Consider the following 57,671-nt stretch of genomic DNA (forward strand, 5'->3'; position numbering starts at 1 on the left):
ATCGGCCGCGTTCGTCATATTGTCGGACATTAGCTGCGGCATCGCGTCCGGTGGTGTCGCCTGGCTCATCTGTGCCGGCGTCAGGCGCCTGCACGCCACTGAAGGATCTGTACACCATGACGATCAAGGCCGTCCGCGTCCCGCTGGCCCTCGCGGCGCTGTGCTTCCTCGCTCCCGGCATCGCGCTGGCGCAGCAGACCGCCGCCGTCGGCGACGACCATGTCTACACCAGCGACCTGGTCACGCGTTGGGGCAAGCAGGTCACGCCGGAGAATGCCTGGCGCAGTTATCCGCGCCCGCAGATGCAACGTGCGCAATGGCAGAACCTCAATGGCCAATGGGACTACGCAATCCGGCCCAAGACCGAAGCTCAGCCCACTGCGATGGACGGGAAGATCCTGGTGCCGTTCGCAGTGGAATCCAAGCTGTCAGGCGTGGCGCGCAAGGTCACACCCGAAGACCGCATCTGGTACCGGCGCCAGTTCACCATTCCCGCCGACTGGTCCGGGCAGCAGGTGCTGCTGCATTTTGGTGCGGTCGACTACGAGGCGCACGTGCTGGTCAACGGTGGGGTCGTCGGCTCGCATCGTGGTGGCTCGGATACGTTTACCTTCGACATCACCGACTACCTCAAGCCCGGTGACAACGAGCTGGTGGTGCAGGTCACCGATCCCACCTCCGACGGCGCCCAGCCGCGCGGCAAGCAGCAGCTCGACCCCAAGAGCATCTGGTACACACCGGTCAGCGGCATCTGGCAGACGGTGTGGCTGGAGCCGGTGCCCAAGCTGCACATCGAAGACGTCAACATGACTCCGGACATCGATGCCGGCATGCTGGACGTCAACGTCGCGCTCAACCGCAGCGCCAGCGATGCCGACGCGGTGCGGATCACCGCGCGCGACGGCAAGCGCGTGGTGGCCACGCGCGTGGTGCGCGCCAACCGCCGCACGCGCCTGGCGATCCCCGAGGCCAAGCTGTGGTCGCCGGACCGACCCTTCCTCTATGACCTAGATGTGGAACTGGTGTCGGTGCAGCCGCCCTTCGACCAGGCCGACGCCTCCCAGCACCGCCCCAATGGCCGACGCGACGATTCCCTGCTCACCGAGGTCGAGGCGCAGGCCTATGCCAAGGCCAAGGTGGTCGGCACACCGCGTGACCAGGTACGCAGCTACTTCGCCATGCGCAAGAGCTCCATTGGGCCGGGCCCCATCCCGGGCCAGCCGGTGATGCTGCTCAACAACCAGCCGCTGTTCCAGAACGGCACGCTGGATCAGGGCTGGTGGCCCGACGGCCTGCTCACCCCACCGTCGGAAGAGGCGATCGCCTTCGAACTGAAGTTCCTCAAGCGTGCCGGCTTCAACATGTTGCGCAAGCACATCAAGGTCGAGCCGGCGCAGTACTACGCCATGGCCGACAGGCTGGGCATCTTGATCTGGCAGGACATGCCCTCGGGCGAGGAGGAGGACAGCCTGGATCAGTTCGTGCGGCAGGCCTCCAACGACGAGGTGCTGTTCCCCGCGCGCGTCTCCGATGAATTCGAGTACGAGCTGCTGCGCATGATCAGCGACCTGCGTAACCATCCGTCCATCGTCACCTGGGTGGTCAATAACGAAGGTTGGGGCCAATACGCCTCCACGCGCCTGGCCCAGGCGGTCAAGGCGCTGGACCCGAGCCGCGTGGTGAACAAGACCAGCGGTTGGCTGGATACCGGCGATGCCGGTTCGGATCTGTTCGACATCCACACCTACGAGGACGTGCCGCACGTGCCGGAGCGACACACGCACCGGGCCATCGTGATTGGCGAATACGGCGGCATCGGCCTGCCCATCGAGGGCCATCTGTGGTTCCCGGCCAATCGCAACTGGGGATATCAAACGGCCAAGGATCAGGACGATTACCGGCAGCGCTACCAGCGCAAGTTCGCCGAGATCATCCGCCAGGCGCGCGAGGTGGGCCTGAGCGCGGCGGTCTATACCCAGACCACCGACGTGGAAGGCGAGATCAACGGCCTGATGACCTACGACCGCGAGGTGCCCAAGATGCCGGCCGCCGACTTCGCCCGGGTCCACGCGCCGCTGGTCGAAGCGTCCCCGGCAGCGGCCGACTGACGCCTCCCGCGCGACAGGCGTCGGCCCGTCGCGCGTCAACCGCCGCATGCGCCGCGGCACGCCGGACCCCGTGCCTGTCATGGCGCCGTCATCGTTGGGTGATGTGCTTGCGCATCCGCGCCAGGCCTTGCCTGGCTGCGCTTGAAAAAAAGCGCTCAAGTCCGCGCTGGCCGGGCCGATACAGGGGCGTCATTGCGCCTGGTGCCCCTCGATGAAACTCCCCATGCTCACCATTGCGACCAAGCTCCGCGTGAGCCTGATCGCCGTTGTCCTTGGACTTGCCGTGGTCGGCTTTGCCTACTGGCGGGTCAGTGCCGGAACCACGGCGGCCGATACCGAACTGCAGCGCTTCCAGGAGCGGAACGCCACCGTCCAGCGGCTGGCCCAGGCCTTCAACGAGGCGCGCCGGCTGCAGGCCGAGTATGCCCTGTCTTTCTCGGTGGACAGTGGCAAGCGCTTCAACGCCGCGCGCGCCACGCTGCGGCGCGACCTGGCCCAGGCAGCGCTGGGCAAACCGTCTGGCACCGGGCCGGCGGCGACGTTCCAGGCTACGATCAAGGACTACCTCGCCTCGGCCGAGTCGCTGGACGAGCGCATCGCCGAACTGGGGCACGATGCCGATTCCGGACTGCAGGGCGAACTGCGTGAGGCGGTGCATGGCGTGGAGAACGTGCTGGGCCAGTACGACGCGCCGGCCCTGCAAGTCTCCATGCTGACCATGCGCCGGCACGAGAAGGACTTCATCCTGCGTCGCGACCAGAAGTACGCCGACCAGTTGGGGGCCGAGGCCATGCCCTTCGAGCTGCTGCTGCAGAAATCCAGGATCCCCGAGGCCGCGCGCGAACAGATCCGCACGCTCATGCAGCAATATCAGGATCGCTTCATCGCCTATGCCGCTGCCCGTTACGGGGTCGACAGCGAAGTCCAGTCGCTGGACGCGGCCGCGGCCAAGGTGGTGCCCGCCCTGGCCGCGCTCAACAGGCAGCAGGACGCGCTGCTGCAGCAGGGGCGCAAGACGCAGGCCGACGAGCGTGCGTGGATGAACGCGATGTTCTCCATCACCCTGGTCGCCGTCGCGGTTGTTTTGGTGGTGATGCTGGTCCTGCTGCTGCGCGCCATCGTGCGTCCGCTGGAGCAGGCCGTCGCCTTCGCCAGGGACATCGCCGACGATCGCCTCGACAGCCGCCTGGCCATCCACAACCCCAACGATGAACTGGGGACCCTGGGGGCCGCGTTGCAGCACATGCAGGCCAGCCTGCGGCAGCGGATCGAAGGCGAACGCGCCACCGCGCGGGAGAACGCGCGCGTGCGTCAGGCGCTCGACGCGGTCCAGGCCAGCGTCATGGTCACCGATGCACAGGGCATGGTGGTCTACGTCAACGACGCGCTCACCGATGACTTCGCCCGTGCCGGGCTGGGAGGGGAGACCCTGCTGGGCACCCGGGCGGGCGAGTTGGGCACGCAGGTGGCCGCGATGCTGACCGCCGCGTGCGAGCGCGCCGAACCTCAGGCGGGCGAGACCGAACTGTGCATGAGTCATTTCCGCCTGCAGGTCAGCCCGGTGCTGGACAACGGGCAGCTGCTGGGCCTGGCAATGGAATGGCAGGATCGCCGCCTGGAGCGCGTGATCGAGCACGAGGTGGCCGCGCTGGTGGCCGATGCCGCGCGCGGCCATCTGGAGGAGCGCATCGGACTGGACGGCAAGGCGGGCTTCGTGCGGGTCTTGGCCGAAAAGATCAACTTGTTGCTCGACAGCGTCGAGACGCGCCTGCTGGAGGTCACCCGGGTCATGGAGGCCTTCGCGCGCGGCGACCTGCGCGAGCGGATGCGCGGCGATCACCAGGGGCTGTACGCCAGTCTGCGCCAGGGCCTGGATGCGGCGATCGAGCAGGTCGGTGGCATCGTCACCGGCATCCAGGGCTCGGCCGGCGAGGTGCGCGCCTCGGCCGAGGAAATGGCCTCGGGCACCTCGGACCTGTCGGCCCGCACCGAGCGCCAGGCCAGCGATCTGGGGGCGGCCATGCAGCTGATGGACCAGGTCTCCGGCGAGGTCGAACAGAACATCGCCCGCGTGCGCGACACCGTGGCGATGGCGGTCGAGGCCAGCGAGGCGGCGCGCCAGGGGCGGGAGATCGCCCACGCCGCGGTGGCCGGGATGGATCACATCCGGGGCTCGTCGCGGCGCATCGCCGAGATCGTCGCCACGGTCGACGGCCTGGCCTTCCAGACCAACCTGCTGGCCCTCAACGCCGCGGTGGAAGCCGCGCGCGCCGGCAGCCACGGGCGCGGGTTTGCGGTGGTGGCCGGCGAGGTGCGCAACCTGGCACAGCGCTCGTCGGCCTCGGCGCAGGAGATCCGCAAGCTGGTCGATGGCTCGCTGCAGCAGGTCGAGCAGGGCGCCAAGCTGGTGGGTTCCACCGGCGCGACCATGGACGACATCCTCTCGCGCGTGGAGCGCGTGGTCGGCGTGGTCGAGCAGATCAACGCCGCCTCGCAGCGCCAGGGCGAGGCGGTGGGCGGCGTCGACCGGCTGCTGCGCGGGATCGGCCAGGGCACCGAACAGAACGCCGCCCTGGCCGAGGAGTCCAATGCGGCGGCGCGCAGCCTGCTCGAACAGGCCGGGCATCTGAGCGAAGCGGCGCAGGCCTTCATCGTCCAGCCCGAGCCGGTCAAGGCCAAGCTGCGGGCGGTGGGTTGAGCCACCGCGGCGGTTTCAGCCGGCGGTGTACCAGTCGCGGCGGTGGTTGAAGGCGATGCTCAGGTTCATCACCACCACGCCCAGCGCCGAGACCGCGACCGCGCGCAGGGGCAGCACCGCGCAGGCGCACGCCATCAGGGTCAGGTCGAAGCCCAGTTGCAGCCAGCCGGCCCGGAAGCCGGTGCGGTCCTGGACGTACATCGCCAGGATGCCCATGCCGCCGCAGCTGGTGCCATGGCGGAACAGGGCGATCAGGCCGATGCCCGCGCAGAAGCCACCGACGACGGCAGCCAGGACCGGGCTCAGGCGTGCGTAATCGATCCACTGGCCGGCGTGGTCGGCCAGCAGGCCGACCGCGACGATGGCGGCCAGGCTGCGCGCGGCGAACGCCCAGCCGCGCACGCGCACGGCGAAGGCATAGAAGGGCAGGTTGACGATCAGGAACAGCAGCCCGAACGACTGCCCGCTCACGTGCGCGCCCAGCAGCGACAACCCGGCCAGTTGGCCACTGATCAGCCCGGCGGCTTTGAACATGGACGTGCCGAACGCCAGCATCACCACACCGAAGGTGAAGCCTTGCAGGTTATCCAGCCAGGAATGGCGGGCAGGGGCGACGCGCAAGGGCGCCGACGCGGCGGGCGCGGTCGGGGTGGAGGACATGGCGATGCGGTGCGACGTGGGGACGGCCATTCTAGCCGCTCGGCTCCGTGTCTCCCGGCGGCTCTGGGGGGCGACCGGGACCTTCGGCAGGGGAGGGGGCGTGCCCCGGGCGGTACGATCGCGTGTTCGCACGCGCGTTGGCCTCTGGGCCGCGGCGCCCGTCCCACCCTTACCTGGGGATCTGCATGCTCCTGAACTCCATCGCCCCGCGCCTGATCGGCGCCCTGGTCCTGACCGCCGCGGCGGCCAGCGCCGGTGCGGTCACCGAGGCCGACTACGCCCGGGCCGCCAAGCTGGCCTATGCCCAGCCGCTGGTCGACCACGCGGTGACCCGCGTGACCTGGCTGGACGCCGGCCACTTCGTCTACACCGACCACGACGCCAGCGGCGATCGCCTGCTGCAGACCGACACGGCCACCGGCAAGACCGCGCCGCTGTTCGATGCCGATGCGCTGGCCGCCGCGCTGACCACCCTGCTGGAGGCCAAGGACAAGCCGGTCAAGGCCGACAAGCTGGGCATCCGCGGCATCAGCACCACCGCCGACGGCCGCTACCGCTTCTCCGTGCGCGGCACCGAGGTCGCCTGCGATGCGCAGGCGCATTGCGCCAAGGTCTATGCCAAGGCCGAGGCCGAGCCCGGCGCCCTCTCGCCGGACAAGAAATCCGAGGCCTTCATCCGTGACTGGAACCTGTGGGTGCGCGACCTGGCCACCGGCAAGGAGACCCAGCTGACCACCGATGGCGTCACCGACTACGGCTACGCCACCGACAACGCCGGCTGGAAGCACACCGACATGGCCATCGTGGAGTGGTCGCCGGATTCGAAGAAGATCGCCACCTTCCAGCAGGACCAGCGCAAGACCAGCGAGATGTACCTGGTCAGCACCCAGGTCGGCGCGCCCAAGCTGGAGGCGTGGAAATACCCGCTGCCCGGCGACAAGGACGTGACCATGATCGAGCGCGTCATCATCGACGTGCCCACGCGCAAGGTCACCCGGCTGAAGATGGAGCCCGACCAGCACCGCTCCACCCTGTGCGATGACATCAGCTGCGGCCCCGACGGCGGCTGGGACGACGTGAAGTGGGCGCCGGACAGCAAGACCGTCGCCTTCGTGTCGACCTCGCGCTACCACAAGGACGCCTGGTTCCGCATCGCCGACGCGGACACCGGTGCGGTGCGCACCGTGTTCTCCGAGCACGTCAAGACCCAGTACGAAAGCGGCAATGGCACCGCCAACTGGGCCTACCTGCCGCAGACCAATGAAGCGGTGTGGTTCTCCGAGCGCTCCAACTGGGGTCAGCTGTACCTGTACGACCTGACCACCGGCAAGCTCAAGCACGCCATCACCACCGGTGAGGGCAACGTCACCGAGATGCTCAAGGTCGACCCGGCCACGCGCACGGTGTGGTTCCGTGGCGTGGGCCGCACCGCCGGCATCAATCCCTACTACCAGCAGTTCTGGAAGGTCAGCCTGGACGGCGGCAAGCCGACCCTGCTCACCCCGGAAGCCAGCGACCACACCGTGTCGCTGTCGCCGGACGGCAAGCTGTTCGTCGATGCGTACTCGACCACCACGGTGCCGCCGGTGACCGTGCTGCGCAGCGCGGCCGACGGCCAGGACGTGGCCCCGGTCGCCAAGGCCGACATCACGCGGCTGAAGGCGATCGGCTGGGTGCCGCCGGAACCGTTCACGGTCAAGGCGCGCGACGGCAAGACCGATCTGTACGGGATCATGTTCAAGCCGTCCGACTTCGATCCGTCCAAGAAGTACCCGATCGTCAACTACATCTACCCTGGTCCGCAGACCGGCTCGGTGCGCGGGCGCAGTTTCCTGGCCACGCATGGCGACAACCAGTCGCTGGCCGAGCTGGGCTTCATCGTGGTGGCCATCGATGGCATGGGCACGCCGTGGCGCTCCAAGGCCTTCCACGACACCTGGTATGGCGACATGGCCGACAACACCCTGCCCGACCAGGTGGCCGGCATGAAGGAGCTGGGCGCCAAGTATCCGTGGATCGACCTGTCGCGCGCTGGTATCTGGGGCCACTCGGGCGGTGGCAACGCCTCCACTGCCGCGATCCTGCGTTACCCGGATTTCTTCAAGGTGGCCTGGTCGGAGAGCGGCAACCACGACAACCGGGGCTACGAGGACGACTGGGGCGAGCGCTACCAAGGCGAATTGATCGTCGGCAAGGACGGCAAGGGCAACTACGACAGCCAGGCCAATGCCTCGCTGGCCGGCAACCTCAAGGGCCACCTGATGCTGGTCCACGGCACGATGGACGACAACGTGCCGCCGTACCTGACCCTGCTGGTGGTCGATGCGCTGATGAAGGCCAACAAGGACTTCGACATGCTGATGATCCCCAACGTGCACCACGGCTACGGGGCGATGTCGGCGTACATCGCGCGCCGGCGCTGGGATTATTTCGTGCGTTATCTGGCGGGGGAGACGCCGCCGAAGGACTTCAAGCTCGAGGCGCCGAAGGATTGATCGGCGGTTGAGGGATTGAGGTTTTGGGAAGGCCGGGCCTGGGGACAGGGCCGGCTTTTTCTTTGGGTGCTTTGTTCGGTTGCGTGGCGTCTGCTTTAAAGCGCTCAAGCAGGAGCTTTCACGCCCTGCGGGCGCGACTTCCTTTTGTCTTGGCAAAAGGAAGCAAAACCGCTACTCGCCGGGACGCACGTCGACGCTAAGCGTCGATCCCCTGCGCTCCTCGCGAAGCAGGGCACGGCGCCCAAACTCGCTTCGCTCAAACAGGGCGCCTCTTCGGCCCTGCTTCGCTGCGGTGCTCGGCGTGCTTTACGGCTCAGACAGGAGAAGCTGCAAGCAACTGCAACTGCAACTGCAACTGCAACTGCATTAGGTGCGTCGAGTAGATCTTTGTGAATCTGCTTGCGCCGCGGTGGGCAGGCTCAGCGGACGGCTCGTGGCTCGAAGCCTCTGCGTTTGCGTTTGCGTTTGCTTTTGCTGTGCGCTGTCGCCTTCAATCCCCCGTGAGGCACGGCGGAGGGGCGAGGACAAGACCCGTAGGGCACCGTGCATGGATGCACGGTGTTTTTGGAAGGGACCTGGATGTTCCTTCCAAAAATCCCTCGGCCCGCAGCGGACCCGCGAAGCGGGCGTGCCGCCCGGGGCGTGTTTCTTTGCCTAGCTTTCTTTGCACGAGCAAAGAAAGTAGGTCGGGCGGCGAAGCCGCACGAAAGCTCTTGCTCTCGTTTCGCAAAGCCAAATAAACCAAACGCTGAGCATCGTCCATGGAGGCACGGCGCTTTTTGGAGGGGAGAGTGATGTCCCTTCCGAAATCCCCGTGCCCGCAGCGGACCCGCTAAGCGGGCGTGCCGCCCGGGGCGTGTTTCTTTGCCTAGCTTTCTTTGCACGAGCAAAGAAAGTAGGTCGGGTGGCGAAGCCGCACGAAAGCTCTTGCTCTCGCTTCGCAAAACCAAACAAGCAAGATGCCGAGCACCGCCCAGAATGCGCGGTGTCTTGGCACAGGACATGGACGCGCTTCCCAAAGATCTCGCGGCCCTTGGCGGATCTGCGCGCAGCGCAGGCGTGCCGCCTCGGGGCGTGTGTCCAGACATTCGTCTGCTGAGAAGCGCTTCTTTGTTGACCTCTGTTTGCGCAAGCAAAGCAAGTTGATTGGCCGGCGAAGCCGCACGAAAGCGCTTGCCCTGGGTCCACGACGACCACGCGCAAACCGGGCAAGGCTCAGCCTCGTCAACAAAGCGTCTCGCCCCCCGAGACCCCTCCGCGCGATACTGCGCATCCCATGCGCAAGATCCTCCACATCGACATGGACGCCTTCTACGCGTCGGTCGAACAACGCGACGACCCCGCCCTGCGCGGCAAGCCGGTCGTCGTCGGTGGCAGCGCGCTGCGCGGGGTGGTCTGCGCGGCCAGCTACGAGGCGCGCAAGTACGGCGTGCGCTCGGCCATGCCGGGCGTGCGGGCGCGGCGGCTGTGTCCGGACGCGATCTTCGTGCCGCCGGATTTCCCGCGCTATCGCGCGGTGTCACGGCAGATCCGCGAGATCTTCCTGCAGCACACCGACCTGGTGCAGCCGCTGTCGCTGGACGAGGCCTACCTTGATGTGACCGCGCCCAAGATCGCCTCGCCCAGCGCCACGGCCACCGCGCAGGCGATCCGCGCGCAGATCTTCGAGACCACCCAGCTGACCGCTTCGGCCGGGATCGCCCCCAACAAGTTCCTGGCCAAGATCGCCTCGGACTGGAACAAGCCCAATGGGCAATTCGTGATCAAGCCGGCCCAGGTCGAGGCCTTCCTCACCCCGCTGCCGGTCGGTCGCATCCCCGGGGTGGGCAAGGTGGCCGAGCGCAAGCTCGCCGAGATGGGCATCGCCACCGTCGGCGACCTGCGCGGCTTCACCCGGGAAGACCTGCAGCAGCGCTTCGGCCGGTTCGGCGAGGCGCTGTACCGGCGCGCACGCGGCATCGACGAGCGCCCGGTCGAGCCGGACCAGCCGGTGCAGTCGATTTCGGCCGAGGACACCTTTGCTGAGGATCTGCCGCTGTCGGCACTGGAACCGGCCATCGTGCACATGGCCGAGCGTGCCTGGATCGCGACGCGCAAGACCGACCGCATCGGCCACACCGTGGTGCTCAAGCTCAAGACCGCACAGTTCCGCATCCTCACCCGCAGCTTCACGCCCGAGGCGCCGCCGGCCTCGCTGGCCGAGTTCACCCGCATCGCCCTGTCGCTGCGCGAACGCGTGGAGCTGCCGGCCGACACGCGCTATCGGCTGGTGGGCGTGGGCCTGGGCGGCTTCCGCGAGCGCGACGAAGTGGTGCTGCAGGGCACGTTGTTCGACGAGGACGCCCTCGCCATGGGCGATGACCATCCGGTCAGTTGAGATTGTCTAACGCCGTCGCCGCGCACTAGCATCGCCGGCCATGCACCTGCGTTCCGCCCGTCCGGTTTCCCTTTGGCTGCGCCTGCCCGCGCTCGCGCTGCTGCTGTGGGCGGTGCTGGCCAATCCGGTCCTGGCTGCGGTGGGCGACCTGCACGAGGCCACGCGTGGGGCCGCCGAACACCTGCACCAGGCCGACGCGCACGCGCTGGCCGATGATGTGCAAGACCACGACGATGCCGATGACCTGCTGCACGCGCTGATGCATGCCGCGCACTGTTGCGGGCATCCCACCGCCATCCCGTCGCACGTGGCGATCCCACCGGTCGTGGCCATGCCCGGTGGCTGGATTCAGGGCGTGGTGCTGTCCACCCGCTCGCATGCGCCCGCACTGACCCTGCGTCCGCCGATCGCGGCCTGATGCGCTTCCGCGCGCCGCGCCCCTGACGGGCACCGCGCGTGTTTCGTCATCGCCCTTTCGGAGATTCCCCATGTGGTTGCGACTGGCGGCATTGGCCGTCTTCGCGGTCGTGCCCTGTGCGTTCGCGCAGGACCGGTCGCCGGCTCCCCTGAGCCTGGACGACGCGCTGATGCGCGTGTCCGATACCCATCCCACCCTGCGCCTGCTGGCCGGTGAACGCCCCGCGCTGGAGGCGCGCGCGCAGGCCGCGGCGCTGAAGCCGCCCCTGACGCTCGGTGTCGATCTGGAAAACGCCCTGGGCAGCGGCCAGACGCGCGCCTTCGACGCGGCCGAACTGACCGTCTCCCTGTCCGGCGTGCTGGAGCGCGGCGGCAAGCTGGATGCCCGCCGCGCCCTAGCCCAGGCCAACCTCGACGCGTTGGCGCCACGGCGCGAAACCGCGCGCCTGGACCTGCTGGCCGAGGTGGCCCGGCGCTACCAGGCGATCGTGGCGGCGCAGCGCGAGGAGGCCATCGCCCGGCTGGACATCGACCAGCGCCAGCGCGCCGTGCAGGCCGCGCGCGCCCGGCTGCGGGCCGGTGCCTCGCCCGAGTCGGTCCTGCTCACCGCGCAGGCGCAGCTGGCCCAGGCCGAACTGGATCGCGATCGCGCGCGCCAGGCCGATCGCGCCGCCCGTCTGGCCCTGGCCGTGCTGTGGGGCCAGCGCGAAGCGGACTTCGCGGACGTCAGCGGCAGGCTGGACCGCCTGCCCGTGTTGGAATCCTTCGACGCGCTGGCGCAGTTGCTCGAACGGACGCCGGAACTGGCCGAGGTCGCCGGCCAGGCGCGCGTGCAGGAAGCCCAGCTGCGCCTGGCCCGGAGCGAGGGCCAGGCCGACCTGCAATGGCAGCTTGGCGTGCGCCGGCTGCAGGACGCCGATGACACCGCGCTGGTCGCCGGGCTGAGCCTGCCGCTGGGCAGCGCACGTCGCGCCGCGCCTGGAATCCGCGCCGCGCAGGCCGACCTGGCGCAGAACGCGCTGCAGCGCGACGCGGTCCTGCTGCAGCTGCACGCGACCCTGGCCGAGGCGCACGGCCGCTATCTCACCGCACGGCTGGAGGTGCAGCGCCTGGACGATGAGGTGCTGCCAAGGCTGCAGCAGGCCGAGCGCGCCGCCGAGCAGGCCTGGCGCGCCGGGGCCATCAGTTATCTGGAGTGGGCGCAGCTGCAAGGCCAGCGCGTGACGGCGCTGCGGCGCCAGCTCGACGCCGCCGTGCAGGCCCAGACCGCCCTGATCGAACTGCAGCGGCTGACCGGGCAGCCGCTCGTCGCTGCCCGTGCACCGCAGGAGCCCACGCCATGAATCCCACCTTCCGTTTCCCGATGCTGCTCCTGCTGCTGGCCGCGCTGCTGGCGGGCGGATGCAGCCAGACCCCACCGGCCGCGCCCGAGGCACATGCCGATCAAGACCACGACCCAGCCCACGACGCGCAGGCCGAGGAGGCACATGCCGAGGCAACCGTGATTCCTGCGGCCATTGCGCATGAGGCCGGCATCCGGGTCGCGCCCGCAGGGCCTGGCACCATCGCCGATACGCACGAAGTGCAGGGCCTCCTGACCCCGGTCGATGGCCACATCGCCGAGGCGACGGCGCGTTTTCCCGGTCCGGTCCGCAGCCTGCGGGTCAGCGTCGGCGACAGCGTGCGCGCCGGCCAGATCCTGGCCACGGTCGAGAGCAATCTCAGCCTGACCTCCTACCCGGTGAGCGCGCCGATCGCCGGGGTGATCAGTGCGCGCCATGTGCAGCTGGGGAGCGCAGTTGGTGAAGGCGCGGCGCTGTTCGAGATCGCCGACCTGTCCACGCTGTGGGTGGATCTGCACATCTTCGGCAGCGACACCCAGCACATCACCGCCGGGGTGCCGGTCACCGTGACCCGCATGAGCGATGGCGTCAGTGCCGACACCACGCTGGCGCGCATCCTGCCCGGGACCGCGACCGCCAGCCAGAGCACGGTGGCCCGCGCCACGCTGCGCAACACCGACGGGCGCTGGCGACCCGGCGCGGCGGTCACCGCGCGCATCGTGGTGGCCTCCACGCCCGCCGCGCTGGTCGTGCCATTGACCGCGTTGCAGACCATGGAGGGGCGGGACGTCGTGTTCGTGCGCGAAAGCGACGAGCGCTACCTCGCGCGCCCGGTTCGGCTCGGGCAGCGCGACGGACGCAAGGTCGCGGTGCTGAGCGGTCTGACCGCAGGCGAGCAGGTCGTGGTCGAACAGAGCTATGTGGTCAAGGCCGACCTCGGCAAGGCGGGGGCCGGTCATGCGCATTGATCCCCACGCGTCGCCTGCTTCCATCGAGCCCAACAGGTTGTCGCAGGACCTTCGCAGCGCGCGGTTTCCCTCGCCCGAAGCGCGTCTGACCGGCCCGTGCGGAGGACGCCTCCATGCTTGAGTCCATCCTGCGCGCCAGCATCGGCCACCGCTGGCTGGTGCTGGCACTGACCGGCGTGCTCATCGCCGTGGGCGGCTACAGCTTCACCCGGCTGTCCATCGATGCCACGCCCGACATCACCAACGTCCAGGTCCAGATCAACACCGGTGCGCCGGGGTATTCGCCGCTGGAGGCCGAACAGCGCATTACCTTCCCGGTGGAGACGGTCATGGCCGGTCTGCCGGGTCTGGAATCCACCCGGTCCCTGTCGCGTTATGGGCTCTCGCAGGTCACCGTCGCCTTCGACGATGGCACCGACCTGTACTTCGCCCGGCAGCAGGTGGCCGAACGCCTGCAGCAGATCCGCTCGCAGCTGCCGGACGGGCTGGATCCGCAGCTGGGCCCCATCGCCACCGGCCTGGGGGAGATCTTCTCCTACACGGTCGATGCCGCGCCGGATGCGCGCAAGCCCGATGGCACGCGCTACACCGCCACCGACCTGCGCACCCTGCAGGACTGGGTGATCCGTCCGCAGCTACGCACCGTGCCCGGTGTCACCGAGGTCAACACCGTCGGCGGCTACGCGCGGCAGATCCACATCACCCCGGACCCGGCGCGGCTGCGGGCACTCGGGCTGACCCTGGACGACGTGGTCCAGGCCGTGCGCATCAACAACCAGAACGTCGGCGCCGGTTACATCGAGCGCAATGGCCAGCAGTTCCTGGTGCGCATCCCCGGCCAGATCGACGGCCTGCGGCAGCTGGGCGACATCGTGCTGGCGCGTCGACAGGGCGTGCCGATCCAGATTCATGACGTGGCCGAGGTCGCCGAGGGGCCGGAACTGCGCAGTGGCGCGGCGACCCAGGACGGCCATGAGGTGGTGCTGGGCACGGTGATGATGCTGGTGGGTGCCAACAGCCGCGCCGTGGCCCAGGCCGCCGCCGACAAGCTCCAGGTCGCCCAGCGCAGCCTGCCGCCGGGAGTGAGCGCCACACCCACCTACGACCGCACCGCCCTGGTGGACCGCACCATCGCCACCGTGGCCCGCAACCTGGTGGAAGGCGCGCTGTTGGTGATCGTGGTGCTGTTCGTGCTGCTGGGCAACCTGCGCGCGGCGTTGATCACCGCGGCGGTGATTCCGCTGGCGATGCTGTTCACCCTGACCGGCATGGCCCGCGGCGGCGTGTCGGCCAATCTGATGAGCCTGGGCGCGCTGGACTTCGGCCTGATCGTCGATGGCGCGGTGATCATCATCGAGCACTGCCTGCATCGCTTTGCGGAGCGGCAGCAGGCGTTGGGGCGGGTGCTCAGCGATGACGAGCGCTTCGAGGAAACCGCCAGGGCCAGCGCCGAGGTGATCCGGCCCAGCCTGTTCGGCCTGGGCGTCATCACCGCAGTGTATCTGCCGATCTTCGCGCTGACCGGGGTGGAGGGAAAGATGTTCCATCCCATGGCGATCACCGTGGTGCTGGCGCTGAGCGGGGCGATGCTGCTGTCGCTGACCTTCGTGCCGGCGATGATCGCCCTGTGCCTGGGGCGTCGCGTGCACACCCGGGAAAATCCGGTCATGGGCTGGCTGCGACGGCGCTACATGCCCCTGCTCGATGCCAGCCTGCGGCATGCGCGCGCGGTGGTGATCGGGGCGGCGGCCCTGGTGGTCCTCAGTGGCCTGCTCGCCACGCGGCTGGGCAGCGAGTTCGTGCCGCAGCTGGACGAAGGCGACATCGCCATGCACGCCATGCGCATCCCCGGCACCTCGCTGACCCAGTCGGTGGACATGCAGCTGAAGGTGGAGGCCCGCGTGCGGCGCTTTGCCGAAGTGGCGCACGTGTTCTCCAAGATCGGCACGCCCGAGGTCGCCTCCGACCCGATGCCGCCCTCGGTGGCCGACACCTTCATCATGCTCAAGGACCGCGCGGACTGGCCCGATCCACGCAAGCCCAAGGCCGCGCTGGTCGAAGAGATCGAAGCGGCCGTGCGCCAACTGCCCGGCAACAACTACGAGTTCACTCAGCCGATCCAGATGCGCATGAACGAGCTGATCTCCGGCGTGCGCGCCGACGTGGCCATCGCCCTGTACGGCGATGACCTGGACACCTTGCGCCAGGTCGGCGCGCGCATCGAGGCGGTGGCGCGGGGCGTGCCCGGCGCTGCCGATGTGCGCCTGGAGCAGACCGATGGCCTGCCGCTGCTGTCGGTGCTGCCCGATCGCGTCGCCCTGGCCGGCTACGGCCTCAATGCCGGCGATGTGCAGGCGACCGTCGCGACCGCCGTCGGTGGCGAGGTGGCCGGGCAGCTGTTCGAGGGCGACCGCCGCTTCGATATCGTGGTGCGCCTGCCCGAAGCCCTGCGGTCCGACCCGGCGGCGCTGGCCGACCTGCCGGTCTCGCTGGCGCCGGCGCTGGAAGGCGACAACGCCGACGAGACCGGCAATGTCGGCGGCTGGAACGAGACGCGCGGCTCCGGCGCCGCACCACGCACCGTGCCGCTGCGCGAGGTCGCCCGCATCCAGGCCAGCGAGGGACCCAGCCAGATCAATCGCCAGGACGGCAAGCGCCGCATCGTAGTCACCGCCAACGTGCGCGAGGGCGACCTGGGCAGTTTCGTCCAGCGCCTGCGTGCGGCGATTGACGCACAGGTGACGCTGCCGACCGGGTACTGGATCGCCTACGGCGGCAGCTTTGAGCAGCTGGTGTCCGCGAGCCGGCGCCTGGCGATCGTGGTGCCGGCCACGCTGGTGCTGATCTTCGCGCTGCTGTTCTGGGCGTTCGGCTCGGCGCGTGATGCGGCGGTGGTGTTCTCCGGGGTGCCGCTGGCGCTGACCGGCGGCGTGCTGGCCTTGGCGATACGCGGCCTGCCGCTGTCGATCTCGGCCGGGATCGGCTTCATCGCGCTGTCCGGTGTGGCCGTGCTCAACGGACTGGTGTTGGTGAGCTTCGTGCGCGACCTGCGCGTGCAAGGCACCGCCGTGGCCGATGCCGTGCGCGAGGGGGCGTTGGGTCGGTTGCGTCCGGTGCTGATGACCGCGCTGGTGGCCTCGCTGGGCTTCGTGCCGATGGCCTTCAATACCGGCGCCGGTTCGGAAGTGCAGCGGCCGCTGGCCACCGTGGTGATCGGCGGGATCGTGTCCTCCACGCTGCTCACCCTGCTGGTACTGCCGCTACTGTATCGCTGGGTGCATCGCCGCGCATCGGCCTGAGCCGGACGAAGCAGCGGGCCAGTACGGGCCCGCTGCGCTTCAGTCCGCCGAGGCGTGGCGCCAGGCCGGCCACGCTTCGCCGATCACGCGCAGCGCCGTGCGCAGGAACAGCAGCGCGATCACGACGCCCACCACGATGTCCGGCCAGCCCGAGCCGCTGAGCGCCACCGCGCCGGCGGCGACCAGCACGCCGACATTGGAGATGACGTCGTTGCGCGAGCACTCGAAGGTGCTCTTCATGTTGAGGTTGAGGCGGCGGAAGCGCCACAGCAGCGCCAGGCACGCGCCGTTGGCGATGAGCGCCAGCGCGCCGAACGCCAGCATCAGTCGGCTGGACGGCGGCACGCCGTGCTGCATCTTGGCCATGATGTCGATCACGATGAACACGAAGAACGCCAGGATCAGCAGGCCCTTGGCCAGCGCGGCGCCGGCTTCCCAGCGGGCGCCGCGCTGGACCGCATACAGGCTCAACGCGTAGACCACCGCATCGCCCAGCATGTCGACTGCGTCGGCCTGTAGCGCGCTGGAGTGCGCCACCACGCCCGCGCCAAACTCGAGCACGAACATCGCCAGGTTGATCAGCATCACCGCCACCAGCACGCGTCGCTGCGACGCTTGGCGGGCCAGGACTTCCAGCTCGGTGCGCTTGTGACTGCAGCAATGATCCATGGAAAGGTGGCCGGCAGACCGGCTTGAAAAACAGGACGGTGGCGTTTATCAACCCTGTAGCCACTAGAGGGTCAAGCGATGAGCGCCACATTCACCATCGGCCAGCTGGCCGCGCGCACCGGCACCAAGGCCGAGACGATCCGCTACTACGAGCGGATCGGCCTGCTCACCGCGCCGCTGCGCTCGGAAGGCAACTACCGCCATTACGCCGATGCCGACGTGCAGCGGCTGGGGTTCGTGCGCCGCGCGCGCGAACTGGGCTTCTCGATCGAGCAGGTCCGCGAACTGCTCGGCCTGGCCGCGCATGGTGAGGACGCCTGCGCCACCGTCGATGAGGTGGTGCGCCAGCACCTGGACGAGATTGGCGGCAAGGTGCGCGATCTGCAGGCGCTGCAGGCCCAGCTGGAGCGCATGATCGGCGCGTGCCCGGGCGGCAGGATCGCCGATTGCCGCGTGCTGGATGCACTGCAGCCGCATGTCCCGGGGCCGGGGCCTGGAGCAGCGCAGCGGTAGAATGCCGCTCCCACGTCGCAACCGGAGTCCATGCCTTGTCCTTTCCACACCCGCTGGTGATCTTCGATCTGGATGGCACGCTGGTGGACAGCGCGCCGGACATCGCCGAGGCCGTCAACCGCACGCTCACCGACTGGAAGCTGCGTAACTTCGACCTGGACCAGATCACCAACTGGATCGGCGAGGGTTCGCGCCAGCTGATCACCTACGCGATGCGCGCGGCCGGCAGCGAGGCCGACATCGACGAGGTGATGCCCGGCTTCCTCAAGCACTACGGCGACACCGCGCTGGACGGGCAGCTCTATCCCGGCGTGGCCGAGACCCTGGCCGCGCTGCATGCGCAGGGCGCCAAGCTGGCGGTCTGCACCAACAAGCCCGGGCAGTTCGTGCGTCCGCTGCTGGAGGCGCGCGGCGTGCTGCAGTATTTCGACGGCATCGTCGCCGGTGACACGCTGCCCCAGCGCAAGCCCGCGCCCGAGCCGCTGTGGCACCTGGTCGAGCAGTTCGGCGCGGCGCTGAAGACCTGCCTGATGGTGGGCGATTCGGAAAGCGACGCGGTCTCGGCGCACAACGCCGGCATGCCGCTGGTGATGGTGCGCTACGGCTATCGCAAGCAGTACGACCTGGACGCGGCCGGCGCGGTGGCGGTGATCGACCACTTCGCCGACCTGCTGACGCTGCCGTAAACGGTCGCCGCCTCAGTGCTGTGCGCGATGCCCAGCAAAGAAATCCAGGATGGCCGCAGTGACCTCGGTCGGGCGTTCCTCCGCCAGGTAATGCCCGCAGTCCAGTGGACGGCCTGAAACGCAGCCGGCCACATTCCGCCACAGCGTCAGTACGTCGAAGCAGCGGTGCACGGCGCCGTGCGCACCCCACAGCACGTGCAGCGGCATGGTCAGCTGGCGTCCTTCCGCGCGGTCCTGGCGATCCAGCGCTAGGTCCAGGCCGGCCGATGCACGGTAGTCGCCGCAGATCCCAGTCGCGGTCCCGGGCAGCGCCGCGCAGCGTTCGTATTCGGCCAGTGCTTCCGGCGCAAACACCGACAGGCCTGCATGCCGGCGGCCCATGACCTCGCGCACGTAGGCGGCTGGATCGGCCTGGATCAGCCGTTCGGGTAGCGGCGCGGGCTGGATCAGGAAGAACCAGTGCCAGTAGGCGCGCGCGAAGCGCTCGCTGGCCTGGGAGTACATGTCCAGGGTCGGGGCGATGTCTAGCAGCACCATGGCCTGGACCTGGTCCGGGTGGTCCAGCGCCAGGCGGTGGGCCACGCGCGCGCCGCGGTCATGGGCGGCCAACCGGAAGCGTGCGAAGCCGAAGTGCTGCATCAGTTGCACCATGTCCGCGGCCATCAGCCGCTTGGTATACGCAGTGCCGTCGGCATCGCCTTCCGGCTTGGATGAATCGCCGTAGCCGCGCAGGTCGGCCAGCACCACGGTGTAGTGCCGCGCCAGCGCCGGCGCGACGTGATGCCACATCGCGTGGGTCTGCGGGTGGCCGTGCAACAGCAGCAGCGGCGGTCCGCTGCCGCCGATACGCGCCTGCAGCGTGACCTCACCAACGTTGACCTGCCGGGCGGTAAATCCTTCGAACAGGCTCATCGCGCGGCCTCCAGGGTTCGCTGGCGGACTTTCGCGCCCAGGCCATGCAGCCACGGGTGCGAACGCGCCCGCGCCTGGGACAGTGCGCGGATCGCGTCCATGTCGGCCAGGGTCGTGCCGATCAGGTCCAGGCCCTGCAGGAACATCGCCTGGTGGCGCCCGGAGAGCGCGAAATCGAAGGTCTCATCGCCGGCACGCAGTCGGCGCGCGGCGATGTCGATCTGCAGTTGCACGCCGACGGAGGTGTCGGTCAGCTGCAACAGCCGGTGACCGGCATCCGCGTCCACCTGCGCCGCCAGCAGGCGGTTGTTGAGTGCATTGGAATAGAAGATCTCGCCAAAGCTGGGCGCCACCACCGCGGTGATGCCGGCCTGCATCAGGCCCCATACCGCATGTTCGCGACTGGAACCGCAGCCGAAGTTGGGCCCGGCCATCAGGATGCGGGTCTGGGCGAAAGCAGGACGGTTGAGTACGAAGTCCTCGCGCGGCCGACCATTGCCGTCAAAGCGCATGTCGTGGAACAGGCCCTGGGCCAGCCCGGCCTTGTCGATGCCGCGCAGGAACTGCTTGGGCATGATCTGGTCGGTGTCCAGGTTGGGCAGCGGCAGCGCGGCGGCCAGGCCCCCGAGCGTGCGCAGGGGTTCAAGTGTGTTCATGGCGTCCCTCGTTGAAGCTGCGGACATCGACGATATGCCCGGCGATGGCGGCCGCCGCGGCCATCGCCGGGCTCATCAGGTGGGTACGGCCGGCGCGGCCCTGCCGGCCCTCGAAATTGCGGTTGGTCGTGGACGCGCAGCGTTCGCCCGGAGAGAGCACATCGTCATTCATCGCCAGGCACATCGAACATCCCGGCTGGCGCCATTCGAAGCCGGCGGCGATCAAGGCATCGGCCACACCTTCCGCCTCGGCCTGGCGCTTCACCTCGCCCGAGCCCGGCACCACCATCGCCCGCACGCCCTTGGCCACGCGCTGGCCCCGCACCACCTCGGCCGCCGCACGCAGGTCCTCGATGCGGCTGTTGGTGCATGAGCCGATGAAGACCCGCTGCACCACGATGCCGGCCAGCGGCGTGCCCGGCTGCAGGCCCATGTAGTCCAGCGCGCGCTGCGCGGCGGCCCGTTCGTCCGGGTCTTCGAAGCTGGCCGGTGTCGGCACCTGGTCCAGGACCCCCAGCGCCTGGTCGGGGCTGGTGCCCCAGCTGACGGTCGGTTCGACCGCGCGTGCCTCCACCACCAGTTCTGCATCGAAGTGGGCGCCCGCATCAGAATGCAGCTGCGCCCAGTCTTCCAGCGCGGCGGCGCGCATGCCGGCATCCTCGGCCAGGTCCGGCGCCCGGGCCAGGACGTAGTCGCGCGTGGTGGCGTCGGGCGCGACCAGCGCGCCGCGCGCGCCGGCTTCGACCAGCATGTTGCAGAGGGTCATCCGCGCTTCCACCGACAGCGTGGCCACGGCCTGTCCGCACAGTTCCACCACGTGGCCACGCGCGCCGCGGGCGCTGAGCCTGGCCACCAGGTGCATGACCAGGTCCTTTGCGGTGACCCCGCGCGGCAACGTGCCGTCCACGCGGATGCGCATGTCGCGCGCCAGTCGGTAGATCAGGGTCTGGGTGGCCAGCACGTGTTCGATTTCCGAGGTGCCGATGCCGAACCCCAGTGCGCCCAGCGCGCCGTAGGTGGTGGTGTGGCTGTCGCCGCACAGCACCACCATGCCGGGCCGGATCATGCCCAGTTCCGGCGCGATGATGTGCTCGATGCCCTGCAGCGGATCGTTGGTGTCGTACAGGGCGATGCCACGGCGCTCGCAGTTGCGCTTGAGGTTGCTCGCCTGCAGCGCCGATGCGGGGTCTTCGATGGTGCGGTAACGCCGGGGATGGGTGGGAATGATGTGGTCGACCACCGCCATCTGCGCATCGGGTTCGGCAACACAGCGCCCGGCGGCGTCCAGCCCGGCGAAGGCCTGTGGGCTGGTGTATTCGTTCATCAGATGCAGGTCCACGTAGAGCAGCACGTTGTCTGCATCCAGGACGCGCGCGGTGTGGCTGTCCACCAGCTTGCGGTAGAGCGTGCGCGGCAGCGCGGAGGGGAGCGAGGTGTCCATGCGAGGGGCTTGCCTTCGGGTCGAGTGGTCATCCTATTTCCCATTTCAGGGTTAGGAATGCAGGATATGGAAGAACACTTATTCCTTCGGGTTTCGAATGGATCGCCTGGCCGACCTTGAGCTTTTCATTCACGTGGCTCGCCGCGGCAGCCTGGCCGCGGCCGCGCGCGCGCTGGGCATCACCGGCGCGGCGGTCAGCAAACGCCTGGCCGCGCTGGAACAGCGGCTTGGCGTGCGTCTGGTCCAGCGCACGACGCGCCGCCTGCGCATCACCGCCGAGGGTGAGCGCTACCTGGCCCAGGGACAGGACGTACTGGAACACCTGGACACGCTGGAAGCCGACTTGCGAGGCGCGGTCGCCGCGCCGCAGGGACAGCTGCGGGTCAATGCCTCGCTCGGCTTCGGTCGGCGTGTGGTGGCCGGCCTGCTGGCCGAATTTGCCCGTCGCCATCCGGCGGTGCGCGTGCAGCTGGAGTTGAGTGACCACGCGCTGGACCTGGTGAAGGAAGGCCTGGACCTGGGCATCCAGGTTGGCCAGACCCCCGACAGCCGCTTGAGCGCACGGCGCCTGCTGGCCAACCGTCGCCTGGTGTGCGGCTCGCCCGCCTACCTGGCCAGGTACGGCGAGCCCGTGTCGCTGGCCGACCTGTCGCGACACGTTGCCATCGTTCTGCAGGAAAACGAGCAGACCCACGGCAGCTGGGAACTGCACCACGGTCGCCAGCGGCAACGCGTGCGGGTGCAGGGGCAGATGTCCACCAACGATGGCGAGGTCGCCCTGCGCTGGGCGCGTGCAGGACTGGGCCTGGTTCTACGCTCGGAATGGGACATCGCCGAAGACGTGCGCGCCGGTCGCCTGCAGGTCGTGCTGCCCGACTGGAGCATGCCGGCCGATGTCTACGCCGTGTATCCCACCCGCGCGCAGCTGCCCGCACGGACAAGGGCGTTCCTGGATTTCCTGGCGGCCGAGCTGCCCGGTGGCAGCCGCCAAGGAATATCGGGCTGACCGATGCAGGCCGGCACCGCGCCCGCCATCCGCCGGCCGAGCAGCGCCAAAAAGAAACGCCGGCAGCGATGCCGGCGTTTCTTTGTCATGCAGCGCCGGCCGATGCCGACTACTGCTTGGCCTGCCAGCGCACGCTGACCATGTACTCGCGACCGGGCTGGTTGTACCAGGCCACCGTCTCGTAGTCGCGGTCGAACACGTTGCTGGCCTTGGCCTGCAGCGTCCACTCCGGGGTCAGCGCATAGGCCACGCGCACGTCCAGCGTGGCGTAGCCGCCCAGGCGGTCGGTGTTGGCGGCGTTGTCGTAGCGCTTGCCGGCGGCGTTGCCGGTCAGGCCCACGCGGACGTCGCCGATCGCATAGTCCAGATCCAGCCGCGCCGTGTCGCGTGCGCGACGTGCCAGCCAGTTGTCGTGGTTGGCGCCATCGCCGTCGTCACGCGCGTCGGCGTGGCTGAGCTGGGCGTTGATGTCCAGGCCGGCCAGGGTGATGAAGCCGGTCAGCTCGGCGCCGCGGATCTTCGCCTTGTCCACGTTGACCACGTTGAAAGCCGTGTCGTAGCCGATCAGGTCCTCGATGCGGGTCTCGTAGGCGTTGAAGGTCCAGTTCCAGCCCTGGCCGTACTGCGCCAGCCCCAGGTTGAGCGACTTGCTCTTCTCCGGCTTGAGATCCGGGTTGCTGAAGCCCGGGTAGTACAGGTCGTTGAAGTTGGGCGCCTTGAAGCCGGTGCCGGCGCTGGCGGTGAACTTGAACCCGTCGCCGAAGCCGAAGCCATAGCCCAGGCTGCCGGTGGTGTGCGAGCCGAACTGCTCGTTGTCGTCGTTGCGCACCGAGGCCTGCAGCGACTGGGCGCCGAAGGTGCCCTGGTACTCGGCGAACACGCCAGTGTTGTCGCGGTCGGCCACCTCGTAGTCGGTGGTGCTGGTGACCTGGTCGTTCTGCCAGTCGCCGCCGAGGGTGATCGTCTGGCCTTCGGCGAACTGGTAGTCGGCCTGCGCCGAGGCGGTGTCGCGACGCGTGTCGAAGGTGCTGACATAAGTGCGCGTCCCGGTGCCGGCATCGACGTAGTGATTGTCGGCCTGGTCGTCGTTGCGCCCGGCCTGCACCGTCAGCTTGAACGCCTCCGACGGCGTCCAGGTCAGCTTGCCGCCGGCCACGCGCTGCAGGTTGTCGGCGAGGTTGCCGCCAAACAGGCTGCCGTCGTATTCGTTGGTGCTGTCGGCGTTGAGGAAGTTGCCTTCCAGGGCCAGCGTGTCGGTGAGGCTGTACCCGGCGCGCAAGCCGAAGGAGGTGTTCTTGTAACCGTCGCGGTCTGGCTCGTCGGCATAGCAGCCAGCGCCGAAGGGGGCCTCGGCATTGCCGGCGGTGCCGCGGCAGGCGTTGATGCCGTCGGTTTCCTGGTAGCCGGCGTTGGCCGACAGCCAGCCGCGATCGCCGCGGTAGCTGAAGCCGGCGCTGTGGTTGCGCAGGTCGTGGGTGCCGAAGCCGGCCTGGGCGTAGGTGGTCAGGCCCTTGCCACCGTCACGGGTGAAGATCTGGATGACGCCGCCGATGGCCTCGGAGCCGTACAGGCTCGAGCGCGGGCCGCGCACGATCTCGATGTGGTCGATCTGCGCCACCGGCAGGTCCTGGAATGCGGCCAGCCCGGCGGTGACCGAGCCGATGCGTACGCCATCGACCAGGACCAGCACGTGGTCCGATTCGGTGCCGCGCAGGAACACACTGGTCAGCTTGCCCGGTCCGCCCTGGTTGGCGATGTTGATGCCGGCGCGGCCGGCCAGCAGTTCCGGCAGAGAGGTCGCCTGGCTGCGCTCGATCTCGGCGCGGGAGATGACCTGGATCGGAACCAGGCTGTCCTGCACGGCGACCTCGGTGCGGGTGCCGGTCACGGTGACCTGATCCAGATCGGTGGCCGCCTCGGCGGTCTGGGCGCCGGCATTGGCGGAAAGCCCCAGCGCGATGGCCAGGGAAAGCAAGCGGTACTGCATGGTGTCGTGTACTCCGTCGCGCGCCCCGCGCGCATGGAAAGCAGGGGAGGAGCTGCACACGAAGGAAGACAGGCGGACGGCACGCGCCTGGGAAGGCCGCGCGGTACGCGCGACGCCCTCCGCATCGCAACCGGTGGTGGGCCCAAAGGGACCCGTGCTGTCAGGCCGGTCTCCGGGCTTGCGAGCTGGAAGTGCTGGACTTCCGCCGTCGCGCCTTCCCGTGCGCCCGAGGGCACACAGTGGCCGATGCGTTGGCATGGCTCGCTTACCGTTGCGGGGGCAGCGCCGGAATCGTCCCCTCCATGGGGCTCACCGGCTTCCCGTTTCAACCCGCGGCGCGGTGCGCGCAGCAGGTCACCTGAAAGCGGCGCGGATTGTACGCGATCCCGGGCCGGCCGGCCTCAGTCGTCGTGTCCGCCGGGGCTGTCGAGGAAGTCGAACGTGGGCGCGCTGTCGCCCTCTTCGCTGCCCTGGGTGGTGGTGACCGGCGCGGCGGCGGGGCGGCCGCGCGGGGGCGGCAGGGCCGCGGCGGCTTCCTCGACCTGCGCCACCATCTCCTGGCGCCGGGCCTCGGGCACGTCCTGCCACTGGCAGCCGCGCAGCGCGCCTTCCAGGGAATAGAGCAGGTTGAGGCTGGGGCGGAAGCCGGCGCGCTTGATCCGCATGAAGGCGTCCACCGCGCCGGCCGCGCGCAGGTCTTCCTCACTGCGCAGGCCAACCTGGCGCAGCCACGCGGCGGACTTGGGCCCGATGTTGCGCAGCTGCGTGATGCTCATACCAGGGCCTCGACCCAGGCGGCGGCGATGGCTTCGATGCCGCGTTGGTCGTCCTCGTCGAAGCGGCCCACCAGCGGGCTGTCGATGTCCAGCACGCCGATCAGGGCGCCCTTCTTGACCAGGGGCACCACGAGCTCCGAGCGCGAAGCCGCGTCGCAGGCGATATGGCCGGGGAAGGCTTCCACGTCGTGCACGCGCTGGGTCTGGCCGGTGCTGGCGGCTGCGCCACACACGCCCTTGTCCAGGGCGATGCGCACGCAGGCCGGCAGACCCTGGAACGGGCCGACCACCAGCTCGGTGCCATCAAAGAAATAGAAGCCCGCCCAGTTGAGGTCGGGCAGCGCGTTGAAGAGCAGGGCCGAGAGGTTGGCCGCGTTGGCGATGCGATCGGCTTCGCCGTACATCAGGCCGCGCGCCTGCTCCAGCAGCTGGGCGTATTGCTCGGGCTTGGTGCCCGAAAGGGTCTGGCTGGCAAATGACATGGCGCGATTCTACGCCGCGCCTCTGGATTCGGACTGTCATTGGCGTTGCGCATCAACGCGGTGGCGCGGTGGCGCCCGGGACACGCGCAGGCGGTCGCTCGTGGTGGCGTCGGCGCGCCCGGGGACAGCCGCGCGGGCATAAAAAAAGCCCGACAGGGGGAGGGACCTGTCGGGCCGGGATTTGTGCGGGGGGAGGGACCCACACAAATTGGGGTGCGTGGCGCGAAACGCCTGCGCTGAATCGGGATCGTGTCGCTGGCGAAGAAGTGGCCGGTGACTCGATGTTGCGACGCAGCATATCGAGCGTTCTGGTGCATTGCAACACGCTTAGCGCGCATGACCGACGAACGGTTCAATTTCGTTTCAGCAGGACGAAATCACGTCAAGAACGTGACGAAATTTCGTCGGTCAGCCCGCTGCGGGCCCGCGATAGCGGCTGCCGGCGGTGCAGGTTTCGTGCACCACGACCTGGCTCAGCAACGGCAGGGCCGGCTTGAGGTGGTCCCAGATCCATTCGGCGATCCGCTCGCTGGTCGGGTTCTCCAGGCCTTGGATGTCGTTGAGGTAGTGGTGGTCCAGCCGGTCGTAGAGCGGTTTGAAGGCCGCCTTGACGTCGGCGAAGTCCATGACCATGCCGGTGTGCGGGTCCAGCGGGCCGCTCAGATGCAGTTCGATGCGAAAGGAGTGGCCGTGCAGGCGTGCGCACTTGTGGCCCTCGGGCACGTTGGGCAGCCGGTGCGCGGCTTCCAGGGTGAAGACCTTGAAGATGTCCATGGCGACATTCTCGAACCGGCGCCAAGGCACCGGCAAGGGGAAGAGGGGGCGGACGCGCCGGCGATCCGGCACGTCCGCCGTCTTGGCTTACTGCGCCGGGCGCGGGCTGCCCTGGCGGCGTCCGCCATCGCGACGCCCGCCGTTGTTCGGCGCGCCGCCGCCATGCTTCTTCGGACCGGCATGGGCATGACGCGGGGCGTCGCCGTGCGGACGGCGACCGTGGCGGCGCGGCGGACGGTTGCCGCCGGGCTGCTCGGCCTTGCCTGGCGCGCTGTTGCCCCAGCGGATCGGCGTCTGCGGCACGAAGCCGGGCACGTCCTTGATCTCCAGGTCGCGGTCGAGCAGGCGCACGATCTGGCGCAACAGCTTGGCGTCCTCCTGCGCGACCAGCGACACCGCCTCACCGGTGGAGCCGTTGCGGCCGGTGCGGCCGATGCGGTGCACGTAGTCCTCGGCCACCATCGGCAGGTCGAAGTTGATGACCTTCGGCAGCTCGTTGATGTCGATGCCACGCGCGGCGATGTCGGTGGCCACCAGCACGCTCACCTTGCCGGCCTTGAAGTCACGCAGCGCGCGCAGGCGCTGGGCCTGGCTCTTGTTGCCATGGATGGCCGCGGCCTGGATGCCGGACTTCTCCAGGAAGGTGGCCAGCTTGTCGCTGCCGTGCTTGGTCTTGGCGAACACCAGCGTCTGCACGCGGGAGTCTTCGGCCAGCAGGTGCAGCAGCAGCTCGCGCTTGCGGCTGGCGTCGACCGGGTGCACGCGATGGGTGATGGTCTCGGCCACGGTGTTCTTCGGGGTGACCTGGATTTCCAGCGGGTCGTCCATGAACTCGCGCGCCAGCGCCTTGATCGGCTCGGCGAAGGTGGCCGAGAACAGCAGGGTCTGCCGGTTCTGCTGGGGTAGCTTGGCCAGGATGCGCTTGATCGAGGGCAGAAAGCCCATGTCGAGCATGCGATCGGCCTCGTCCAGGATCAGGACCTCGATGCCCGACAGGTCAACGCTGCGACGGTCCAGATGGTCCAGCAGGCGGCCCGGGCAGGCGATCACCAGGTCCACGCCACGACGCAGCGCATCCAGCTGCGGGCCCATGCCCACGCCGCCGTAGATGGTGGTCGAGGGAATGCGCAGGTACTTGCTGTAATCGCGCAGGCTCTCGTGGACCTGGGTGGCCAATTCGCGGGTCGGGGTGAGGATCAGCGCGCGCGGCCGGCGCGCGCCGCGACCCACTTCCTGCGGGGTGGTGCCCAGGTGCTGCAGCAGCGGCAGGCCGAAGGCGGCGGTCTTGCCGGTACCGGTCTGCGCGCCGGCCAGCAGATCGCGACCTTCCAGTGCCGGCGGGATGGCCTGCTCCTGGATCGGGGTGGGATTTTCATAGCCCTGCTCGGCCAGCGCACGCAGCAGGAACGGGGCAAGCCCCAGGGTTTCAAACGACATTGGAAAGCTCCGGATGAACGCCCGGTCCCGCGGAAAACGCCACGCCCGCGACGCACCAGGCGCCACGGGCCGCGAAAGCCGTTGGATAGAGCGTGTGTTGCCCGAAGCGTTCCCGAACCGCGCTGCGAGTAACCTTGGATAGCGGCGCTGCCGGTAGTGGCAAGACCGTCTTTGCGAAGCGAGAAGGCGTCGGAGGATGGGCTGGCACGGGGCGTTGGAGCCGGTCCGCGCCGCAGGTCCCTTCTGGGGAAACACGACTGCCGCTAAAGCGAAGCCCGCGCATGTTAACCGATCCGCGGGCGCGCGGGGGGGCTTTTCACACAGGTCCGGATGTCAAAGCGGCGTTATCATGGCGCCTTCGCCGCAACGGGGAGCCGCCGCGTCCATGACCCTGCGCATCCATCGACACGCCAGCGAGGCCGCCACCACACGCAGCGATGTGGCCGAGCGCCACGCCGCCGAACATGGCTGCGGCGCCTGCGTCGTGCGCCACCTGGCCGTCTGTACCGCGCTGCCGGCCGACCGTGCCCAGGCGCTGGAGCAGATGTCCGGCGACGTGGAATTGGAGCCTGGGCAGCTGCTGGCCCGGGAAGGCGAGGCACGCAAGTACGTGTTCACCGTGACGGCCGGGGCCCTGCGCCGGACCCGCACCCTGGCCGATGGCCGCCGCCTGGTGGCCGGCTTCCTGATGCCCGGGGACTACATCGGCTTCAGCGGGGCGCCGCGCTACCGGCACACCATCGAGGCCATCGTCGGCTCCACCCTGTGCGCGGTCTCGCGCGAGGACATGCGCGCGCTGTGCGAGGCGCATCCAGGCCTGGAGCACGAGCTGATGGAACGCGCCTGCGTCGAGCTGGACGCCACCCGCGACAAGCTGATGTCGCTGGCGCGCATGACCCCGCCCGAGCGCCTGGCCGGCTTCCTGCTGGACATGGCCGGTCGCCGCCGCCGGCAGGGGCTGGACGATGCGGTCCTGCAGCTGCCCATGACCCGCACGGACATCGCCGACTACCTGGGCCTGACGATCGAGACGGTGAGCCGCTGCTTCACCCGCCTGCGCGGCGAGGGCCTGATTGCCACGCCGGAGCCGCATACCGTGCAGTTGCTCGATCGCAAGCGCCTGGACGCCCTGGCCGAGGCCAGCGGCTAGGGCGCCCTAGGCCACCGGGCGCAGGCGGCCGCCTTCCAACTGGTAACGCGCATCGGCCCAGCCCACCGGCAGGGCGTCGTGGGTGATGACGATCACCGTGCGCCCGGCCGTGGTGCGGGCGATATCGGCCAGCAGCAGGTGCGCGGTATCCACGTCCAGACCTTCGGTGGGTTCGTCCAGCAGCAGGACCGGGGCTTGGCGCAGCAGGGCCCGGGCCAGGGCGATGCGCCGGGCCTGGCCGGCGGACAGGGTGCGTCCATGCTCGCCCAGCCAGGCGTCCAACTGCCGGGGCAGCCCACGCACCAACGTGTCCAGCCGCACCTGGGACAGCACCTCCCACAGACGTGCGTCGTCGGCTTCCGGCGCGCCCAGGCACAGGTTCTCGCGCACGCTGCCGGCGAAGACCGGGGCATCCTGCGGCAGCCAGGCGATCTGGCGGTGCCAGTCGTCCTGCGCCAGCTGGCGCACATCCGTGCCAGCATAGCGCACAACCCCGCCGTCCGGATCGCACAGGCGCAGCAGCAGGGCGACCAGCGAGCTCTTGCCCGCGCCACTGTCGCCGCCGATGGCGACACGACATCCGGCGGGGACGTCCAGATGCAGGTCCTGCAGGACGTGGCGGGGCTGCCCCGGCCAGCGCAGGCCGACACCCTCCAGCGACAACGTCCCGGCGGCCGATACCGGCGCGGGCACGGCCGGTTCGTGCACCGGCGGCGGATGACCAATGCTGGTGCGCAACCGGGACCGCGCGCTGCGGGCGGCCTGCAGTTCGCGCCAGGCCAGCGCGGCACCCGCGCAGGCTTCCAGGGTGGCCACGGTCATGAAGAACAGGCCGGCGGCGGCAGGCGCGCCCAGCTGTCCGGAGGCCGCTGCGGCCAGGAGCACCCCCAGCATCGCAGCCAGGGTGAGCGCGTTGCCCAGCCCGTGGGCGAGGGTGCCGTAGGCCAGGACGCGCTTGCGTTCGCGTTCGCGCTCGGCCAGCTGGAGGCTTGAGGCCTCGATCCGCGCGTCCCATTCGGCCTGGGCGTGCAGGGCGGCCAGGTCGCCGGCGCCCTGGACGCCGTCGAGCACGTCGGCACGCAGGGTGGCCCGGGCCTGGGCGCGCGCGTGTTCCTGGGCATGTGCGCCGCGGGTGGTCAGCCACGGCAGCAGGCCGGCCAGGGCCAGGCATGCGGCCAGCAGGACCAGGCCGGCCGCCGGCAGGGCGAACAGGGCCACGCCGCAGGCGATGAGGATCAGCACGCCCAGGGCCAGCAGCGGGCCGATCGCGCGCACCAGCCCGCCTTCGACGCGCTCGATGTCGGCCACCAGCTGGGACAGTAGCTCGCCGGTGCGCAGCCGTCCGAGGCCCAGCGGGGCCAGCGGCAGGGCCTTGCGGAAGAAATCCACCCGCAGGTCGCGGCCGATGCGCAGGGTGACATCGTGGCCGACCAGCTTTTCGAAATAGCGCGAGAGGATGCGCACGAAGGTCAGCCCGCGGATGCCGGCCGACGGGCCGAACAGGTTGAAACCCAATGCGCCCACCCCCGCCAGCGAGGCAGCGGTGAGGAAATGTCCGGCCAGTCCCAGCAGCGCGGTGCCGGCCAGCAGGGTCAGGGTAAGCAGCGCGAGGGTCAGGGCGATGCCGCGGCGGTGCGGGGCGAGGATCGCGTTCATGCCGCCTCCCTTGCCGATTCGAGCCGACCCTGCGGCAGCCACAGCACCTGGCCGACGCGGCGCATCACCGCCTCGCTGTGGGTGGCGATCACCAGCGTGCGGCCGCGCGCGAAGGCCAGCAGGGCGTCCAGCAGCGCCGCCTCGGTGTGCGGGTCGAGGAAGGCGGTGGGTTCGTCCAGCAGCAGGACCTGCGGATCCTGCAGCAGCAGCCGGGCCAGCGCCACGCGCCGGGCCTGGCCACCGGACAGGCCGAAGCCGCCTTCGCCGATGCGGGTCTGCAGGCCCTGGGGCAGGGCCTCGGTGAAGGCGAGCACCTGGGCCGCGCATGCGGCACGCTGCACCTCTTCTGGCGTCGCTTGCGCCGCGCCCAGGCGCAGGTTCTCCTCGATGGTGCCGCAGAACAGATGGGGGCGTTGAGGCGCGTAGCCGATGCGCAGGTCCGGCGCGCGCAGCAACTGGCCCTCGCTCGGCTGCATCCAGCCGGCCAGGGCTTCCAGCAGGGTGCTCTTGCCGCAGCCGCTGGGTCCAGCCAGGGCCAGACGCTGCCCGCACTGCAGGTCGAAGGACAGGTCCCGCAGCACCGCTGCGCTGGCACCGGCGTGCTGAAGGCTCAGGCCCGCGGCCCGGACCTGGACGCGCGCGGGAAGCGCTGCGTCGTCCTGTTGCGCGATGAGGGGCGAGGCGTCCGGTTCCAGCGCCGCGTCGATCTGGGCGACGGCGGCCAGGGCGCCCGCGCGGTCGTGGTAGTGCGCGGCCAGGCGTCGCAAGGGCGCGTACACCTCCGGCGCCAGCAGCAGACAGAACAGCCCGGTGGCCAGGCTCAGCGGCGTGCCGCGCAGGTCGAGCATGCCCAGGTAGCTCAGCCCCAGGTACAGCGCGACCATCGCCACGCCCATCGAGGCGAAGAACTCCAGCACGGCCGAGGACAGGAAAGCGATGCGCAGCACCTTGAGGCTGCCTTCGCGCACGCCGTCGGCGGCCTCTCGCACGCCTTCCAGTTCCTGCGCGGCGCGGCCGTACAGGCGGATCAGGCCAAGCCCGCGCAGGCGGTCGCCGAAGCGCGCGCCCATCCGTGCCAGCGCCCCGAGCTGGCGATCACTGGCGGCCTGTGCGCCCCAGCCCACCAGCGCCATGAACACCGGAATCAGCGGCAGGGTGACCAACAACAGCGTGCCCACGATGCGATCGGCCCAGAAGGTGGCGGCGACCAGCGCCAGCGGCACCCAGGTGATCTCGGTGCGTGCCAGGAGAAACCCGCCGACGTAGCCATCCAGGGCATCGACATGCGTGCCGGGCAGCTCGGCCAGTGCACCGGCGCGTTGGTGGCGCAGCCACAACGGCCCGCGCGCCTGCATGCGGCGGACCACGTCCATGCGCAAGGTGTGGCGCAGGGTCTCGACGGCTTCGTCGGCCTGGTGCCGGGCGAACCAGCCCAGCAAGGCCCGTGCACCGGCAACGCCGAGCAGTCCGGCCAGCAGCGGCAGCACTGTTTGCAGCGGACGTTGGTCGACCAATACGCGCTGCGCGGCCAGGCCGATCAGGGCCGCCTGGGCCGCCAACGCGATTCCCGAGATCACGGTGGCCGCGCCCGCCAGGCGCAGGCGACCGCGCACGGGCCTGGCCAGGGCCTGCAGTCGCTGGCCAGCATGCTTGGCAGGATCGGGCGGGGCGGCAGAACTCACGGCAGGTCGCGTCGTGCCCGGCACCGGGCGATGGCGAAAGTGTGCCGGAAAACGGCGGCCGGCCACCTTGATCCAGATCAAGGTCATTCCTCCGGGGCGAGGGCATCCTGGCGCCAATCCCACCAAGTCGATGCCGCCATGCCGGACATGATCGTCGCCGAACTCAGCAGACTGCAGTTCGCGCTCACCGCGCTCTACCACTTCCTGTTCGTCCCGCTGACGCTGGGACTGTCCTTCCTCATCGCCATCATGGAAAGCGTCTACGTGATGACCGGCCGCGATGTGTGGCGACGGATGACCCTGTTCTGGGGCACGTTGTTCGGCATCAACTTCGCCATGGGCGTGGCGACCGGCATCGTCATGGAGTTCCAGTTCGGCACCAACTGGTCCTACTACAGCCAGTACGTCGGCGACATCTTCGGTGCGCCGCTGGCCATCGAGGGGCTGATGGCCTTCTTCCTGGAGGCGACCTTCATCGGCCTGTTCTTTTTCGGCTGGGACAAGCTGAGCAAGGTGCAGCACCTGGTGGTGACCTGGCTGGTTGCGCTGGGCTCGAACCTGTCTGCGCTGTGGATCCTGATCGCCAACGGCTGGATGCAGTACCCGATCGGGGCGAAGTTCAATCCGGACACCATGCGCATGGAAGTCACCGACTTCGCCGCGGTGTTGTTCAACCCGGTGGCGCAGGCCAAGTTCGTGCATACCGTCAGCGCGGGCTATGTCTGTGGCGCGGTGTTCGTGATGGCCATCAGCGCCTTCTACCTGCTGCGCGGGCGGCACCTGGAGTTCGCCAAGCGCTCAATGGCCGTGGCCGCCAGCTTCGGCCTGGCCGCCAGCTTGAGCGTGGTGGTGCTGGGTGACGAGAGCGGCTACGTGGCCGGCGAGAACCAGAAGATGAAGCTGGCCGCCATCGAGGCCATGTGGGAGACCGAACCCGCACCGGCCGGCTTCAACGCCTTCGCCATCCCCAACCAGGACACGCGCACCAACGACTATGCCGTGCACATCCCGTGGGTGATGGGCCTGATCGGCACACGCTCGTTCAATACCGAGATGCCGGGCATCCTGCCGCTGGTGGATCGGGCGCGCGAGCGCATCCGCAGCGGCCAGCAGGCCTACGCGGCCCTGCAGACCCTGCGCGCGGATCACAGCGACATGGACGCGCGCAAGACCTTCGACGCGCACTGGGGCGATCTGGGCCATGCGCTGCTACTCAAGCGCTATCGCGATGACATCCTCAATGCCAGCAACGAGGAGATCGACAAGGCCGCCTTCGACACCGTCCCGCGCGTGGCGCCGCTGTTCTGGCTGTTCCGTGCCATGGCCGGGCTGGGCTTCTACTTCATCGCCTTCTTCGCCGTGGCCTTCTGGCTGGCCAGCAAGCACACGCTGCCCGAGAAGCGCTGGTTCCTGAAGCTGGCGTTCTGGAGCCTGGCCCTGCCGTGGGTGGCGATCGAGGCCGGCTGGATCGTGGCCGAGTATGGCCGTCAGCCCTGGATCATCGACGGGGTGCTGCCGACCTTCTTTGCCGCCTCCGGTCTGAAGCTGCACCAGATCCTGATCAGCCTGGGGGTGTTTGTCGGTCTCTATACGACCCTGGCGGTGATCGAGGTCTACCTGCTGCGCAAGACCATCCTCAAGGGCCCCACCGAGGTCTCCGGTGGACGCCAGCCCGACACCACCGGCGCCCCGCTCGCCGCCGTCAACGCCTGAAGGTCACCCCATGGATACGATTCCGCTTAACTACGAAACCCTGCGCTTCATCTGGTGGCTGCTGCTGGGCATCCTGCTGATCGGCTTTGCGATCATGGATGGCTTCGATCTCGGCGTGGCGACCTTGCTGCCCGGCGTGGCGCGCACCGACAACGAGCGCCGCCAGGTCATCAACGTGGTCGGCCCGGTGTGGGAAGGCAACCAGGTGTGGTTGATCCTCGGCGGCGGTGCGATCTTCGCCGCGTTCCCGGCGCTGTACGCGGTCAGCTTCTCCGGCTTCTACCTGGCGATGATCCTGATCCTGTTCGCGCTGATCCTGCGGCCGGTCGGCTTCAAGTTCCGCAGCAAGCTGGAAAATCCGACCTGGCGCGCGACGTGGGACTGGCTGCTGTTCGTCGCCGGGCTGGTGCCGGCACTGGTGTTCGGCGTGGCCATGGGCAACGTGCTGGTCGGTGCGCCGTTCCGCTTCGACGACTCGCTGCGTACGATCTACGAAGGCGACCTGTTCGGCCTGCTGATGCCCTTCCCGGTGCTGTGCGGCCTGGTGAGCGTGGCGATGCTGGCCGCGCACGGGGCCGGCATGCTGGTGATCAAGACCAGCGGTGAGGTCCAGGCCCGCGCGCGTCGCCTGGGCAGCGTGGCCGCACTGGCCGCGGCGGTGCTGTTCGCGCTGGCCGGCGTGTGGCTGGCGCTGGGCATCAAGGGCTATCAGCTGACCGGCGCACTCGACCACGCCGGACCCTCCAATCCGCTGGCCAAGCAGGTGGAAGTGGCCGCCGGTGCCTGGATGAGCAACTACCACGCCATGCCGTGGACCTGGGTCTTCCCGGTGGTGGGCGTGGTCGCTTTCCTGGCCTGCGCGGCGCTGCTGCGGGCCGGGCGCGAAATGCCTTCGTTCCTGGCGTCGGCCATGGGTATCGCCGCGATCATCCTGACCGAGGGCGTGGCGGTGTTTCCCTTCATGCTGCCGTCCTCGCTGGATCCGCGCTCCAGCCTGACCCTGTGGGACGCCTCGTCCAGCCACATGACCCTGTTCATCATGCTGGTGGCGACGGCCGTGTTTCTGCCGATCATCCTGGCCTACACCACCTGGGTCTACCGGGTGCTGCGCGGCAAGGTCGGCGACGATGCCGTGGCCCGCAACCCCAACGCCTACTGACGGCGCCCAACCTTAGGAGCAACGACGATGTGGTACTTCTCATGGATCCTGGGCGTAAGCCTGGCCTGCTTCTTCGCCATCCTTAATGGCATGTGGTTCGAAATGCGCGAGGACGCGCGCAAGCGCTGATCCCCGGCGCCAGATGAAGCGAGGCCCGCCGTGAGGCGGGCCTTCTTTTTGGCTTCTCCTGATCGAAGCGTGGTAGCGCTTGGGGACTACGGCTTCGGACGGGCATCGGTCCGGCGGGCGTGGGGCAGAGTGGACTGGATGTCGTGACGGCGCGCTGGTGCGCGGGGTGATTGCGGACCGACGTAATCCCCGTGGGAGCTGCCATGGCGGCGATGGGGCTTTCCCGGTAGAGCCGCATCGCCGCCATTGGCCGAAAAGGCCACAAGGGCGGCTGCCACCGAAACGCGAGCCTCGGTCAATTCCACGCATCGGCCATGGAGGCTAGCCGAGGATCAGCACCCGGCCGGGTCGAGGCTGGTGGGCGAAGTCCGTTCGCCGATCCGCGGCTCATGCCGTCAACTGATTCGCGTCCCGCACGCATGCCAAGCATCTGTTCTCTTGTCGGCCGCCGGCCCGACGTGCGCGGCGCCGGACGCGTTCACTCGTGCGTGGACGGATCGGCCAGGAACACCGTGCTCCACAGCTGCGCGGCGTTGGACTCGTCCTCGTGTGCGCCCTGCGCGCCGAAGGGCTCGATCCGGTAGCGTCCCTGTTCCCAGCGCCAGGACCACAGTTCCGAGGTGCGCACCGCGCCGGCCGCCTTGATCAACTCTAGCAGCCGTGCCTGTGCCTGCTGCAGCTGCATGCGCACGGGCGCGGGCAGGTCATCGCGCGCCAGCTGGCGACGCAGCCCGGCCAGCATCACCGCCTGCTGCCAGGCCCACACCACAGTGCCGTGGTAAGCCTGCGGCCCCAGGCGCGCCCAGGCGGCCTGGCCTGCGAAGACCGGATTGGCGACCACCATGCCCACATCGGTGATCAGCCCGGCCGGGAAGGGGCGCATCACCGCGGCCACCTCGCGCGCCAGCGTGTCCGGATCGGGCCGGCCAAACAGCAGCCCAAAGCCAATATCCGAATGCAGCACCGGCACCGGTCGCCCGTCCGCGTCCAGCGACAGGGCCGGGAACGTCAGTCCATCGTTGCCAAGCGAGGCCACGGCCGGCTCGACCGGTACGCCGAGTTGCCGCGCATAGGTGCGCAGCGCGGCGTCGGCCTGCGTGGCATCCAGGCGCACGTCGAACAACGCGCGCGCCTGACGTTCCCATGCGTCCGCGCGTGCGGCCGCCGCGCGCAGGGCCTGCCGTTGCGCATCGTCGGCGACGCCATCCAGCAGGCCGCTGTCGACGAAGGCGCCGATCGCGCGCAGCGCCGCCGGCATCCAGACCACGTTGACGTCGAAGGGATAGCGTCCGCGGCCCAGGCCTTCCTCGCTGTCACGCCACTGGCCGGTCATGCGTCCGGGCTTGAGCGCCAGCAGGTGGTCGAAGGTCGGCGCGGCGGCGAAGGCCTCGCTGTTGCGCGCGACATGCAGCAGGTTGCGCAGCAGCGCCTGGCCATTGCTGCTGTGTTGCAGCTCGTTGCGGGCGGCGAGAAACGCACGGGCGCGCGCCTGGCCGCGCGGATCCTCGACCAGCCAGGCCGCCATCACCGGCGCCAGCATGTAGTCGCCGTCGATCATGCCGTAGTCGTAGATCGGCGCATCCGAACGCGTACCGTCGCTGGCCAGATGACGCAGGATGGCGAACTCGCCGATGTCCTCCTCGTGCGCGACTTCGCCCTGCGGCGACAGGCGCGCGAGCACCGCGCCCAGCCCGGCCTCGACCGCCGCGGGCTGCAGCACGGGCATCAGCAGGCGCGTGGACATCAGCGTGTCGCGGCCGAAATAGGTATCGAAGCGCCACGAGCCGGCGAGGAACTTCTCGCGATAGCTCAGAAACTGCAGCGCATTGCGCATGCGCGGATCGTGCGCGGCCTTGGCGTTGAGCAACTCCCCACCGGCCAGCGGGGTCAACGGCGTCTCGCCGGTCGAGGCGAACAGGCGCAGGTGCACGGTGCCGTTGGGGCGCTCCGGTTCCAGCGTGATCGTGCCCGCCCGGGACACGACACGGCCCTGGGTGATCTCCAGGGCGACGCGGTAGCCGGGGGCGCCGTCGAGCCGGCGCCGCGCCCAGCTGATGCGTTGCGCCGCGACCTTAGCCGCGGTCTCCACCTGCGCGGGGATGGGCTGGCCCAGCTGCACATCGCGCAGCACACGGATGCTGCCCAGCGCCGCCTTGTCCAGGGTCAGCGGGCCACCGCGCAGTGCGAGTTCGGCCACGACGCCGTGCATCGCCGGATCGTCGCCCGGCGGCTGCGCCCGCACCGACTGCAGCGTCCACTGCACCGGTGCGGTGGTCGGTGCGAACCACACCGCCACGCCGCTGTTGCCGGCCGGAAACGCGACCAGCAGGCGCGGGCGCGTGCCGCTGGTGGCCAGCACGTGCGCGGCCACCGGCCCATCCTGGTAGAAGGCGTTGGTGGTGGCGCCCTCGTCGATGCGGAACTGCAGTGCCTGCGCGCCGGCCGTGGCGGGCGCGAGCGTGGTCAGCAGCGCGGCGAGGGCAAGCCGTCGCAGAGAGCGGCCGAGCGACGCCGGCAGGCGCGCACCGGTGGGAGTCAGGGTCTGGGTCATCCGATCGTTCCTTGTCCTGGGTCATCAACGACGACGCCCGGGACCTGCCCGGGCGTCGTCGTGCGTATTGCCTGTCGCGTCACGCGGTACCGCACCTGCGGCTCACCACAGGTACTTGGCCTGGAAGTTGACCTCGCGACCTTCCAGCGGACGGGCCAGCAGCACGCCGCCGGCACTGGCCGCGTTGCCGAAGATGCGCGAGTTCGACTCGGTCAGCCCCAGCTCGTTGGTCATGTTGGTGCCGCGCAGGTTCAACTGCCAGTGATCGCCGATGTTGCTGGTCACGCCGAAGTCCACCGTGTGGTACGAGCCCAGTTGCTGCAGGCCCGACTGATCCTGGGTGTGGTCGCCCACGTAGGTATAGGTGACGTACGGCAGGATGTCACCCCAGGCCATCACGAAACGGTAGCTGGGCGTGAACATGCCGCGGAACTTCGGTTGGCGCTGCAGCTGCTTGCCCTCGATCGAAGCACAGGCATCCTCGCCGTTGATGTTGGTGTAGCGGAAGCAGGCGTCGTAATCGGTGTACTCGCCGTCAAGGTAGTTGGCCACCACCTGCAGGCGCAGGTTCTCCACCGGGGTCAGCGCGCCGAGCAGGTTCACGCCGTTGGACTTGGAGCCATAGATCTGCGGGCTGCCCACCGGCGTGCCCAGGCCATCAGTGGGCTGGTACTGCAGGCCGGTGAACGTGCGGTGGTAGGCGCTGAGGTCCACATACAGCAGCGAGGATTGGTACTTGAAGCCGACTTCGTAGTTGCGGATCTTCTGCAGCGGTGGGAAGTTGTCGTTGGTCGTGCCGCGGATGCCGTTGTCGAAATCCAGGAAATGCCCGCCGGTGTTGACCCGTCCGTAGGCCGAGGTGTGCTCGTTGAAGGTGTAGTTGGCGCCGGCCGTCCACGACGGGTGGGTCTTGTCGTAGTCGTTGTGCGCGTAGGTGCCGTTGCACACCGGGACAGCGTTGTCGTACAGCGTGCGCGGATTGCCGTCCAGGTCCTGGTTGGTCAGGTTGCACACGTCGCTCTCGGCGTCCTGGTTCTCAAGACGCCCCGACAGGTCCAGCAGCCAGTTGCCCACCCGCCACGAATCGGACAGGTAGATCGCCTTGTTGGTGGCGCTGCCGCGCTGGACGATGTGGAAGCCACCGAAATCGGCGAAGCCCTGGTTGTCGGTGCGGTAGGAGGTCTGCCCACCATCGAGGTAGGTGACCACGATCGGCGTGGCGTTGGGCGTGTTGGTCATCAGCATCTGGTTACCCAGCGACCACTTGTCGTCCATCGTGTAGTGCGCGTAGTACAGGCCGACGGTGAGCGTGTTGCCCTCGAACAGTTCGCGGCTCAGGCGGAAGTCGTTGTTGAAGCTCTTCAGGTGCTTGTGGATATGCCACCAGCCCTGCTGGATCACGCTCTGGTCCAGCGGCACCGCCCCGCCGGTGGTGTAGGTGGCGGTGGCCGAACCGGCCGGCAGCGCGAAGCCGCCCGGTGTGTCGGGGTTGTAGAGCATGTCCGCCAGGCTGGCCGGGTTGTTGCCCGAGAACAGCGCATTGGTGTCCATGTCGCCTTCATCGAACAGGAAGCGGTCGCTGATCGACCAGCCGTTGTCCAACTGATAGTCGAAGTTGCCGCCCAGGAAGAACATCTTGGCACCACGTCCATCGGCCAGGTCGGCGTTGGTGCCGCCGTTGGGATAGCTGGGCAGATACACGTGCTGCATGGCCTTGCTGTAGTACGTGTCCTTGAGCGGGTCGAAGCCTGGATAGGCGCTGAAGCTGTCGGTGCCGCGCTGGATCAGCGGGATCGGGGTGATGAACTGGTTCTTGTCGTTGAGGTAGCGGGTGTACAGGGTGAACTTGCCCGCGTCGGTCTCGTGCGACAGCGTGGCGGTCAGCTGGCCGCCCTTGTCGGCCTTGAACTGCGGATCGCGCACGCCGTCTGATTCGCGCCAGAAGCCGCCCACGCTGCCGTACCAGCTGTCGGCCAGCTTGAAGCCGGAAAAGCCGTCCAGCCGCCACAATCCTTCGTCGCCGTAGGTCAGTCCGACGCTGCCGGTCGGCACGTCGGTGCCGGTCTTGAGGAAGAAGTTGGCCGACGCGCCCATCTGTCCATCGGCGAACACCACCGACGGGCCGCCCTGCAGGATCTCCACCGCTTCGACCGTGTCGTCCAGGCGGAACATCGAGGTGGTCTCGAAGAACGACAGCGTGGGCATGCCGTACAGCGGCGAACCCATCAGCAGCGTGGAGAAGTAGGGCGCATCGCCGCCTCCGGGGAAGCCGGCGATCTCGATGTTGGCGCCGGTCTGGCCGCCGCTGGTTTCCGGCCACATGCCCGGGGAGATCTTCAGCAGGTCGGCCGTGCTCTTGGGATTGGCCTGTTTGATCTGCTCGGCGTTGGCCGTGACGATGTTGAAGCTGGCTTCCAGCTTCTTCACACCGCCGGCCTGCGCGGTGCCGGAGACCACGACGGTATCCAGCGTGGTGGCGTTGTCCTGGGACGCCGATGCGCCAGGCGTTGGATCCTGTGGTGGAGCAGTCGCGGCTTCCTGCGCGAAGGCGGTGGCGTTCAAGCTGGCGGCGATCGCCGCCGACAGCGCATAGCGCGTCAACCAGGTGCGTTGCATGGTTCCCCTCCCGGACGATGTGGTTCCACGGCATTAAAAGCAGCACGGACACGCATGTGGACGATGGTCCCATCCGCTGCCGGCACGCCCCCCGTAACCAGCAATCGCCATCGCGCATGCGATGCGCGGCACGGTAGGGAGGCGCTGACAAAGGTGTCAACTTGTCCGCAGGTGTCGCATCCGTACTGCGGCCATGTCCCGTGCGGTCGGGGGCGGGTAAGCATGAAATTCCCTTGTTTCTGACTGATATTGCTTTCGCTGCTATCGAAAGCGTCAACGACATCACGATGCGTGAGCGTTGCGACGCAGCACAGCGTGGCGCGGTCGGGACATGCGATGACGCCAAACCTGTCTGGCCGTGTCCGATGCATCCCTGCGAGCAGGAACAGCATGATGCGCTGCTTCCGAGACGCGTTGATCTGTGCACTCGCCGAGGCTGCTGCGTAGCGACAACCTGTCCTGTAGCACGAGCCGCATGCGCCGATGACTTGCGCGCCGCATCGTCGCCGCAAGCTGCCTGCCATCGATGACCCGCCCAAGAATGTCCTTGTAACCGCGAGCGACATCGTCGGCACGACCACCTGGACAAAGGCGCGGCTGGGAGCCTGCACCGGCACGAGGGCTGTGTGCACGGCCCCCGGATGGGGCTGTTGGACGATATCGGGCGCTCGCCTGAAACGAGAGTGTTTTCCTTGCCGATGGTGCAGTGGCATGCGTGATGCGTGCGGCCGACTAGCCGTGCAAGCCATGACTCGGTAGACTGATGATCTTGAGAATCATTCGCATTAAATACATATGCCCCCTCACCGCATCACGCCCCTCTTCCTGACCGCCGCATTGTCTGTGGCGATGTTCCAAGCGCGGGCCCAGGCAGTAGATCCCGCTCCCGCATCTTCTGACAGTGAGGTCACCGAGCTGGATTCGGTCCAGGTCCGGGGCCGGGCGTTGACGCTTTACAAGACCGAGGACGCCGCGGTCGGCACGCGCACCGACACGCCGCTGGCGCTGGTGCCGCAGTCGGTGCAGGTCATGCCGCGCGAGCTGATCGACGATCAGGCCGCGCGCCAGGTCACCGACCTGTACAGAAGCATCAGCGGCATCAGCTTCTTCAGCTATGCCGGTGTCACCCTGCGGGGCTTCCGTCAGGAGAACGTCCTGTACGACGGACTGCGCGGCGATCCATACGCGGGCTTCTCGGTGCCGCAACTGTTCAACATCGAGCGCGTGGAAGTCCTCAAGGGACCGGCCGGCGCCCTGTATGGCGGCGGCGATGCCGGTGGTGTGATCAACTACGTCACGCGTAAACCGCAGGCCAAGGCGCAGCGCCGGGTTGAGGTCCAGGTCGGCAACGAGGACTTCGCGGCGGGTTCGGTGGAGGCCACGGGGCCGCTCACCTCGTCGGGCGACGTTCGCTACCGCCTTGGCGCCTATGCCGACGGCGAGGAAGGCGTGCGCTGGAATGCGGACAGCCAGAGCGTGATCGGCGACGCCTCGGTCGCCTTCGACGTGGGCGAGACGGGCGAACTGACCCTGCAGTACACCGACATCACCCAGGACCTGGGCGGCAACCGGCTGCGTGGCGTGCCGGTGAATGACGATGGCCACTTCCTCACCAGTCGCCGCTGGAACCACAACGAGGCCAGCGACTTCCTCGACATGCGGGCCAAGGTGGTGTTGGCCCAGTACCGCTTCTCGCCGGCGCCGGCATGGGACGTGGATTTCGCCGCGCGCTGGTTCGAGAACAGCGAGCACCAGATCTATCACGAGCCGATGGGCCTGATCGACCGCGATGGCGACGGCACGGCCGAATGGATGACGCGCCAGCTGCGCAACCAGTACCGCGACAATGACGCCTTGGCCACCAATGCCAATGCCGTCTGGCGCTTCGCCACCGCTGGCATCGACCACAAGCTGCTGTTCGGCGCCGACTACTATCGCGGCGACTCGGATTTCCGGGCGCAGACCGCCAACAGCGCGGACTTGCCCCGCAACGCCGGTCCGGTGCCCGGCATCGACCTGTTCAATCCCGTCTATGGCGTGACCTCCTATCACGACTACAACCTGGCCGCGCTGCCCTGGCGCCAAACCCGCACGCGCGGGCTTCGCTACGGTGGCTATGTGCAGGACGAGCTGACCTTGACGCCTCGCTGGTACGTGCTGGCTGGCCTGCGCTGGGACGGATTCGAGGACGAGGACCGGTTGGCCGGCAATCGCGTGGTCGGCCATGACCTCAGCTGGCGTCTGGGCAGTACTTTCGTGCTGCGCCAGGGCATCAACGCATACGCCAGCGTCGCCAGCGGGTTCGTGCCCCAGGCGACCAGTGACCAGGACCCCGCAGCGGGCGGCCCCTTCGACGCCGAGCAGAGCAAGCAGTGGGAACTCGGGCTGAAAACCCTGCTCGGCAACGGCCGGGTGACGCTCAACACCGCGCTCTATCGCATCGAGCGCAGCAACATCGTGCAGGCGACCGGCGAGGCCGTCGATGGCGTCAACCAGCTGGGGGCCCTGGGGCTGGTCCGCAGCGAAGGTCTGGAGCTCGACGTGCTGGCGGATGTAACTGACCGTTGGGTGGTCAGCGTCGCCTACGCCTACAACGATGCTCGGGTGGTCGATGCAGGCAGTGACGGCATCACCAACGCCTCGGGCGATCGGTTCGCCAACGCGCCGCGCAACACGCTGGGCGTGTGGACCCGCTATGACCTTCCCGCCATCGCATCGGCCATTGGCTTCGGTGCCGACTACATGGATGAGCGCATCAGCCTGGACGGGCAGCGGGTCAAGCCTTATACGGTCTTCGACATGAGCTGGCAGACGCAATGGCAGGACTGGAAGTTCCAGGCCAACATCAAGAACCTGTTCGACAAGGTCTACGCGGCCAGCGGCTTCATCGAGCGCGATGGCCATTTCCCAGGTGAGCCGCGACGGCTCTACCTGCAGGCGGCGTACACGTTCTGAAGGATTTCATGCGCCAGCCATTGCCAGCGACCGGAACTTCGTCATTAATAGCGCCGCCCACCAAAGCGCGGGGGCGGCGACGTTGGTTCGATCTGCACAGCTGGATCGGACTGAAGCTCTGTCTGTTCATGGGTTTCGTCTTCCTGACCGGCACCCTGGCGGTGTTCGCGCAGGAAATCGACTGGCTCGTGCATGCGGAAATGCGCGTGGAGCCCGGCGAGCAACGCGCCAGTTGGGGCCAACTGGTCGGTGCCGTGCAGCGCGCCCATCCCACCTGGGTGCTGCAAGGACTAAGCGCGCCGCATGCGTCGCGCTTTGCCGCTCAGGCCCAGATGCGGACGGAGGAAGGAAGGCTGCGTTTCGTCTGGGTCGATCCCTACACCGCTCAAGTCACCGGCGATACGCACCGGTTCAACGTCCACCGGTTCCTGCGCAACACGCATCGCCACCTCATGCTGCCGGTCAAGTATGGCGTGCCGCTGGTGGCCGCGCTGTCGATCCCGTTGCTGCTTTCACTGATCAGCAGTTTGTTCATCTACAAGCGCTGGTGGCGGGGCTTCTTCAAGTGGCCCAGAGGGGACCGGCCACGCCGCCTGTGGGGCGACATCCACCGGCTGTGCGGGGTCTGGAGTCTTTGGTTCGTCGGCCTGATTGCTATGACCGGTGGGTGGTATCTCATCGAATCGCTGGGCGGCAAGGCGACGCCTCCCCCCAAGATTGCCTTGCCTGGCGATGGCAAGGATGAGCGGCCCGCGCCGGCCGATCCGGCCGCCATCGATCGTACCGTGGAACAGCTGGAAAAGCGCTGGCCGGAACTGCGTGTCGCGGGCGTCCAGCCCAGCACCGCAGGTCAGGGCATTCTCATCGATGGACAGGCGCAGGCATGGCTGGTGCGTGATCGCGCCAACGTGGCGGGCTTCGATCTGCGCGATGGCCATCTGCTGGGGCTCCGGGACGGCCGCGACATGAGCCTTCACCAGCGTGTCGCGGAAATGGCCGACCCGCTCCATTTCGGCGCCTTTGGCGGGTGGCCGGTGCGGCTGTTGTGGTTCCTGTTTGGTGCCGCGCTCACCACGCTCAGTTTTACCGGCGTGTACCTGTACGGACTGCGGATCGCCGACACCCTGCGCCAGGCACGTCGACGGAGAGCGTCATGAGCCCTGGTCCCTGGCGACTGGCCTGGCGCGCCATGGGGCGCTGGCGCTGGATATGGCTGTTGCTGGCGGTGATCTGGCTCGCACTGATTCCACTCGAAGCCATGAAGTAGCTCGCTCACCCGAGCGCAGAGGCGGGGCGGGTTTAAGCTCCCGAAGCCGACCTCAGCAACCCCGCACGGCCTTCCCGCAGCCAACAAAAAACCCGCCATCCGGCGGGTTTTCGTCAACGCGCTGATTCCCAAAGGAAACCTGGTGGCTATGGGTGGACTCGAACCACCGACCCCAGCATTATGAGTGCTGTGCTCTAACCGGCTGAGCTACATAGCCGCGCGTGAACCGGTAATTCTGGGCAGGTCCTGCCGTTCTGTCAACGGGTGATTGGTGCAGTTGAGTGGCCGGGCGGGGCGTGGCACATTCGGACCCAGTAGATTTTCAGGAGTCCGCGTCGTGATCGATCCGGACGGCTACCGACCCAACGTCGGCATCGTGTTGATGCATCCCGATGGGAAGGTCTTCTGGGCGCGCAGAGTGCGCCGGGACGGCTGGCAGTTCCCGCAGGGCGGCATGAACACCGACGAGACGCCGGTCGAGGCCATGTACCGCGAGCTGCGCGAGGAGACCGGCCTGCTGCCCGAGCACGTCGAAGTGCTGGGCGCCACGCCGGGCTGGCTACGCTATCGGCTTCCGCATCGTGCGATCCGGCGCAACGAGCGCCACGTCTGTATCGGCCAGAAGCAGGTCTGGTTCCTGCTGCGGCTGGTCGGGGAAGAGCGCCACGTGCGCCTGGACCTGACCGAAACACCGGAATTCGACCACTGGCGTTGGGTGGATTTCTGGTATCCGATGGAACACGTGGTGGTCTTCAAGCGCGGGGTCTATGCCCGCGCCCTTGGGCATCTGGCGCCGATGGCCCGGGTCGTGGCGGGGCTGGCGGCCGTGCCGCCGCCGCGCCTGGAGCGGCGGGGCCCGGACGTGCTGGTGCGCACCTCGCAGCGTCCGCGCAATCGCTCGGGCCGCCGGCGGGGGAACTCGGATCCGGCCTCCTCGGGAAATTGACAATCATTCGCATTCACGGTTGAATGCGATCGGGCCATTCGGGCCTGCAGCAGTCCCAAGCCATCGCCGTGTACGTCTGCATCTGCAATGGGGTCACTGACCTCCAGATCCGTGAGGCCGCCGCCAACGGTTGCCGGACCACCTCCGAATTGACCATGCGCACCGGTGCGGGCAGCACGTGTGGCAGTTGCCTGGAGCTGGCTGCCGGTTTGCTCGCCGAGCATCACGGGTCGAGCTTTCCGCTGCCTGTCTTGAGAGCCGATCTGGCCAACGCGGCCTGAGCGAGCCCCGCGCGTGCGCACGGCACGTGATTGATCACGATTCGCGTTCCATCACGCCGCTTCGCGGCCCGGTATGCTGCCGCGCATCTTTCCTGCACGGGCCATGACGATGAAGGGCGACGCCAAGGTCATCGAATTCCTCAACAAGGTGCTCTACAACGAGCTGACCGCGATCAACCAGTACTTCCTGCACGCCAAGATGCTGAAGAACTGGGGCCTGAAGGAACTGGCCGAGCACGAGTACAAGGAATCCATCGACGAAATGAAGCATGCGGACAAGCTGGCCGACCGCATCCTGTTTCTCGAGGGACTTCCCAATTTTCAGGCGCTGGGCAAGCTGCGCATCGGCGAGAATCCGCGCGAGATGCTCGAGTGCGACCTGGCGCTGGAGATGGATGCGCTGCCGGTGTTGCGCGAGGGCGTGGCCTACTGCGAGACCATCGGCGACTACGTCAGCCGCCAGCTGCTGGTGGACATCCTCGATTCGGAAGAGGAACACGTGGACTGGCTGGAGACCCAGTTGGACCTGATCGGCCGCATCGGCGAGCCGAACTATTTGTTGACCAAGCTCGACGACTGATCGGTGCCCGCGCCTTGCAGGCGCCCCAGATAGGCCTGTAGCGCAACGCGCGCCCGGGCGAACTCCGCGATCACCAGCGCCACCGCCACCGCCGGGCGGTCCAGGCGCTGCTCGCGCGCACCCAGTTCGATGCGCTTGGCCGCGGCCGACAGGGCCAGGGCGCCCATGTTGGCGCTGGAGGACTTGAGGGAGTGCGCGGCCGCGCGCATGGCCTGCAGGTCGGGCACGGCCGAAGCGGCTTCCAGTTCGGAGATCAGGCGCGGGGCATCCTCCAGGAACACCTGGATGATGCGCGCGGTATCGGGGCCGGTGATCTCACTCAATTCGTCCAGCAGGCTGGTGTCCAGCGCGGCGATGGCGCTGGCAGCAGCAGAGCTCGCGGGTGGAGGCATCTCTTCGGGGGGCGTCTGTGGCGCTGGTTGCTCCAGGGCCGGTGCCGGTGAAGCCGTGGGCTGCGAAGCCACCTCGGATCGGGCGGGACCGCCATGCTCATCGTCGGCCTGCGGCAACCAGCGCTTGAGGCAGGCGTCCAGCAGGTGGCGGGCGACCGGTTTGGCCAGGTAGTCGTCCATGCCGGCATCCAGACAGCGTTGTCGGTCGCCGGCCATCGCGTTGGCGGTCATCGCCACGATGGGCAGTCGCGCCTGGCCACGCTCGGCCTCCCGCTCGCGCCAGCGTCGGGTCGCGGTATAGCCGTCGAGCAGCGGCATCTGACAGTCCATCAGCACCAGCGGATAGCGGGTGCGCTCCATCTTCTCCAGCGCCACGACGCCGTTGACCGCGTGGTCGGCGGCAAACCCCAGCGATTCGAGCATCTTCTCGGCGACCGCCAGGTTGACCGGGTTGTCCTCGACCAACAGCAACCTGCGTCCATCCGCCTCCGCCGGCGCAACGGTCGGCATGGCCGGCATGGCCGGCGTGGGCAGCGTCATCCCGGTGTAGGTCTCCGGCTCTGGTAGCGGCAGCTGCTGGATGGTCGGTGTGTGCTCGGCGCTCGTCGGTGCCGCCGGGATGAGGCTCAGCAGGGCCCGCAGGTCCGACTCGTGCGCCTGGCGGGGGAGCAGGGTGGCACCGGGGCGCAGCTCCTCGGGCACCGGCTCGTCGCCGTAGAGCCAGACCAACTGCATCCCGTTCTGAGTGGTGGCCCGGCCGACCACGCGATGCAGCGCGCGTGCGCTGGTCCGCACGCTGGCCAGGTCGGCGACCAAGGTGGTGAAGCCATTGGAGGTCGCGCGCAGGCGTTCCAGGGCCTCCTGGGTCGTATCCACGCACTGCAGCGACAGGCCCCATTGCGTCATCAGGCTCGATAGCCGCGAGCGCAGGCGCCCGTCCGGGCTGACCAGCAGCACCCGGGCCTGGCCCGGCGCGGTGTCGGTGGGTGGCAGGTCGCCGATGGCCTTGAGCAGCGGGATCTCGAACCAGAACGTCGAGCCTCGCCCCCGCTCGGACACCACCGCGATCCGCCCGCCCATCAGATCGACGATGCGCTTGCAGATCGCCAGGCCCAGCCCGGTGCCGCCGAACAGGCGTGTGGTGGAGGCGTCGGCCTGGCTGAAGGAGTTGAACAGGCGCGTCTGGGCCTCGGGGTCGATGCCGATGCCGGTGTCGCGCACTTCGAAGCGCAGCAGGTGCTGGGCGCCGGTCTCGCCCAGGCGACGGGCCACCAGGGTGACCGAGCCGCGTTCGGTGAACTTGATCGCGTTGCCGATCAGGTTGGTCAATATCTGACGCAGGCGCAGGGGATCGCCGCGCACGGGCAGGCGCACGGCGGGGTCGAGCTGCAGGCCCAGGCGCAGGCCACGTGTCTCGGCGGGGCGCTGCATCAGTTGCATGACCTGCTCGAGGACTTCGCGCAGGTTGAAGGGGGTGCTTTCCAGTTCGAGCTTGTTGGCCTCGAGCTTGGAGTAGTCGAGGATGTCATCGACGATGCGCAGCAGTGCCTGCGACGAGCTGGTCGCGGTCTGCACCAGCTGATGCTGCTCCTGGGCCAGGGCCGAACGCGACAGCAGCTCCAGCATCGGCACGATGCCATTGAGCGGCGTGCGGATCTCGTGACTCATCGTGGCCAGGAACTCGCCCTTGGCCAGGACCGCGGATTCAGCCGCCTGCTTGGCCTTGATCAGTTCGCCTTCCATGCGGCCCAGGCGCTCGACCTCGCGTTGGGTCATCTGGCGCTCGGATTCGGCGATCGCCGCACGCGCATCGGCCGCTTCGGCGTGGCGCGCCACGCCATGCAGCATCACCAGCGTGGCCACGGTGGCCAGCAGGGCGGCCACGCCGGCCGCGAAGGCGACCAACAGCCATGGGCCGGGAATCATCGACAGGTCGAGCCACAGCGCGACCAGCAGCAAGGCCGCCGCCGCGGCGGCAAGCCAGGACATCAGGGCCGCACGTCCCGGTGCGGACACGACTACAGCACCGCGTTATGGAAATCGAAGCCCAGGTCCTGGCCGACGCCCTGCACCAGGTTGCCCTGGATGAAGTCCACGCCCCCCATCCACATGGCGGCGGCGGCCTGCGGATCCTCGATCTGCTGGCCGATCACCAGCAGGTTCTGCCGGTGGGCCAGGTCGATGGTGGCGCGCAGCTGGCCTCGCAGGTTGGCGTCCTTGTGCGCGCCGGCAAAGCGGCTGGACACGCGCAGATAGCTCAGCGGCAGCAGCGAGAGCATCGCTTCGGCCTCGGTGCCCGGTTCGAACTGGCTCAAGCAGAACTGCACGCCCGCCTGCATCGGGGCGTGGCAGAAGTCACGCAGGGACATGGTGTGGATCAGCGCGTCGGACAGGCGGATGTCGATCACCAGCGAGCTGGGTTCGATCCCGCGGCGCGAGATCTCCCCAAGCAGCCAGGTCGCGGCATCGTCGCGGGCCAGGGTCTGCGGGGACTGCGAAATGAATAGCCGCAGGCTGTTGCCTTCGACCTGGCGACGCGCGATCAGATCCAGCGCGCGGCCCACGATCTGGCGATCAAGGTCGACGATATCGCCAGACAGTTCCGCCGCCGGCACGACCTGGGCGGCCGGCAGCAGGCTGCCGTCGGCCTGACGCAGGCGCATGAGGACCTGGAACTGGGCCTGGTCCCCGCCGGCCACCGAGACGATCGGCTGGAACAGCAGCTCCAGCGTGGTGTCGGCCAGCGCGGCGCGGGCCTTTTCGGTCGCGGTCGGCGCGGGCACGTGGGCGGCCACGTGGCCGGGCAGGCCACGCGCCTCGACGGCGGCCTGCTCGGCCGCCTCGATCGCCGTGCCCTGGTTGGGAAATCCCAGGCCCAAGGCGGTATAGCCAATGATCGCGCGCAGTTGGATGGTCTCGGTGCCGCGTACCGGCAGGGACACCTTGGCCAACTGGTCGTGCAGCGAGCGGGCGAAGCCCTCCTGTGCTTCCTTGGGCAGGCCGCGGGCGATGGTCAGGAAGCTGTTGTCGTTCAGCCGGGCCAGCGGCTGCGGCGCGGCGAAGGCCGACAGCTGTTGGGCGGCCCGCATCATCAACTGTTCATACTGGGCGTACCCATAACGCTCGCGCAGGCCAAGTGCGCCGGCGATCTCGACGAAGAACAGCCCACCCTCGGCATGCTCTTCCAGCGCCGACTCCAGTTGCTGCAGGACGTAGGCCCGGGTGTGCAGGCCGGTATCGGGATTGAGATCCTGGGATTGGGTGACGGCCACGGCCGCCGGCGCTGCGGTGATCAGCTGGGCCGGGACGCGCTGGCGCATGCGCCGGATGCGGTTGGAGACCGCCGCGATCAGATGGCGTGGGCGGATCGGCTTGGTCAGGAAATCGTCGGCGCCGCTGTCCAGGGCGTCGTACTGGCGCTCCGGATCCGGGTCGCCGGTCAGGAACACAATGGGCAGGTCCAGGTATTCCTGACGCTCACGGATGGCCACGGTCAGGGCCATGCCGTCGCGGCCGGGCATGTGCAGATCCATCAGCAACAGATCCGGCACGAAGCGCTGGATGCTGTCGATGACCTTTTCCGCATCCATTTCCACCTCGGCCAGCATGCCCGCGCCATGCAATACGCTTTGCGCGAACAGGGCCTGCGGGCGATCGTCCTCCACGATCAGCACGCGGTACGGAGATTCTACCTGGCCGGTGGAAGCCGAGCCGGCTGGCGCGGGCGGCGCGCCAGGAGCACCGGCATCGGACGCGGCTGGCGCATCGTCGGCCGGCTCCGAGGATGCCTGCATGGTCGGTACATCGACATCGTCGGTCCAACGTCGCCAATAGTGCGGCGGCGGAATCTCCGCGCGCACCAGCGAGGGGGCGGCAGCGGAGAACGATGGGGCGGGCGATGGCGTTGCGGACATCGTGCTTCCTGGAAGACTGAGGCTGCATTATGCGACGGACCGCACCTGACGCTGTCAAGAACGCATTCAGGGGGGCGAGGCTGCCATGCGGGGACCGGGGCGCAGACGGCGCCAGACTGCGCGGGCGATCCACACCAGCAGACAGCCCACCGACACGCTCAGGATCACGACGACGGCCAGCGCCAGCCAGGGATGCAGCAGGGCCAGGGCCAGGCCGCCGGTGACCATGGCGTCTTCGGTCAGCGAGGCGGTCCAGTTGCTGACCGGTTCGGGCGAGGTGTTGAGCAGCGCGCGCGTTCCTGATTTCAGGACGTGGCTGGTGAGCGCCACGCCCGCGCCCGCCGCCAGCGCGCCAGTCCCCAACTGACCATCCGGTGACAGCGTGGCCGCGGCCAGGAAAGCGCCGGCCGGGACGCGGGCCAGGGTCTGCAGCAGGTCCCAGATCGAATCCACGCCGGGGATCTTGTCGGCGAAGAACTCCGTCAGCGCCAGGGCCCCGGACGTCCCCAGCACCCACCACGACTCGGTGGGCTGCAGGGCAGGGGGCAGATCCACCCAGCCCAGCAAGCCCGCCAGGCCGATGCCGAAGACGGTGAGATACACGCGAATGCCCGCCATCCAGGCCAGCAGGATCCCGATCACGAACAGGTGGGCTTCGGTCATGGCGCCAGATCCCCTAGACTTGGGTCGTGACGGGGGCGTGAATGCACAGGGGCCCGTCAGCTCGTCCCAAGTATAGGCCCCGCCGGGGTCGCGCCCGCGCGTGGGGTCTGGCCCGACCGGGCGCCCGATTCGTCCGTTTCACCTGCCTGCCGCCCATGAATTCCACCTTCCCGCAGTACCGCATCGTGACCGCGCAGCCCCGACGCTCGAACTGGCGTCGCAGCGCCGTGGTGCTGGCCTGGCTGCTATCGCTGCTGGTCACCGGCGCGGCGGTGTGGTGGTGGGCCGATGCGGGGTCCGCCGCCACCACCACCGCCACCGCCTCCGTGGCGGCACCGGCGCCCGCCGTGGGCGCGCCTTCCCGCCAGGTGCAGGCCGAGCTGGAGCGGCTGCGTCGCCAGGTCGCGCTGCTGGAGCAGTCCGATCGGATCAGCCGGGCCGCCAATCTGGACTTGCAGGACACCCTGGCCCAGCGCGAGACCCAGATCGCCGATCTGCGCAGCGACGTGGCCTTCTACGCGCGCTTGGTCGGACCGACCGCCGAGCGCAAGGGGCTGGGCGCGTTTTCCACGCGCTTTTCCGATCACGGCGATGGCGCCTTCGGCTATCGCGTGGTGCTGACCCAGACCCTCAACCGGGGTGCGATCAGCAGCGGCAAGATGCAGTTCAGCGTGGAAGGCACCCGCGAGGGCAGGCGCGAGGTGCTGGACTGGGCGCAGTTGCACCCCGGCCACGCGGCGAGCCCGCAGGCGTTTTCGTTCCGCTACTTCCAGGAGCTGAACGGCAACGTGGTATTGCCGGCCGGTTTCACCCCGCACCGGGTGCGGGTGTCCTTGTTGGTGCCCGAGCAGGCGCCGCTGCAGCGCGAATTCGACTGGACGACCGCCGACGCCTGAGCCGCAGGCGCGACCCACCCCGATCCCCGCTTGGAGATGTCATGTTGAAGAACAACAAGAAGAGCAGCTTTCACGATGGTCAGGCCGTGGACACCCTGATCGGTGCCCAGGTCGTGCTGCAAGGCGACCTGCAGTTCAGCGGCGGGCTGGTGGTGGAAGGCCGCATCCACGGGCGTGTCTTCGCTGCCCCGGGTCAGCCGGCCATGCTGACCCTGGCCGAGCAGGGCGTGATCGAAGGCCAGATCGATGTGCCGGTCGTGATCCTCAATGGGCGGGTCGAGGGCGACGTGCGCGCCGCCGAGCGGGTGGAGCTTGCGCCCAAGGCGCGGGTCAACGGCAACGTGCACTACAAAATCGTGGAAATGCGCGCGGGTGCCGTGCTCAGCGGCAACCTGGTTCATCTGCAGGACCAGGAGCAGGCGGCGCCCGGGGAGGAACGTCCCAATGCGTCGCCTTCGCTGGCGCTGGCCGCCAACGGCTGAACGCGGCCCGGCCCCTGCGCCGGGCATTCAGAACGCTCTCAAGCGGGGCTGGCTATGCTGCGGCCATGTCCCCGTCCGAACCCGCCGGTCCGCCGCCTAGCCCGGAAGGGCCGCACCTGCTACCGATCAGTCGCGGTGCCCGTGCGCTGGTGATCGGCCTGGGTGCTGCAATGCTGGTCGCGCTGGCCTTCGGCGCGTGGGGCGCGTGGATAGTGTTTTCACCGGCGGCCAGTGCCTTGCCCACGCCCGCCGAGTGGCGCGCCGCGCAGGCGCATGCCCGCGACTTGGAGCAGCAGGTCGCCACGCTGTCGCGCTCGGACCAGATCAGCCGCGAGGCCAACCGGGATCTGCAGGACACCCTGGGGGAGCGCGATGAGCAGATCGCCGGCCTACGTGCGGATGTGGCCTTCTACGAGCGCTTCGTCGGTTCGACCGCCCAGCGCCGCGGCCTGGCGGTCCATCAGCTGACCCTGGTGCCGCAGACCGACCAGGCCTGGCATTTCACCGCGACGCTGACCCAGAACCTCAACCGCGGTGCGGTCAATCGTGGGCGCCTGCAGCTGGTGGTCGAAGGGACCCACGACGGCAAGCTGGAAACATTGGATTGGCCACGCCTGCGCCAGCAGCCTGGTGCCGATGGCATGGCGTATTCGTTCAAGTACTTCCAGCAGCTCGAGGGCGAAGTGGTGCTGCCGCCCGCGTTTAAGCCGCTGCGCGTGACCGCACGGTTGCAGCCCGATGACGGTAGCCGTGTGGACCAGTCCTTCACCTGGACCGAGGCCACCGAGCCCGGACCGGCCGATGTGCCCGAGCCGACGGCCGTGGCGGGTTGAACTGGCCCTGCGCTGGCCCCATCCTGCACGCATGAGCACGCTTGTCTCCCTGCCGACCGCTGCACCGACGCCGGACTACCAGTCCCTGGACCGGCCGTTGAACTTCACCCATGCCGCCGCCGCCAAGGTGCGCGAGCTGATCGCCGAGGAAGGCAATGCCGACCTGGCCTTGCGCGTCTATATCGAAGGGGGCGGGTGTTCGGGCTTCCAGTACGGCTTCGAGTTCGACGAGAACCGGGCCGAGGACGACCTGGCGCTGCAGACCGATGAGGTGACCTTGTTGGTGGATCCGCTGAGCCTGCAGTATCTGATGGGCGCGGAGGTGGACTACACCGAAAGCCTGCACGGGGCGCAGTTCGTGATCCGCAATCCCAACGCCAAGACCACCTGCGGTTGCGGCAGCAGCTTCAGCGTCTGATGCCGGCGCAGACAGGCCGCCCGCCCCGTCCTTTCCCGATCGAGACCGGACCGTTGTCCGGTTTTTCGTTCGTGGCCGAGCCGCTGGACCGCGCCGACGCGCTGCGTGACGACGGCAAGGCCCTGGCCGCGCTGTGGCCGCAGGCCCGGGTGCTGGTGATCGACGCCGATGGCCAGTGCTTCGCCGACGGGCATGGCAACCTGTTGGCGCCGACCGGTGAAGAAATCGGAGGCGGCCCGGGTCAGGCGATCTTCCTGGGCCTGCGCGGCAAGGTCGGCTGGTTCGCGATCTCCGCCGACCTGATCGCGTTGGATGTCACCGGGCGCATGGAACTGCGCCAGGCCGCGGCCGAGTGGGCCCATGCCGATTCCACTGCCTTCGCCCAGGCCCGCGCGCTGCTGCACTGGCAGCGCCGCAATCGCTATTGCAGCGTCTGCGGTGGCCGGGTCGAGTTCCGCCGCGCCGGCTATACCGCGCGCTGCACCCAATGCCGGACCGAGCACTATCCGCGCGTCGATCCGGCGGTGATCGTGGCGGTCAGCGACGGGCGGCGCCTGCTGCTCGGGCGTCAGGCCGCCTGGCCCGCGGGGCGCTATTCGGTGGTGGCCGGCTTCGTCGAACCCGGCGAAAGCCTGGAGCAGACCGTTGCGCGCGAGGTCCTGGAGGAAACCCAGGTGCGGGTGCGCGCGGCACGCTACCTGGGCGCGCAGCCGTGGCCGTTTCCCGGGGCGTTGATGCTGGGCTTCGAGGCCGATGCCGAGCCCGACCCGCCGGTGGTGAACGATGAACTGGAGGATGCGCGCTGGTGCACGGTCGAGCAGATCGGCGCGGCGATGCGAGGCGAGGGCGAACTGCTGCTGTCCCCGCCGTTGTCCATCGCCCGCGCGCTGATCGAGCACTGGTATCGGAAGATGACCGCATGAGGGCGCCGTGCCGCGCCGTCGCGGGCCTGTCCTAAACTCGCCCGCGGAGGAACCGATCATGTCCAATACCCTGGTGGCCGTCGTGGTGGCGGTGCTGTTGGGCCAGTTCGCCCCGAACGCCGTGGCGGCATGGCGGCGTCACGACCTCTATGCGCGCTGGCTGATGTGGCTCGATGTCCACCTGCGCGCGCAGCCGCGCTGGGGCGGGGCCGCCGGGCTGGTGCTGGCCATGCTGCCCTGGCTGGCGATCGTCGCGCTGCTGCAGTGGTGGCTGCATGCGCCGCTGCTTGGCGTGCTGGGGTTTGTGTTTGGCATCGTGGTTCTGGTCTGGTCCTGGGGACCACGTGACCTGGATGCGGACGTCCGCGCCGTGCTGGATGCCGAGGACAGCGTCGAACAGCGCGTGGCGATCTCGCAGCTGTGGCCGGAACCCGGCGCTGCGCCGAGCGATCCAGGCCTGCTGGTCGAGGCGGTGTTCCGCAGCGCGCTGGCGCGCTGGTTTTCGGTGGTGTTCTGGTTTCTGGTCCTTGGCCCGTTCGGCGCGGTGCTGTACCGCCTGTGCGCGATCTCGGCCACCGGGGTGACGGCGCAATCGCTTCCCCCTGGACATCGGGCCGCGGCCCAGCGCCTGTTGCTGATGATGGAGTGGCCGGTTGCCCAGCTGATGACGCTGTCGATGGCGCTGATGAGCCATTTCGATGCCGTCTACGCGGCCTGGCGCGCGGCCGACGGTGCGCGGCTGCAGCTGCAGACCGGCTTTCTTGGCGCGGCGGCGCGAGCCAGCGTCCGCGCCGAATTGGCGGACGAAGCGCGCGACTACCTGGACGATGGTATTCCGCAACCGCCCCTGCGCGAGATGCCGGAGCTGCGCGATGCGATGAGCCTGGTGTGGCGCATCCTGCTGCTGTGGTTGGCGCTGATGGCGCTGTTCGTCATCGCCGGCTGGGTGAGCTGACCCGCGGAACGGCCACACCTGTCAGCGAACGTCGGGTGCCCGTAGCAACTGTCTTCCTCACTCCCCCGCCGGCAGCACGCTCCAGGCGTCGCGTGCACGCGCATTGAGGATCACCAGCATCTTGCGCATGACCGCCACGATGGCCACCTTGGCCGCTTTGCCGCGAGCACGCAGGGATTGGTAGAACTGGCGTAGACGCGGCTCGTAGCGCAAAGCCGACAGGGCCGACATGTACAGGGCCTGGCGGATGTCAGCGCGGCCACCCCAGATGCTGCGGGTGCCGCGCAGGGTGCCGCTGTCGCGTGCCAGTGGCGCCACCCCGACCAGCTTGGCAATCGCCTTGCCATCGAGCCTGCCCAGTTCAGGAAGCTCGCTGGCCAGGACCGCCAACAACACCGGCCCCACGCCCTTGAGCGTCTGGATCGCCTCCAGTTGTGGCTGCTGGCGCACCTGTTGGGCAATCTGCTGATCCAGAAAGGCCTTGCTCTTGGTGAGTTGGAGGACATTGGCCTGCAACGCACCGCGTAGCTGGCGGTCCTTGACCCAACCCAGCTGTTGTTCGGCGCTGACCAGCATCTGGACGACCTGACGACGGCTCTGCACATACTCGGCCAGCCGACGCTGCCATGGATGCGCCGGCTGATAAAGCGGCAGATCAAGGACCTGGGCGATCTGAGCCAGCACGGCCGCATCCAACCGATCGGTCTTGGCCAGTTGTCCGGTGGCCCGGGCAAAGTCACGGACCTGGCGCGCGTTAGCCCGCACCACCGGCAGGCCTGCTGCATGCAGGGCATCGAGCACCTGCTGCTCATAGCCGCCGGTGGGCTCCAACACCACCCGGCGCACGGCCAGGGGCTTGAGCCAAGCGGCCAGTTTGCGATGACCGGCGACGGTGTTGTCGAACTGCCGCCAAGGGCCATGGTAGACGGCCACCTCCAAGGTGGCCTTGCTCACATCGATCCCGATCCCGTGCATGGCGCATCTCCGTTAGGCTGGAAGGGTCGAGCACTCCCCCGCTTGCCCAGTCTTATCCATCCGAGTGTCGGCTCGGGCAACTGTTCGGGCGGATCAAGGGAGCTTCCGGCGTGGGCACCAGGCTACAAAGCGATCGTCAGATCCAGAGCGGAGACGGTGGCCCACGCCGGCGCTCGACACCTAACCTGACAGATCCACAGCAGATAAGAGCGGAGCTTGCTCCGCTGCCCTCCGGTCAGGTGGTCGGGAAGGCCCTAGCGGAGCGAGCTCCGCTCTACGGTCTGCGCTGGGTGGCTAGCGTCAACGGCGTGTCGCGGGGTGTGCAGAACACCGGTTGAGCTCCGGCGCTGCATGAGATCGGTTGCCGCCGCTCCTGTTGTAGAGCGGAGCTTGCTCCGCTGCCTTCCGGCTAGGTGGTCGGAAAAGCCCCAGCGGAGCGAGCTCCGCTCTACAGGTCGTCGTGCGTTGCGTGAGTTGCGGCGTTTTCAGGGCCGACATTCCGGCATGACACAGACACAAAGAAGCCGCCCGAAGGCGGCTTCTTTAATGCAGCATCACCCATGCCTCAATTGAGCTCGGACGGGTCCGGGCCGCGGCGCTTGCCGGCGTCCAGGCTGGCGATGGCGGCCATGTCCTCCAGGCTCAGCTTGAAGTCGAACACGTCGATGTTCTCCTGCAGGCGCGCCGGATTGACCGACTTGGGGAACACGACGTTGCCCAGCTGGATGTGCCAGCGCAGGATCACCTGGGCGGCGCTCTTGCTGTGGCGGTCGGCGATGTCCTTGAGGATCGGGTTGTCCAGCAATTCGCCGCCCTGGGCGAGCGGGCTCC

Annotated in this window: 43 protein-coding genes, 1 tRNA gene, 2 pseudogenes and 1 riboswitch (1 of these 47 running past the window's edge); of the genes and pseudogenes, 26 read left to right on the forward strand and 20 right to left on the reverse strand. The window is 68.5% G+C overall.

Going from position 1 to position 57,671, the window contains the following annotated elements; genetic code table 11:
• The first annotated feature begins 116 nt into the window (after positions 1 to 116).
• Positions 117 to 2,108 (forward strand): glycoside hydrolase family 2 protein, encoded by a 1,992-nt coding sequence (locus PJ250_RS11290; protein ID WP_271644651.1) that lies wholly within the window; start codon positions 117 to 119, stop codon positions 2,106 to 2,108.
• Between the two features lie 211 nt (positions 2,109 to 2,319).
• Entirely contained in the window at positions 2,320 to 4,806 is a 2,487-nt protein-coding gene (locus tag PJ250_RS11295) for a methyl-accepting chemotaxis protein (protein ID WP_271644652.1), read from the forward strand.
• Between the two features lie 15 nt (positions 4,807 to 4,821).
• Here PJ250_RS11295 and PJ250_RS11300 read toward each other — a convergent pair whose 3' ends face one another.
• Positions 4,822 to 5,496, reverse strand: a complete 675-nt coding sequence (locus tag PJ250_RS11300) for a YitT family protein (RefSeq protein ID WP_271644654.1) — start codon at positions 5,494 to 5,496, stop codon at positions 4,822 to 4,824.
• 155 nt (positions 5,497 to 5,651) lie between these two features.
• Here PJ250_RS11300 and PJ250_RS11305 point away from each other — a divergent pair, with 155 nt between their 5' ends.
• The 6 genes from PJ250_RS11305 to PJ250_RS11330 all read left to right on the forward strand — a co-directional run bounded on the left by PJ250_RS11305 (position 5,652) and on the right by PJ250_RS11330 (position 16,365).
• Positions 5,652 to 7,961, forward strand: a complete 2,310-nt coding sequence (locus tag PJ250_RS11305) for a S9 family peptidase (RefSeq protein ID WP_271644655.1) — start codon at positions 5,652 to 5,654, stop codon at positions 7,959 to 7,961.
• Positions 7,962 to 9,237: 1,276 nt separating this feature from the next.
• On the forward strand, positions 9,238 to 10,338 hold the full coding sequence (dinB, locus tag PJ250_RS11310) for a DNA polymerase IV (RefSeq protein WP_271644656.1): 1,101 nt from the start codon (positions 9,238 to 9,240) through the stop codon (positions 10,336 to 10,338).
• A gap of 40 nt (positions 10,339 to 10,378) precedes the next feature.
• Positions 10,379 to 10,756 (forward strand): hypothetical protein, encoded by a 378-nt coding sequence (locus PJ250_RS11315; protein ID WP_271644657.1) that lies wholly within the window; start codon positions 10,379 to 10,381, stop codon positions 10,754 to 10,756.
• A 70-nt stretch (positions 10,757 to 10,826) separates the two neighbouring features.
• Positions 10,827 to 12,098 (forward strand): TolC family protein, encoded by a 1,272-nt coding sequence (locus PJ250_RS11320; protein ID WP_271644658.1) that lies wholly within the window; start codon positions 10,827 to 10,829, stop codon positions 12,096 to 12,098.
• On the forward strand, positions 12,095 to 13,066 hold the full coding sequence (locus PJ250_RS11325) for an efflux RND transporter periplasmic adaptor subunit (RefSeq protein ID WP_271644659.1): 972 nt from the start codon (positions 12,095 to 12,097) through the stop codon (positions 13,064 to 13,066). The genes PJ250_RS11320 and PJ250_RS11325 overlap by 4 nt, the downstream gene beginning before the upstream one ends.
• A gap of 113 nt (positions 13,067 to 13,179) precedes the next feature.
• Positions 13,180 to 16,365, forward strand: coding sequence for an efflux RND transporter permease subunit (locus PJ250_RS11330; protein WP_271644660.1), 3,186 nt, complete (start codon positions 13,180 to 13,182; stop codon positions 16,363 to 16,365).
• 39 nt (positions 16,366 to 16,404) lie between these two features.
• On the opposite strand, the gene PJ250_RS11335 is transcribed toward PJ250_RS11330, so the two are convergent.
• A complete protein-coding gene (locus PJ250_RS11335; protein WP_271644661.1) occupies positions 16,405 to 17,034 on the reverse strand; it encodes a cation efflux transmembrane domain-containing protein in 630 nt (209 codons plus the stop codon).
• 78 nt (positions 17,035 to 17,112) lie between these two features.
• Here PJ250_RS11335 and PJ250_RS11340 point away from each other — a divergent pair, with 78 nt between their 5' ends.
• Positions 17,113 to 17,547 (forward strand): MerR family transcriptional regulator, encoded by a 435-nt coding sequence (locus tag PJ250_RS11340; RefSeq protein ID WP_271644662.1) that lies wholly within the window; start codon positions 17,113 to 17,115, stop codon positions 17,545 to 17,547.
• Between the two features lie 35 nt (positions 17,548 to 17,582).
• Positions 17,583 to 18,233, forward strand: coding sequence for a phosphoglycolate phosphatase (gene gph / locus PJ250_RS11345; RefSeq protein WP_271644663.1), 651 nt, complete (start codon positions 17,583 to 17,585; stop codon positions 18,231 to 18,233).
• 12 nt (positions 18,234 to 18,245) lie between these two features.
• Here the strand turns inward: gph and PJ250_RS11350 are convergent, their stop codons facing one another.
• Genes PJ250_RS11350 through leuC form a run of 3 tightly spaced genes read right to left on the reverse strand, consistent with a single transcriptional unit; the run spans position 18,246 to position 21,242 of the window.
• Positions 18,246 to 19,145, reverse strand: coding sequence for an alpha/beta fold hydrolase (locus tag PJ250_RS11350; protein ID WP_271644664.1), 900 nt, complete (start codon positions 19,143 to 19,145; stop codon positions 18,246 to 18,248).
• Complete coding sequence (gene leuD / locus PJ250_RS11355) at positions 19,142 to 19,801, reverse strand: 3-isopropylmalate dehydratase small subunit (RefSeq protein ID WP_271644665.1); 660 nt, start codon at positions 19,799 to 19,801, stop codon at positions 19,142 to 19,144. Before leuD ends, PJ250_RS11350 begins: the two co-directional genes overlap by 4 nt.
• Positions 19,788 to 21,242 carry a 3-isopropylmalate dehydratase large subunit gene (leuC, locus tag PJ250_RS11360; protein ID WP_271644667.1) on the reverse strand — a complete coding sequence of 485 codons (1,455 nt, stop codon included), beginning with the start codon at positions 21,240 to 21,242 and terminating at the stop codon, positions 19,788 to 19,790. Before leuC ends, leuD begins: the two co-directional genes overlap by 14 nt.
• A 97-nt stretch (positions 21,243 to 21,339) precedes the next feature.
• Between leuC and PJ250_RS11365 the strand changes: the two genes are divergently transcribed.
• Positions 21,340 to 22,248 (forward strand): LysR family transcriptional regulator, encoded by a 909-nt coding sequence (locus PJ250_RS11365; protein ID WP_271644668.1) that lies wholly within the window; start codon positions 21,340 to 21,342, stop codon positions 22,246 to 22,248.
• A gap of 109 nt (positions 22,249 to 22,357) precedes the next feature.
• On the opposite strand, the gene btuB is transcribed toward PJ250_RS11365, so the two are convergent.
• From btuB to PJ250_RS11390, 5 genes are all read right to left on the reverse strand, one after another.
• Positions 22,358 to 24,235 (reverse strand): TonB-dependent vitamin B12 receptor, encoded by a 1,878-nt coding sequence (btuB, locus tag PJ250_RS11370; protein WP_271644669.1) that lies wholly within the window; start codon positions 24,233 to 24,235, stop codon positions 22,358 to 22,360.
• 145 nt (positions 24,236 to 24,380) lie between these two features.
• A riboswitch (cobalamin riboswitch) is annotated at positions 24,381 to 24,612 on the reverse strand.
• A gap of 24 nt (positions 24,613 to 24,636) precedes the next feature.
• On the reverse strand, positions 24,637 to 25,011 hold the full coding sequence (locus PJ250_RS11375; protein ID WP_333909480.1) for a TfoX/Sxy family protein: 375 nt from the start codon (positions 25,009 to 25,011) through the stop codon (positions 24,637 to 24,639).
• A complete protein-coding gene (locus PJ250_RS11380; RefSeq protein WP_271644670.1) occupies positions 25,008 to 25,493 on the reverse strand; it encodes a free L-methionine (R)-S-oxide reductase MsrC in 486 nt (161 codons plus the stop codon). Before PJ250_RS11380 ends, PJ250_RS11375 begins: the two co-directional genes overlap by 4 nt.
• A 408-nt stretch (positions 25,494 to 25,901) precedes the next feature.
• A complete protein-coding gene (gene queD / locus PJ250_RS11385; protein ID WP_271644671.1) occupies positions 25,902 to 26,267 on the reverse strand; it encodes a 6-carboxytetrahydropterin synthase QueD in 366 nt (121 codons plus the stop codon).
• A gap of 87 nt (positions 26,268 to 26,354) precedes the next feature.
• On the reverse strand, positions 26,355 to 27,704 hold the full coding sequence (locus PJ250_RS11390) for a DEAD/DEAH box helicase (RefSeq protein ID WP_271644672.1): 1,350 nt from the start codon (positions 27,702 to 27,704) through the stop codon (positions 26,355 to 26,357).
• A gap of 385 nt (positions 27,705 to 28,089) precedes the next feature.
• Between PJ250_RS11390 and PJ250_RS11395 the strand changes: the two genes are divergently transcribed.
• Positions 28,090 to 28,854 (forward strand): Crp/Fnr family transcriptional regulator, encoded by a 765-nt coding sequence (locus tag PJ250_RS11395; RefSeq protein WP_271644673.1) that lies wholly within the window; start codon positions 28,090 to 28,092, stop codon positions 28,852 to 28,854.
• A gap of 6 nt (positions 28,855 to 28,860) precedes the next feature.
• On the opposite strand, the gene cydC is transcribed toward PJ250_RS11395, so the two are convergent.
• Positions 28,861 to 30,510 (reverse strand): thiol reductant ABC exporter subunit CydC, encoded by a 1,650-nt coding sequence (gene cydC, locus PJ250_RS11400; protein WP_271644674.1) that lies wholly within the window; start codon positions 30,508 to 30,510, stop codon positions 28,861 to 28,863.
• Positions 30,507 to 32,192 (reverse strand): thiol reductant ABC exporter subunit CydD, encoded by a 1,686-nt coding sequence (cydD, locus tag PJ250_RS11405; protein ID WP_271644675.1) that lies wholly within the window; start codon positions 32,190 to 32,192, stop codon positions 30,507 to 30,509. The genes cydC and cydD overlap by 4 nt, the downstream gene beginning before the upstream one ends.
• Positions 32,193 to 32,330: 138 nt before the next feature.
• On the opposite strand from cydD, the gene PJ250_RS11410 reads away from it, so the two are divergent.
• The 3 genes from PJ250_RS11410 to cydX are packed head-to-tail and all read left to right on the forward strand — an operon-like array spanning position 32,331 to position 35,193.
• A complete protein-coding gene (locus PJ250_RS11410) occupies positions 32,331 to 33,905 on the forward strand; it encodes a cytochrome ubiquinol oxidase subunit I (RefSeq protein WP_271644676.1) in 1,575 nt (524 codons plus the stop codon).
• Positions 33,906 to 33,915: 10 nt separating this feature from the next.
• A complete protein-coding gene (gene cydB / locus PJ250_RS11415; protein ID WP_271644678.1) occupies positions 33,916 to 35,064 on the forward strand; it encodes a cytochrome d ubiquinol oxidase subunit II in 1,149 nt (382 codons plus the stop codon).
• A 27-nt stretch (positions 35,065 to 35,091) separates the two neighbouring features.
• Complete coding sequence (cydX, locus tag PJ250_RS11420; protein WP_130516512.1) at positions 35,092 to 35,193, forward strand: cytochrome bd-I oxidase subunit CydX; 102 nt, start codon at positions 35,092 to 35,094, stop codon at positions 35,191 to 35,193.
• Between the two features lie 478 nt (positions 35,194 to 35,671).
• Here cydX and PJ250_RS11425 read toward each other — a convergent pair whose 3' ends face one another.
• Together PJ250_RS11425 and PJ250_RS11430 are read right to left on the reverse strand one after the other, a co-directional pair.
• Positions 35,672 to 37,744 (reverse strand): hypothetical protein, encoded by a 2,073-nt coding sequence (locus PJ250_RS11425; RefSeq protein WP_271644679.1) that lies wholly within the window; start codon positions 37,742 to 37,744, stop codon positions 35,672 to 35,674.
• 102 nt (positions 37,745 to 37,846) lie between these two features.
• Positions 37,847 to 40,360, reverse strand: a complete 2,514-nt coding sequence (locus PJ250_RS11430; protein ID WP_271644680.1) for a TonB-dependent receptor — start codon at positions 40,358 to 40,360, stop codon at positions 37,847 to 37,849.
• A gap of 849 nt (positions 40,361 to 41,209) precedes the next feature.
• Here PJ250_RS11430 and PJ250_RS11435 point away from each other — a divergent pair.
• Both PJ250_RS11435 and PJ250_RS11440 read left to right on the forward strand, forming a co-directional pair.
• On the forward strand, positions 41,210 to 43,315 hold the full coding sequence (locus PJ250_RS11435) for a TonB-dependent siderophore receptor (protein WP_271644681.1): 2,106 nt from the start codon (positions 41,210 to 41,212) through the stop codon (positions 43,313 to 43,315).
• 8 nt (positions 43,316 to 43,323) lie between these two features.
• Entirely contained in the window at positions 43,324 to 44,472 is a 1,149-nt protein-coding gene (locus PJ250_RS11440; protein ID WP_271644682.1) for a PepSY-associated TM helix domain-containing protein, read from the forward strand.
• A gap of 250 nt (positions 44,473 to 44,722) precedes the next feature.
• Here PJ250_RS11440 and PJ250_RS11445 read toward each other — a convergent pair.
• Positions 44,723 to 44,799: transfer RNA gene (locus PJ250_RS11445), tRNA-Met, on the reverse strand.
• A gap of 120 nt (positions 44,800 to 44,919) precedes the next feature.
• Between PJ250_RS11445 and PJ250_RS11450 the strand changes: the two are divergent.
• From PJ250_RS11450 to bfr, 3 genes and pseudogenes are all read left to right on the forward strand, one after another.
• Positions 44,920 to 45,414: pseudogene (locus PJ250_RS11450) on the forward strand (RNA pyrophosphohydrolase); the annotation flags it as partial.
• A 182-nt stretch (positions 45,415 to 45,596) separates the two neighbouring features.
• Complete coding sequence (locus PJ250_RS11455; RefSeq protein WP_271648603.1) at positions 45,597 to 45,809, forward strand: (2Fe-2S)-binding protein; 213 nt, start codon at positions 45,597 to 45,599, stop codon at positions 45,807 to 45,809.
• Between the two features lie 109 nt (positions 45,810 to 45,918).
• Positions 45,919 to 46,389, forward strand: coding sequence for a bacterioferritin (gene bfr, locus PJ250_RS11460; RefSeq protein WP_271648604.1), 471 nt, complete (start codon positions 45,919 to 45,921; stop codon positions 46,387 to 46,389).
• On the opposite strand, the gene PJ250_RS11465 is transcribed toward bfr, so the two are convergent.
• From PJ250_RS11465 to PJ250_RS11475, 3 genes are all read right to left on the reverse strand, one after another.
• The gene (locus tag PJ250_RS11465; RefSeq protein WP_271644684.1) at positions 46,362 to 48,770 is read right to left on the reverse strand and encodes an ATP-binding protein; all 2,409 of its coding nucleotides are present in this window, start codon (positions 48,768 to 48,770) and stop codon (positions 46,362 to 46,364) included. The genes bfr and PJ250_RS11465 overlap by 28 nt on opposite strands.
• Positions 48,771 to 48,799: 29 nt before the next feature.
• Entirely contained in the window at positions 48,800 to 50,695 is a 1,896-nt protein-coding gene (locus PJ250_RS11470) for an EAL domain-containing protein (protein ID WP_271644685.1), read from the reverse strand.
• Between the two features lie 66 nt (positions 50,696 to 50,761).
• The gene (locus tag PJ250_RS11475; RefSeq protein ID WP_271644686.1) at positions 50,762 to 51,358 is read right to left on the reverse strand and encodes a DUF4126 domain-containing protein; all 597 of its coding nucleotides are present in this window, start codon (positions 51,356 to 51,358) and stop codon (positions 50,762 to 50,764) included.
• 155 nt (positions 51,359 to 51,513) lie between these two features.
• On the opposite strand from PJ250_RS11475, the gene PJ250_RS11480 reads away from it, so the two are divergent.
• The 6 genes and pseudogenes from PJ250_RS11480 to PJ250_RS11505 all read left to right on the forward strand — a co-directional run bounded on the left by PJ250_RS11480 (position 51,514) and on the right by PJ250_RS11505 (position 55,865).
• Positions 51,514 to 52,254, forward strand: a complete 741-nt coding sequence (locus tag PJ250_RS11480) for a DUF6776 family protein (protein ID WP_271644687.1) — start codon at positions 51,514 to 51,516, stop codon at positions 52,252 to 52,254.
• Between the two features lie 41 nt (positions 52,255 to 52,295).
• Positions 52,296 to 52,655 (forward strand): annotated as a pseudogene (locus PJ250_RS11485) (polymer-forming cytoskeletal protein); the annotation flags it as partial.
• Positions 52,656 to 52,801: 146 nt separating this feature from the next.
• Entirely contained in the window at positions 52,802 to 53,569 is a 768-nt protein-coding gene (locus PJ250_RS11490; RefSeq protein WP_271644688.1) for a DUF6776 family protein, read from the forward strand.
• 31 nt (positions 53,570 to 53,600) lie between these two features.
• Positions 53,601 to 53,987, forward strand: coding sequence for an iron-sulfur cluster insertion protein ErpA (gene erpA / locus PJ250_RS11495; protein WP_271644689.1), 387 nt, complete (start codon positions 53,601 to 53,603; stop codon positions 53,985 to 53,987).
• Positions 53,987 to 54,910 carry an NAD(+) diphosphatase gene (gene nudC, locus PJ250_RS11500; protein WP_271644690.1) on the forward strand — a complete coding sequence of 308 codons (924 nt, stop codon included), beginning with the start codon at positions 53,987 to 53,989 and terminating at the stop codon, positions 54,908 to 54,910. Before erpA ends, nudC begins: the two co-directional genes overlap by 1 nt.
• A 58-nt stretch (positions 54,911 to 54,968) precedes the next feature.
• On the forward strand, positions 54,969 to 55,865 hold the full coding sequence (locus tag PJ250_RS11505; RefSeq protein WP_271644691.1) for a hypothetical protein: 897 nt from the start codon (positions 54,969 to 54,971) through the stop codon (positions 55,863 to 55,865).
• 57 nt (positions 55,866 to 55,922) lie between these two features.
• Here PJ250_RS11505 and PJ250_RS11510 read toward each other — a convergent pair whose 3' ends face one another.
• On the reverse strand, positions 55,923 to 56,840 hold the full coding sequence (locus PJ250_RS11510) for an IS110 family RNA-guided transposase (RefSeq protein ID WP_271644615.1): 918 nt from the start codon (positions 56,838 to 56,840) through the stop codon (positions 55,923 to 55,925).
• A 565-nt stretch (positions 56,841 to 57,405) separates the two neighbouring features.
• A protein-coding gene (locus PJ250_RS11515) for an aldo/keto reductase (protein WP_271644692.1) crosses the window boundary here: on the reverse strand, positions 57,406 to 57,671 show its 3' end. 562 nt of this gene lie beyond the right edge of the window; only the last 266 of its 828 coding nucleotides appear in the window; its start codon lies off the right edge, out of view — the gene reads right to left on this strand; it ends in the stop codon at positions 57,406 to 57,408.

Source organism: Pseudoxanthomonas sp. JBR18 (assembly GCF_028198165.1).
Classification (GTDB): domain Bacteria; phylum Pseudomonadota; class Gammaproteobacteria; order Xanthomonadales; family Xanthomonadaceae; genus Pseudoxanthomonas_A.

Coding starts and splice junctions, on each gene's coding strand:
- PJ250_RS11290 (WP_271644651.1), top strand. CDS start 117: ATGACGATCAAGGCCGTCCGCGTCCCGCTGGCCCTCGCGGCGCTGTGC.
- PJ250_RS11295 (WP_271644652.1), top strand. CDS start 2,320: ATGAAACTCCCCATGCTCACCATTGCGACCAAGCTCCGCGTGAGCCTG.
- PJ250_RS11300 (WP_271644654.1), bottom strand. CDS start 5,496: ATGGCCGTCCCCACGTCGCACCGCATCGCCATGTCCTCCACCCCGACC.
- PJ250_RS11305 (WP_271644655.1), top strand. CDS start 5,652: ATGCTCCTGAACTCCATCGCCCCGCGCCTGATCGGCGCCCTGGTCCTG.
- dinB (WP_271644656.1), top strand. CDS start 9,238: ATGCGCAAGATCCTCCACATCGACATGGACGCCTTCTACGCGTCGGTC.
- PJ250_RS11315 (WP_271644657.1), top strand. CDS start 10,379: ATGCACCTGCGTTCCGCCCGTCCGGTTTCCCTTTGGCTGCGCCTGCCC.
- PJ250_RS11320 (WP_271644658.1), top strand. CDS start 10,827: ATGTGGTTGCGACTGGCGGCATTGGCCGTCTTCGCGGTCGTGCCCTGT.
- PJ250_RS11325 (WP_271644659.1), top strand. CDS start 12,095: ATGAATCCCACCTTCCGTTTCCCGATGCTGCTCCTGCTGCTGGCCGCG.
- PJ250_RS11330 (WP_271644660.1), top strand. CDS start 13,180: ATGCTTGAGTCCATCCTGCGCGCCAGCATCGGCCACCGCTGGCTGGTG.
- PJ250_RS11335 (WP_271644661.1), bottom strand. CDS start 17,034: ATGGATCATTGCTGCAGTCACAAGCGCACCGAGCTGGAAGTCCTGGCC.
- PJ250_RS11340 (WP_271644662.1), top strand. CDS start 17,113: ATGAGCGCCACATTCACCATCGGCCAGCTGGCCGCGCGCACCGGCACC.
- PJ250_RS11350 (WP_271644664.1), bottom strand. CDS start 19,145: ATGAGCCTGTTCGAAGGATTTACCGCCCGGCAGGTCAACGTTGGTGAG.
- leuD (WP_271644665.1), bottom strand. CDS start 19,801: ATGAACACACTTGAACCCCTGCGCACGCTCGGGGGCCTGGCCGCCGCG.
- leuC (WP_271644667.1), bottom strand. CDS start 21,242: ATGGACACCTCGCTCCCCTCCGCGCTGCCGCGCACGCTCTACCGCAAG.
- PJ250_RS11365 (WP_271644668.1), top strand. CDS start 21,340: ATGGATCGCCTGGCCGACCTTGAGCTTTTCATTCACGTGGCTCGCCGC.
- btuB (WP_271644669.1), bottom strand. CDS start 24,235: ATGCAGTACCGCTTGCTTTCCCTGGCCATCGCGCTGGGGCTTTCCGCC.
- PJ250_RS11375 (WP_333909480.1), bottom strand. CDS start 25,011: ATGAGCATCACGCAGCTGCGCAACATCGGGCCCAAGTCCGCCGCGTGG.
- PJ250_RS11380 (WP_271644670.1), bottom strand. CDS start 25,493: ATGTCATTTGCCAGCCAGACCCTTTCGGGCACCAAGCCCGAGCAATAC.
- queD (WP_271644671.1), bottom strand. CDS start 26,267: ATGGACATCTTCAAGGTCTTCACCCTGGAAGCCGCGCACCGGCTGCCC.
- PJ250_RS11390 (WP_271644672.1), bottom strand. CDS start 27,704: ATGTCGTTTGAAACCCTGGGGCTTGCCCCGTTCCTGCTGCGTGCGCTG.
- PJ250_RS11395 (WP_271644673.1), top strand. CDS start 28,090: ATGACCCTGCGCATCCATCGACACGCCAGCGAGGCCGCCACCACACGC.
- cydC (WP_271644674.1), bottom strand. CDS start 30,510: ATGAACGCGATCCTCGCCCCGCACCGCCGCGGCATCGCCCTGACCCTC.
- PJ250_RS11410 (WP_271644676.1), top strand. CDS start 32,331: ATGCCGGACATGATCGTCGCCGAACTCAGCAGACTGCAGTTCGCGCTC.
- cydB (WP_271644678.1), top strand. CDS start 33,916: ATGGATACGATTCCGCTTAACTACGAAACCCTGCGCTTCATCTGGTGG.
- cydX (WP_130516512.1), top strand. CDS start 35,092: ATGTGGTACTTCTCATGGATCCTGGGCGTAAGCCTGGCCTGCTTCTTC.
- PJ250_RS11425 (WP_271644679.1), bottom strand. CDS start 37,744: ATGACCCAGACCCTGACTCCCACCGGTGCGCGCCTGCCGGCGTCGCTC.
- PJ250_RS11430 (WP_271644680.1), bottom strand. CDS start 40,360: ATGCAACGCACCTGGTTGACGCGCTATGCGCTGTCGGCGGCGATCGCC.
- PJ250_RS11435 (WP_271644681.1), top strand. CDS start 41,210: ATGTTCCAAGCGCGGGCCCAGGCAGTAGATCCCGCTCCCGCATCTTCT.
- PJ250_RS11440 (WP_271644682.1), top strand. CDS start 43,324: ATGCGCCAGCCATTGCCAGCGACCGGAACTTCGTCATTAATAGCGCCG.
- bfr (WP_271648604.1), top strand. CDS start 45,919: ATGAAGGGCGACGCCAAGGTCATCGAATTCCTCAACAAGGTGCTCTAC.
- PJ250_RS11465 (WP_271644684.1), bottom strand. CDS start 48,770: ATGTCCTGGCTTGCCGCCGCGGCGGCGGCCTTGCTGCTGGTCGCGCTG.
- PJ250_RS11470 (WP_271644685.1), bottom strand. CDS start 50,695: ATGTCCGCAACGCCATCGCCCGCCCCATCGTTCTCCGCTGCCGCCCCC.
- PJ250_RS11475 (WP_271644686.1), bottom strand. CDS start 51,358: ATGACCGAAGCCCACCTGTTCGTGATCGGGATCCTGCTGGCCTGGATG.
- PJ250_RS11480 (WP_271644687.1), top strand. CDS start 51,514: ATGAATTCCACCTTCCCGCAGTACCGCATCGTGACCGCGCAGCCCCGA.
- PJ250_RS11490 (WP_271644688.1), top strand. CDS start 52,802: ATGTCCCCGTCCGAACCCGCCGGTCCGCCGCCTAGCCCGGAAGGGCCG.
- erpA (WP_271644689.1), top strand. CDS start 53,601: ATGAGCACGCTTGTCTCCCTGCCGACCGCTGCACCGACGCCGGACTAC.
- nudC (WP_271644690.1), top strand. CDS start 53,987: ATGCCGGCGCAGACAGGCCGCCCGCCCCGTCCTTTCCCGATCGAGACC.
- PJ250_RS11505 (WP_271644691.1), top strand. CDS start 54,969: ATGTCCAATACCCTGGTGGCCGTCGTGGTGGCGGTGCTGTTGGGCCAG.
- PJ250_RS11510 (WP_271644615.1), bottom strand. CDS start 56,840: ATGCACGGGATCGGGATCGATGTGAGCAAGGCCACCTTGGAGGTGGCC.